Annotated in this window: 50 protein-coding genes and 3 pseudogenes (1 of these 53 running past the window's edge); 30 read left to right on the plus strand and 23 right to left on the minus strand. The window is 51.5% G+C overall.

The features are described 5' to 3' along the window. Nucleotides 1–110: 110 nt before the first annotated feature. The 3 genes from AC1XDK_RS27515 to AC1XDK_RS27525 form a co-directional block, all read right to left on the minus strand. On the minus strand, nucleotides 111–599 hold the full coding sequence (locus AC1XDK_RS27515; RefSeq protein WP_483353263.1) for an Lrp/AsnC family transcriptional regulator: 489 nt from the start codon (nucleotides 597–599) through the stop codon (nucleotides 111–113). A 225-nt stretch (nucleotides 600–824) separates the two neighbouring features. Further along, entirely contained in the window at nucleotides 825–2,081 is a 1,257-nt protein-coding gene (locus tag AC1XDK_RS27520) for an ArgE/DapE family deacylase (RefSeq protein WP_483353214.1), read from the minus strand. Then, on the minus strand, nucleotides 2,081–2,824 hold the full coding sequence (locus tag AC1XDK_RS27525; protein WP_483353215.1) for an SDR family oxidoreductase: 744 nt from the start codon (nucleotides 2,822–2,824) through the stop codon (nucleotides 2,081–2,083). The genes AC1XDK_RS27520 and AC1XDK_RS27525 overlap by 1 nt, the downstream gene beginning before the upstream one ends. A 161-nt stretch (nucleotides 2,825–2,985) precedes the next feature. Here AC1XDK_RS27525 and AC1XDK_RS27530 point away from each other — a divergent pair, with 161 nt between their 5' ends. The 5 genes from AC1XDK_RS27530 (at nucleotide 2,986) to AC1XDK_RS27550 (ending at nucleotide 10,203) form a co-directional block, all read left to right on the plus strand. Next, nucleotides 2,986–4,464: an aldehyde dehydrogenase family protein gene (locus AC1XDK_RS27530; protein WP_483353216.1), complete on the plus strand. Its 1,479-nt coding sequence runs from the start codon at nucleotides 2,986–2,988 to the stop codon at nucleotides 4,462–4,464. A 153-nt stretch (nucleotides 4,465–4,617) separates the two neighbouring features. After that, on the plus strand, nucleotides 4,618–5,796 hold the full coding sequence (locus AC1XDK_RS27535) for a M20 family metallopeptidase (protein WP_483353217.1): 1,179 nt from the start codon (nucleotides 4,618–4,620) through the stop codon (nucleotides 5,794–5,796). Between the two features lie 354 nt (nucleotides 5,797–6,150). After that, a complete protein-coding gene (locus AC1XDK_RS27540) occupies nucleotides 6,151–7,599 on the plus strand; it encodes a sodium:solute symporter family protein (RefSeq protein ID WP_483353218.1) in 1,449 nt (482 codons plus the stop codon). An 18-nt stretch (nucleotides 7,600–7,617) separates the two neighbouring features. Further along, the gene (locus AC1XDK_RS27545; RefSeq protein WP_483353219.1) at nucleotides 7,618–8,703 is read left to right on the plus strand and encodes a C45 family autoproteolytic acyltransferase/hydrolase; all 1,086 of its coding nucleotides are present in this window, start codon (nucleotides 7,618–7,620) and stop codon (nucleotides 8,701–8,703) included. Between the two features lie 183 nt (nucleotides 8,704–8,886). Further along, nucleotides 8,887–10,203 carry an aminotransferase family protein gene (locus AC1XDK_RS27550; RefSeq protein WP_483353220.1) on the plus strand — a complete coding sequence of 439 codons (1,317 nt, stop codon included), beginning with the start codon at nucleotides 8,887–8,889 and terminating at the stop codon, nucleotides 10,201–10,203. Nucleotides 10,204–10,264: 61 nt separating this feature from the next. Here the strand turns inward: AC1XDK_RS27550 and AC1XDK_RS27555 are convergent, their stop codons facing one another. Continuing rightward, nucleotides 10,265–11,737, minus strand: a complete 1,473-nt coding sequence (locus AC1XDK_RS27555) for a CoA-acylating methylmalonate-semialdehyde dehydrogenase (RefSeq protein WP_483353221.1) — start codon at nucleotides 11,735–11,737, stop codon at nucleotides 10,265–10,267. Nucleotides 11,738–11,909: 172 nt separating this feature from the next. Here AC1XDK_RS27555 and AC1XDK_RS27560 point away from each other — a divergent pair, with 172 nt between their 5' ends. Further along, nucleotides 11,910–13,250 carry an aminotransferase family protein gene (locus AC1XDK_RS27560; protein WP_483353222.1) on the plus strand — a complete coding sequence of 447 codons (1,341 nt, stop codon included), beginning with the start codon at nucleotides 11,910–11,912 and terminating at the stop codon, nucleotides 13,248–13,250. Between the two features lie 185 nt (nucleotides 13,251–13,435). Continuing rightward, the gene (locus AC1XDK_RS27565; RefSeq protein WP_483353223.1) at nucleotides 13,436–14,818 is read left to right on the plus strand and encodes a dihydroorotase; all 1,383 of its coding nucleotides are present in this window, start codon (nucleotides 13,436–13,438) and stop codon (nucleotides 14,816–14,818) included. 23 nt (nucleotides 14,819–14,841) lie between these two features. Here AC1XDK_RS27565 and AC1XDK_RS27570 read toward each other — a convergent pair whose 3' ends face one another. Together AC1XDK_RS27570 and AC1XDK_RS27575 are read right to left on the minus strand one after the other, a co-directional pair. Then, nucleotides 14,842–15,879: an LLM class flavin-dependent oxidoreductase gene (locus tag AC1XDK_RS27570; protein WP_483353224.1), complete on the minus strand. Its 1,038-nt coding sequence runs from the start codon at nucleotides 15,877–15,879 to the stop codon at nucleotides 14,842–14,844. 2 nt (nucleotides 15,880–15,881) lie between these two features. Continuing rightward, the gene (locus tag AC1XDK_RS27575) at nucleotides 15,882–17,117 is read right to left on the minus strand and encodes an allantoate amidohydrolase (RefSeq protein WP_483353225.1); all 1,236 of its coding nucleotides are present in this window, start codon (nucleotides 17,115–17,117) and stop codon (nucleotides 15,882–15,884) included. Between the two features lie 165 nt (nucleotides 17,118–17,282). Here AC1XDK_RS27575 and AC1XDK_RS27580 point away from each other — a divergent pair. Continuing rightward, nucleotides 17,283–18,659, plus strand: a pseudogene (locus AC1XDK_RS27580) (cytosine permease). Between the two features lie 121 nt (nucleotides 18,660–18,780). On the opposite strand, the gene AC1XDK_RS27585 reads toward AC1XDK_RS27580, so the two are convergent. From AC1XDK_RS27585 to AC1XDK_RS27595, 3 genes are all read right to left on the minus strand, one after another. Continuing rightward, nucleotides 18,781–18,984 carry a hypothetical protein gene (locus AC1XDK_RS27585; RefSeq protein WP_483353226.1) on the minus strand — a complete coding sequence of 68 codons (204 nt, stop codon included), beginning with the start codon at nucleotides 18,982–18,984 and terminating at the stop codon, nucleotides 18,781–18,783. Nucleotides 18,985–19,119: 135 nt separating this feature from the next. Then, the gene (locus tag AC1XDK_RS27590) at nucleotides 19,120–19,602 is read right to left on the minus strand and encodes an Lrp/AsnC family transcriptional regulator (protein ID WP_483353264.1); all 483 of its coding nucleotides are present in this window, start codon (nucleotides 19,600–19,602) and stop codon (nucleotides 19,120–19,122) included. A 67-nt stretch (nucleotides 19,603–19,669) separates the two neighbouring features. After that, nucleotides 19,670–20,914, minus strand: a complete 1,245-nt coding sequence (locus AC1XDK_RS27595; RefSeq protein ID WP_483353227.1) for an allantoate amidohydrolase — start codon at nucleotides 20,912–20,914, stop codon at nucleotides 19,670–19,672. Between the two features lie 146 nt (nucleotides 20,915–21,060). Between AC1XDK_RS27595 and AC1XDK_RS27600 the strand changes: the two genes are divergently transcribed. The 8 genes from AC1XDK_RS27600 to AC1XDK_RS27635 all read left to right on the plus strand — a co-directional run bounded on the left by AC1XDK_RS27600 (nucleotide 21,061) and on the right by AC1XDK_RS27635 (nucleotide 29,262). Continuing rightward, nucleotides 21,061–22,347: an ABC transporter substrate-binding protein gene (locus AC1XDK_RS27600; RefSeq protein WP_483353228.1), complete on the plus strand. Its 1,287-nt coding sequence runs from the start codon at nucleotides 21,061–21,063 to the stop codon at nucleotides 22,345–22,347. 47 nt (nucleotides 22,348–22,394) lie between these two features. Further along, the gene (locus AC1XDK_RS27605; protein ID WP_483353229.1) at nucleotides 22,395–22,826 is read left to right on the plus strand and encodes a GNAT family N-acetyltransferase; all 432 of its coding nucleotides are present in this window, start codon (nucleotides 22,395–22,397) and stop codon (nucleotides 22,824–22,826) included. Between the two features lie 134 nt (nucleotides 22,827–22,960). Further along, nucleotides 22,961–24,430, plus strand: coding sequence for an amidase (locus AC1XDK_RS27610; RefSeq protein WP_483353230.1), 1,470 nt, complete (start codon nucleotides 22,961–22,963; stop codon nucleotides 24,428–24,430). Then, nucleotides 24,430–25,167: an ABC transporter ATP-binding protein gene (locus AC1XDK_RS27615; RefSeq protein WP_483353231.1), complete on the plus strand. Its 738-nt coding sequence runs from the start codon at nucleotides 24,430–24,432 to the stop codon at nucleotides 25,165–25,167. Before AC1XDK_RS27610 ends, AC1XDK_RS27615 begins: the two co-directional genes overlap by 1 nt. Before the next feature lie 2 nt (nucleotides 25,168–25,169). Further along, the gene (locus tag AC1XDK_RS27620; protein WP_483353232.1) at nucleotides 25,170–25,889 is read left to right on the plus strand and encodes an ABC transporter ATP-binding protein; all 720 of its coding nucleotides are present in this window, start codon (nucleotides 25,170–25,172) and stop codon (nucleotides 25,887–25,889) included. A gap of 81 nt (nucleotides 25,890–25,970) precedes the next feature. After that, entirely contained in the window at nucleotides 25,971–26,846 is an 876-nt protein-coding gene (locus AC1XDK_RS27625; protein ID WP_483353233.1) for a branched-chain amino acid ABC transporter permease, read from the plus strand. A 149-nt stretch (nucleotides 26,847–26,995) separates the two neighbouring features. After that, nucleotides 26,996–27,835, plus strand: a complete 840-nt coding sequence (locus AC1XDK_RS27630) for a branched-chain amino acid ABC transporter permease (RefSeq protein WP_483353234.1) — start codon at nucleotides 26,996–26,998, stop codon at nucleotides 27,833–27,835. A 137-nt stretch (nucleotides 27,836–27,972) separates the two neighbouring features. Continuing rightward, the gene (locus tag AC1XDK_RS27635) at nucleotides 27,973–29,262 is read left to right on the plus strand and encodes an ArgE/DapE family deacylase (RefSeq protein WP_483353235.1); all 1,290 of its coding nucleotides are present in this window, start codon (nucleotides 27,973–27,975) and stop codon (nucleotides 29,260–29,262) included. A 99-nt stretch (nucleotides 29,263–29,361) separates the two neighbouring features. Here AC1XDK_RS27635 and AC1XDK_RS27640 read toward each other — a convergent pair whose 3' ends face one another. After that, complete coding sequence (locus tag AC1XDK_RS27640; RefSeq protein WP_483353265.1) at nucleotides 29,362–30,156, minus strand: TrmB family transcriptional regulator sugar-binding domain-containing protein; 795 nt, start codon at nucleotides 30,154–30,156, stop codon at nucleotides 29,362–29,364. On the opposite strand from AC1XDK_RS27640, the gene AC1XDK_RS27645 reads away from it, so the two are divergent. Further along, the gene (locus tag AC1XDK_RS27645; protein WP_483353268.1) at nucleotides 30,085–30,234 is read left to right on the plus strand and encodes a hypothetical protein; all 150 of its coding nucleotides are present in this window, start codon (nucleotides 30,085–30,087) and stop codon (nucleotides 30,232–30,234) included. The genes AC1XDK_RS27640 and AC1XDK_RS27645 overlap by 72 nt on opposite strands. Nucleotides 30,235–30,285: 51 nt before the next feature. Here the strand turns inward: AC1XDK_RS27645 and AC1XDK_RS27650 are convergent. After that, a pseudogene (locus AC1XDK_RS27650) lies at nucleotides 30,286–30,453 on the minus strand (helix-turn-helix domain-containing protein); the annotation flags it as partial. 302 nt (nucleotides 30,454–30,755) lie between these two features. On the opposite strand from AC1XDK_RS27650, the gene AC1XDK_RS27655 reads away from it, so the two are divergent. The 5 genes from AC1XDK_RS27655 (at nucleotide 30,756) to AC1XDK_RS27675 (ending at nucleotide 36,167) form a co-directional block, all read left to right on the plus strand. Then, nucleotides 30,756–31,997, plus strand: coding sequence for an extracellular solute-binding protein (locus AC1XDK_RS27655; protein ID WP_483353236.1), 1,242 nt, complete (start codon nucleotides 30,756–30,758; stop codon nucleotides 31,995–31,997). Between the two features lie 99 nt (nucleotides 31,998–32,096). Then, nucleotides 32,097–33,044: a carbohydrate ABC transporter permease gene (locus AC1XDK_RS27660; RefSeq protein WP_483353237.1), complete on the plus strand. Its 948-nt coding sequence runs from the start codon at nucleotides 32,097–32,099 to the stop codon at nucleotides 33,042–33,044. Next, nucleotides 33,045–33,905 (plus strand): carbohydrate ABC transporter permease, encoded by an 861-nt coding sequence (locus AC1XDK_RS27665; RefSeq protein WP_483353238.1) that lies wholly within the window; start codon nucleotides 33,045–33,047, stop codon nucleotides 33,903–33,905. 79 nt (nucleotides 33,906–33,984) lie between these two features. Next, the gene (locus AC1XDK_RS27670; RefSeq protein WP_483353239.1) at nucleotides 33,985–35,133 is read left to right on the plus strand and encodes an ABC transporter ATP-binding protein; all 1,149 of its coding nucleotides are present in this window, start codon (nucleotides 33,985–33,987) and stop codon (nucleotides 35,131–35,133) included. After that, complete coding sequence (locus tag AC1XDK_RS27675; protein ID WP_483353240.1) at nucleotides 35,130–36,167, plus strand: Gfo/Idh/MocA family protein; 1,038 nt, start codon at nucleotides 35,130–35,132, stop codon at nucleotides 36,165–36,167. Before AC1XDK_RS27670 ends, AC1XDK_RS27675 begins: the two co-directional genes overlap by 4 nt. 452 nt (nucleotides 36,168–36,619) lie before the next feature. On the opposite strand, the gene radA is transcribed toward AC1XDK_RS27675, so the two are convergent. From radA to AC1XDK_RS27715, 8 genes are all read right to left on the minus strand, one after another. Further along, nucleotides 36,620–37,648 carry a DNA repair and recombination protein RadA gene (radA, locus tag AC1XDK_RS27680; protein ID WP_483353241.1) on the minus strand — a complete coding sequence of 343 codons (1,029 nt, stop codon included), beginning with the start codon at nucleotides 37,646–37,648 and terminating at the stop codon, nucleotides 36,620–36,622. A gap of 244 nt (nucleotides 37,649–37,892) precedes the next feature. Beyond that, complete coding sequence (locus tag AC1XDK_RS27685) at nucleotides 37,893–39,053, minus strand: M24 family metallopeptidase (RefSeq protein WP_483353242.1); 1,161 nt, start codon at nucleotides 39,051–39,053, stop codon at nucleotides 37,893–37,895. After that, on the minus strand, nucleotides 39,047–40,258 hold the full coding sequence (locus AC1XDK_RS27690) for a M24 family metallopeptidase (protein ID WP_483353243.1): 1,212 nt from the start codon (nucleotides 40,256–40,258) through the stop codon (nucleotides 39,047–39,049). The genes AC1XDK_RS27685 and AC1XDK_RS27690 overlap by 7 nt, the downstream gene beginning before the upstream one ends. Nucleotides 40,259–40,313: 55 nt before the next feature. Then, nucleotides 40,314–41,348, minus strand: coding sequence for an ABC transporter ATP-binding protein (locus AC1XDK_RS27695; RefSeq protein WP_483353244.1), 1,035 nt, complete (start codon nucleotides 41,346–41,348; stop codon nucleotides 40,314–40,316). Further along, nucleotides 41,318–42,346, minus strand: coding sequence for an ABC transporter ATP-binding protein (locus AC1XDK_RS27700; protein WP_483353245.1), 1,029 nt, complete (start codon nucleotides 42,344–42,346; stop codon nucleotides 41,318–41,320). Before AC1XDK_RS27700 ends, AC1XDK_RS27695 begins: the two co-directional genes overlap by 31 nt. A gap of 1 nt (nucleotide 42,347) precedes the next feature. Next, entirely contained in the window at nucleotides 42,348–43,169 is an 822-nt protein-coding gene (locus tag AC1XDK_RS27705; RefSeq protein WP_483353246.1) for an ABC transporter permease, read from the minus strand. Between the two features lie 91 nt (nucleotides 43,170–43,260). Next, the gene (locus tag AC1XDK_RS27710; protein WP_483353247.1) at nucleotides 43,261–44,202 is read right to left on the minus strand and encodes an ABC transporter permease; all 942 of its coding nucleotides are present in this window, start codon (nucleotides 44,200–44,202) and stop codon (nucleotides 43,261–43,263) included. A gap of 2 nt (nucleotides 44,203–44,204) precedes the next feature. Beyond that, on the minus strand, nucleotides 44,205–45,872 hold the full coding sequence (locus AC1XDK_RS27715) for an ABC transporter substrate-binding protein (RefSeq protein ID WP_483353248.1): 1,668 nt from the start codon (nucleotides 45,870–45,872) through the stop codon (nucleotides 44,205–44,207). A 247-nt stretch (nucleotides 45,873–46,119) separates the two neighbouring features. On the opposite strand from AC1XDK_RS27715, the gene AC1XDK_RS27720 reads away from it, so the two are divergent. The 6 genes and pseudogenes from AC1XDK_RS27720 to AC1XDK_RS27745 all read left to right on the plus strand — a co-directional run bounded on the left by AC1XDK_RS27720 (nucleotide 46,120) and on the right by AC1XDK_RS27745 (nucleotide 51,676). Next, a complete protein-coding gene (locus AC1XDK_RS27720; protein WP_483353249.1) occupies nucleotides 46,120–46,827 on the plus strand; it encodes a helix-turn-helix domain-containing protein in 708 nt (235 codons plus the stop codon). Nucleotides 46,828–46,922: 95 nt separating this feature from the next. Next, a pseudogene (locus tag AC1XDK_RS27725) lies at nucleotides 46,923–47,820 on the plus strand (ABC transporter substrate-binding protein). 3 nt (nucleotides 47,821–47,823) lie between these two features. Then, entirely contained in the window at nucleotides 47,824–48,474 is a 651-nt protein-coding gene (locus AC1XDK_RS27730; RefSeq protein ID WP_483353250.1) for an ABC transporter permease, read from the plus strand. Continuing rightward, nucleotides 48,471–49,451 carry an ABC transporter ATP-binding protein gene (locus tag AC1XDK_RS27735; RefSeq protein ID WP_483353251.1) on the plus strand — a complete coding sequence of 327 codons (981 nt, stop codon included), beginning with the start codon at nucleotides 48,471–48,473 and terminating at the stop codon, nucleotides 49,449–49,451. Before AC1XDK_RS27730 ends, AC1XDK_RS27735 begins: the two co-directional genes overlap by 4 nt. Then, nucleotides 49,444–50,136, plus strand: coding sequence for an ABC transporter permease (locus AC1XDK_RS27740; RefSeq protein ID WP_483353252.1), 693 nt, complete (start codon nucleotides 49,444–49,446; stop codon nucleotides 50,134–50,136). The genes AC1XDK_RS27735 and AC1XDK_RS27740 overlap by 8 nt, the downstream gene beginning before the upstream one ends. A 40-nt stretch (nucleotides 50,137–50,176) precedes the next feature. Continuing rightward, a complete protein-coding gene (locus tag AC1XDK_RS27745) occupies nucleotides 50,177–51,676 on the plus strand; it encodes an HAL/PAL/TAL family ammonia-lyase (RefSeq protein WP_483353253.1) in 1,500 nt (499 codons plus the stop codon). Between the two features lie 88 nt (nucleotides 51,677–51,764). Here AC1XDK_RS27745 and AC1XDK_RS27750 read toward each other — a convergent pair whose 3' ends face one another. After that, nucleotides 51,765–52,229 carry a DUF8159 domain-containing protein gene (locus AC1XDK_RS27750; protein WP_483353254.1) on the minus strand — a complete coding sequence of 155 codons (465 nt, stop codon included), beginning with the start codon at nucleotides 52,227–52,229 and terminating at the stop codon, nucleotides 51,765–51,767. 198 nt (nucleotides 52,230–52,427) lie between these two features. Continuing rightward, nucleotides 52,428–53,528 (minus strand): hypothetical protein, encoded by a 1,101-nt coding sequence (locus AC1XDK_RS27755; RefSeq protein WP_483353266.1) that lies wholly within the window; start codon nucleotides 53,526–53,528, stop codon nucleotides 52,428–52,430. A 42-nt stretch (nucleotides 53,529–53,570) separates the two neighbouring features. Between AC1XDK_RS27755 and AC1XDK_RS27760 the strand changes: the two genes are divergently transcribed. Together AC1XDK_RS27760 and AC1XDK_RS27765 are read left to right on the plus strand one after the other, a co-directional pair. Further along, nucleotides 53,571–54,347: a hypothetical protein gene (locus AC1XDK_RS27760; RefSeq protein ID WP_483353255.1), complete on the plus strand. Its 777-nt coding sequence runs from the start codon at nucleotides 53,571–53,573 to the stop codon at nucleotides 54,345–54,347. A 464-nt stretch (nucleotides 54,348–54,811) separates the two neighbouring features. Continuing rightward, complete coding sequence (locus tag AC1XDK_RS27765) at nucleotides 54,812–55,117, plus strand: DUF7344 domain-containing protein (RefSeq protein WP_483353267.1); 306 nt, start codon at nucleotides 54,812–54,814, stop codon at nucleotides 55,115–55,117. A 10-nt stretch (nucleotides 55,118–55,127) separates the two neighbouring features. On the opposite strand, the gene AC1XDK_RS27770 is transcribed toward AC1XDK_RS27765, so the two are convergent. Then, entirely contained in the window at nucleotides 55,128–55,502 is a 375-nt protein-coding gene (locus tag AC1XDK_RS27770; protein ID WP_483353256.1) for a HalOD1 output domain-containing protein, read from the minus strand. A 97-nt stretch (nucleotides 55,503–55,599) separates the two neighbouring features. Beyond that, nucleotides 55,600–57,671 carry the 3' portion of a bacterio-opsin activator domain-containing protein gene (locus AC1XDK_RS27775; RefSeq protein WP_483353257.1) on the minus strand. The gene runs 1,258 nt beyond the window's last position, so only the last 2,072 of its 3,330 coding nucleotides appear in the window; its start codon lies off the right edge, out of view; it ends in the stop codon at nucleotides 55,600–55,602.

Below are 57,671 nucleotides of genomic sequence, written 5' to 3' on the forward strand. Positions count from 1 at the left end.
CAAAACACCGACGAACTAATGCACCAGATCGAGGGTATGTTCGTCTAACGTGCGAAGTCAAGTAACTAGACAGTGCCTTATCAATGAACTTCCCAGTTAACTGTTTTTAGTCATTGAGAGAAACTGTCCATGAATTTCGGGTTGTTTTTCACCTCGTCCATCACGAATCGAGAGGAGGTTTCGTTAACACCGTCGATAGCAACCATCTGATCGATGACCTCGTTCATCCGATTTCGATCCTGTACACGAGTAAGAACCATGAAGTCGACATCACCCATCGTATAGTATACTTGTTCTACACCCTTGATATCTGCGAGTTTGTTCCCGATATCGGTCGAATATCCTTTCTCATGGGTGACGGATACCTCAGTGATCGCCACCATATCCAGGTCAAACGGCTCTGGGTTCAAGTCGGCGGTGATACCATTGATTACTCCGCTTTCTTTCATTTTGTTGAGACGATAATGGACTGCAGACTTCGAAAGATCCAATTCATCTGATAGCTTATCCAAACTAACGTCGAAATCATCTTCGATAAAAGCAAGCAACTTCATATCGACCTCATCAAAATCATCACTCGCTGAATATCCCTTTGTCATTAAGCTAGTTTCACGCCCGAACATATATGTAAAGCACGCTTTTTGGTAAATACTTCTAATTAAATTGCCATCCACAGAACATTGTTCAACTGTCCCGAGAGCAGTCATCTTTCTCAAGACTGACATCCATTTCTGCAAGTTAGTTTCTGTTTGTTTGTCTCTGTTTGATCGAAGACGATTGCGTCTTAGTTAGAGACCAAATTCTGATAGATCGCTACTGACGAACTAGTCGTCCAAATCGCCGATGAGCTGCGCAGTCGAAACTGCCATCACCTTGATTGCAGTAAGAATGTCTTCGATCGAGACGTATTCATCCTCGACGTGAGCCTGTTCTAAACGTCCCGGGCCATACACTATGCACTGATCGATGCCTGCATCGTTGACGACAAAGCGTTGATCGTCAGACCCAGGGGAAATGACGAATTCCGAATCCCCGTAAAACGACTCGACATTCTTGGCAAACGTTTGGCTCACTTGGCAATCCTTGGAAACGCTCGTCGGTTCCGCGAACATGATTTCCTCATAATCAAGAGAGGCATCCATACTGTTCTCTGTTTTGACTATCAATTCCCGAATCTCGTTCCGGACATCCGCGATCGATTCGGTTGGAACGAGTACCCGATAGAATGTTGCCGTACAGCGATCCGGAACGACATTCTCGGAGTAGCCCGCGTCCATCATCGTCACCGAGATATCCGCCCGTCGAGACTCACTGGGTGTGACCGGAAGATCAGTCGTCCGTTGGTGGAGGTCGGTCCGATACTCTTCGATGCGTGTTAAGAAATCATTCATCGTCGAGATAGCGTTGATCCCATCGTGGGCCATACAGCCGTGTGCCTTTCGTCCCTGTGTCACGATCTTGAACTTCAGAACCCCACGATGACCGAGACAGACCCGGGAGGAGTCGAAACATTCGGTGTAGACACAATAATCGGTTCCATCGAGATGACCTTGTCGTGCGAGATAGCCGAGGCCAGTAAACCCACCCGTTTCTTCGTCGACCGTCATGCTTTGTGTGATTGACCCGTTCAATTCAGCATTGACGGTTTCTAACACGTCGATTGCAAACAGACTGGCGACGATACCGGATTTCATATCGCTGGCACCGCGTCCATACATTCGGTCGTCTTCTAACGTCGGGTTGAACGGCTCTCTAGTCCAATCTTCTCCTGCTGGAACGACATCGTAATGACCGGTGTAGTGGATGTTCGGCCCATCCCCGTATGATTTCTGACCTAACACGTTTACCCGCTCCAAGTGGGATCGCTCCGGATAGTGGTGTTCTACGATATCTTCGGGGACGTCGACTAGCTCGACATCGTACCCCCGTTCCGAAAGCACCGTATCGAGAAAGGCAGCCCCTTCTCGATAATTTCTACCCGGTGGGTTTTCTGTTTGGATTTCGAGAAACGAAGAGAGGAGTGAAACGATCTCATCGCGTCGATCATCGACTTCGTCGTAAATGGCCTGCTTAGTGGCCATTAGATATCTCTCCCGCCGTCGACTTCGAGAGTTGTTCCCGTTATCATTTCGGCGTCATCGCTTGCGAGGAACGTAGCCGCCGCAGCGATGTCCATCGGTTCGGCGAGGCGTCCGAGTGGAATCGTCTCTTGCATACTGGCTACGCTGAGGTCTTCCCCCGCAAACTTCGACAGCATCGGTGTATCCGTCGCCACGGGACAAATGGCATTCACCCGGATGGACGGTGCAAGTTCGTAGGCAAGTTGCTTTGTAAGAGCGATCATCCCGCCTTTCGATGCAACGTATGCCGAAAGTCCGGTTCGTGGTCGAATCGCTGCCGTAGATGCTGTGTTAAGGACGACACCACCGCCGTCGCGAAGATGTGGGACAGCGTATTTCACCCCGAGAAAGGCGCTTTTTAGATTGACGGAGATGATCTGGTCCCATTCCGTCCCAGAAACGTCCTCAACCGGGGTCGCCTGTTGAGGGATGCCTGCATTGTTGTGCAACACATCGAGCGAACCGAACTCCGCCACTGTTTGCTCGATCATCGTTTTCACGTCGTTCTCGGACGAAACATCGGCTTCGACTGCAAGTGCAATACCGTCGTCGTGTTCGATTGTTTCGGCAGTTTGGGTAGCAGCAGCGTTATCGATATCTGCACACACGACTGCTGCCCCTTTGGAAGCGAATCTCTCTGCGATAGCTTGGCCCATTCCAGAACCCGCCCCCGTTACTATCACCGTCTTCTCGGAAAAGCTCATGTGAAACAGTCTCGTGCCATTTATTATCAAACTTCGGTTTGTCTGCCTTCGATTTAGTCTGTTATCCTAATTGGACCTCGATATATGAATATTGTTCTGTTTATTAATTTATCACTGTATTATTGCCAAAGCACTATCGTTATGGCGAACACAGAGGGTGCATGGTTCAACCAGATATCTCTTTCAAAGAACGGTATTTCCTCTTCATCGGTGGAGAACAAATGCCCCCATCCACAGACGAATATATTTCGTCCTACGACCCTGCAACGGGGGATTCGTTCACAGAGATCGCAGTGGCTGGCTCACGAGACGTCGACGAAGCTGTCTCAACTGCTCGTACTGCCTTCGAATCCTGGCGTAATGTCTCACCAGAGAAACGAGGTCGTATCGTCCATCGCATCGGAAGAAAGATCCGCGATTCTACCGACGAACTAGCGGCAATCGAATGCAAAGACCAGGGGAAACCGATATCCCAGGCACAAAGTGATATGCGCGGTGCGTGGCGATATTTCGAATACTATTCCGGGGTTGCTGATAAGCTCGAAGGACAAAGCGTACCAGTTGGGTCGGACCAAGTCGATTTCACGCTCCGTGAACCGTACGGAGTAAGTGCACAGATTACACCTTGGAATTTCCCCGGGAACCTGTTTGCTCGGGGTGTCGCACCGGCGTTGGTCGCCGGAAACACGGTCGTCGTCAAACCGGCACCGCAGACAGCACTATCGACTCTCCGACTTGCCAAACTCTGTTCTGAAGCCGGCCTTCCAGAGGGTGCTGTCAACGTCATAACTGGAACTGGTGAATCGACTGGACAACCACTCGTGTCACATCCCGATATCGATACGATCACCTTTACAGGAAGTGTCACGACAGGTCAATCGATCATGAAGCATGCAGCAGACACCGTTACACCAGTGACACTCGAACTCGGTGGGAAGAATCCAGCAATGGTATTCCCTGATGCACCTCTCGATCGGACAGCCGAAAGTATCGCTTCTGCCATTTTCACGAACGCTGGGCAGGTCTGTTCTGCTGCCGATCGACTCCTTGTTCACGAAGATATCCACGATCAATTGGTCGATCGAATCACCTCGATAGTCGACGAGTATGAAATCGGCCCAGGAATAGAGGACCCCGACGTGGGTCCACTTGCGTCTGCTGAACACAAAAATCGGGTACTGGAGTATATCGCAATCGGAAAAGAAGAGGGTGCAACACCGCTACTCGGGGGGAATGCACTTGACAGGCCGGGCTACTTTGTCGAACCGACGATTTTCACTGATGTCCAAAACGATATGCGAATCGCTCAGGAGGAAATATTTGGCCCAGTACTCTCGGTGATTTCCTTCCGTGATGAAGAGGAGGCGCTATCGATAGCTAACGATACGACGTACGGGCTGACAGCAGGAATATTCACAAATGACATTACTCGGGCACACCGTCTCGCACGATACCTTGAGGCGGGCAATGTCTATGTGAATAAATGGTTCGGAGATACGACACAAACCCCATTCGGTGGTTACAAATACAGTGGTATTGGTCGCGAAAAAGGCTTGGAAGCACTAGACTCGTATCTTCAAACGAAGAACGTGGCAATCGACATCAGTGAAGAGGGGAGCGGTACGCTTCCAGGAGCCTAATTTAGATCGGTATCTCGGGAAGTACATACACACAATACAGAATAATTTCCGGACATGGTCTTCATTTTAGAATATAATTCCGGAGTCACCGATACAAACGGACATGATACACCTAATCACAAATGTTTTGAAGAATGGAGAGTGAGTTTGTACATGGGCAACACGGAGCAAGTAGAAGAGCTGACTACCTTAATTGGAGACCTCGTCCGTATTGAGACGGAAAATCCGCCTGGTAACGAAAAAGCGTGTACGGAGTATATCGCTAACTGGTTCGAAGAACGTGATATCCAAGCGGAGGTTATCGAGGAACCGTATTCCGACCGACCGCAGGTTGGCGTCAAGGTTGGGAGAGGGGAACCAACACTGGTGTTGAATGGCCACATCGACGTCGTACCGGCCGGGGACCGAGATCAGTGGACACACGATCCGTATGCCGGTGATGAAGTAGACGGACGTCTTTACGGTCGTGGTAGCGTCGATATGAAGACCGGTGTTGCGATAGGAATGTTGACAGTGGCTCGCCTTGCAGACGATATCAAATCCGGAGAACTTCCTGGCTCGCTCGTTTTTCACGCTGCAATCGGAGAAGAAACAGCCGAACCAGGAACGAAGACCCTCCTCGAAAACGGGTACGACGGGGATTATGGCGTCGTTCTCGAACCGACTCAGCTGTATACTGCAACGAGTGAAAAGGGTCTGGCATGGTACGAAATCGTCATCACGGGTGACCCATCACATGCGAGTCGCCCCGATCAAGGAACGAACGCGATTCAGTTAGCAAAACCCCTGTTGGATGCACTCGATGAGTATGATTCCACTGTCCGGGAACGTACCGACAACCTGGTCGGGCAAGCATATTCGACAGTGACGATGTTCGAAGCAGGCACGAAAGAGAACGTCGTTCCCGAGGAAGCAAAGATCACCATCGACCGACGTTTCCTCCCGGATGAAACTATCGAGGAAATCGATTCGGAAATCGACGAATTAGTGGGCAGCGTCGAAGAGGAACACGGTGTTACAATCTCTTGGAATCGAACGCGAACATACGAATCAGCTGCAATAGACGAAGACAGCGTACTTGCAGATGTATTTCGAAAACACTCCGCACGGGTTGCAGAGGTGTCTCCAGAACCGTGGGGAGTGAGTGCATCAACCGACGTTCGTAACTTCATCAATGATGCCGATACTGACGCGATCACTTGGGGACCCGGTGATTTGGCACAGGCACATACATACGACGAACACGTGGAGCTTTCATCCGCAGCAGATGGACTTACCGTGCTTCTCAGCGCAACCGAAGAAATCCTCTCGGAAAATCACGCATCGCAATAAAACCGAGCCTGTCGTACAATATTTTCGGGAAGTGTTGGGAATTTCACCAGGGAGATTGTACCCATATCTTGGCGTGATTGAGGACATTATCCGATAATCATATATTTCTATAATATATTGTACAATGATAACCGATAGATTTACATCCGAAAATAGTATCCTATGTGGTAGAGTCAAATATGACAATACTTGGCATGCCAACAACGATGTTCCTGGTTTTCGTTGCGACGATTTTAGCCGGGAGCCTCGGGGCGATTCATTACGTGGTTGTCCACGTACTGTTCGGAAAACCGGTTAACGAGAACATTCAAAAAACAACGACGGAACCACGTGCAACAGATGGAGGCCAAAACAATGGCTGACGTCAACCCATATTATCTCGGCGCGTTTGTGGTGTATCTACTCATCGTTCTCGCTATCGGTATCTGGGGGTACAGAAAAACCACCGACGTCATGGATTTTTGGGTGATGGGTCAGAGTATGGGACCGACGCTGGCGACTTGGTCGCTTGTTGCTAATTTCGTGAGCGCAGTCAGTGTGATCGGATTTATCGGGGCCGTTTACGGTGGCGGTTACTCGCTCATGACTGGCACTATTTTGGGATTAATGCTCGGTGTGAGCGGTCTCTACTTCGTCGTCGGACGGGTTCGACAATTGAACCACCTGACGTTGCCCGACATCATCGCGGATCTGACCGGGCGACAAGCAGCACGACCGATTGCAGGAGCGGTATTGCTCGCAAATGGTTGGCTGTACCTCATCATGCAACTCGTCGGTGCCAGCCTCCTCGTCACGACCATTACCGGCGTTCCGTACGAGTACATGGTGTGGGTCATCGGTGTCGTTTTCATTACCTACACCGTCCTTGGAGGCCTTGTCAGCGTGGCGTGGACGGACCTTCTTCAAGGAACAATCATGGTCGCGGCCGTTCTGTTCGCACTCGGGTACATGGTACTCGATCTGGGTGGGTTCACTACCATCAATACTGAATTCGCCGCGATGAATTCAGCTAACGTCGCCCCCCTCGGAGCAGGTGCCTACACGGTAATCGGAGTCGTCGCATCCATCGTTGCGTTTTTCGGCACGATATTCACGGAACAGAACATGATCGTGCGTATCGCTGCGACAAAAGACGTCCGGACAGCAAAAATCCATCTCGCAGCTTCCGGCGTCATTCTTTCAGTGTTCTACACTGCCCTCGTGGTCCTCGGTGGTGCGACGACCGTCGCGCTGAGGAACGCCGGATTGTCGATCAACAATGTAGATAACGCGTTCCCGACGTTGATAACCGATTACGTACCGACCTCGATAGGTGTCGTTATCATCCTCGCCGTAATGAGTGCAATTCTGTCGACGACCGACACACGCCTTCACTCAACGGGAATCACCACGGCACGTGACATCTACAGCTACTTTCGACCAAACGCGTCGGACGAATCACAGCTCCGTGTATCGCGGATTGCAACCGTTGTCTTCGGTATAACCGCGACGGCAGCCGCAGTCAACCCTCCGGACACTATCATCGGTCTTTACAACCTTCGTGCGATTCTTCTGACGAGTGCATTCCTCGTCCCCGTTTATACGGCCCTCTATCTGTCGGGTATCAACGGGTGGGCTGTACTCGCCTCCATTGTCGTTGGGACGGTTCTGGGCCTCGCTGCAAACTTCTTCGGTGGAGGAATCGGTATTCCCGCAACGTTCATCGGCGTCGGGTCGGCTGCGTTAGTGTTACTGGTCGGCTATTATGCCCTTCCCGACCAGGGAAGTGGGCCACGGCAGGAGTACGCCACTTCGGATGATTAGCGGCTTCAATAAAGAACGATGACGTCATTACCACACCTCGTTCTGACTGGGTCACCGCACGAACGCGGTCTTATACACGGAGAACGCTTCGCAGAAGAGATCCGTATGAACGTGGAAACGTACCTAACACGATTTTCACAACACGGTGCCGAGGAGGAAGTCGTTCGACGCCAAGCGAGCGAGTATGTTCCCCTCGTCGAGGAGTGGAACTCCAACTACGCCTCGGAACTGCGTGGCATCGCCGATGGAAGTGGGGTCCCAATCGAGGAGGTAATGCTTCTCAACGTCCGATACGAGATACTCTATGCGTCCTATTCTGAACAAACTGCCGAAATGGACGGGTGCACCAGTTTCGGTCTCCTTCCGATGGCGACAGCCGACGGGAAGACGTACGTTGGCCAGAATTGGGACTGGGCATCACCTATCGCGGATACACTCCTCGTGACCGAGGTTCATCAAAGCGACGGGAGCAACCACATAGCGATTACGGAGGCAGGTATCGTCGGTGGGAAGATGGGCGTCAATGAACACGGTATCGGACTCGTGATTAACGGCCTCGTTTCTCCAGACGATGGAGAGCACCCCTTTCGGAAACCCTTCCATCTCCGCTGTCGGGAAATCCTGGATGCGACACGCTATGACAGCGCACTCGAATCGATTGTCGCCACGCCACACGCCTGTTCGGCCAATTACATCGTCGGTCATGGCGATGGAGAGGTGATAGATATCGAAACGTCGCCCAACCGGACCGATTACATCTATCCACGGGATGGAATCGTCACACACGCCAATCACTTCATGACGTCTGGTTTCGAGAGTCGAATGGAACGACAGCTCCCGGACTCACTATATCGAGCCAACCGACTTCACCGACTGCTCGAACACCAACGTGGAGAGATAGACGCTGCGACAATAGAGTCATCACTTCGAGATCACTTCGGTCGTCCCGCAAGCATCTGTCGACACGAAGATCCGAATTCTCCACCGGAAGAGCGCAGTCAGACGGACACGAGTGTGATTCTTGACCTTCACGATCGGACCCTACATGCCACATACGGGCCACCGTGTGACGAAGACTATCGAACGTACCGACTTGGCGAATAGTGGAACATCGTAGGGTGGGTCCTCCCAACCGCTGATGAGAATGAAACCCGAACGACCACTATCGAGTTGCTCGCTTATCGACTGCATTCCGCGACGAGAATATCGGTCCGTGGATCGTCCCCGATGCTATTTTCGAACATTGTTCAAACGAGCGTTTATTATTTTGGAGAAATATCGTTCAATATGACCCAGCAGGATTCCGAAAGCACGGAGGCAGTCTCGATTCACCATTGGTACAATCCGGATACTAAGCCGCTCAGTATCACTGATGGTGATGACGCGACTGTTTGGGACGAAGATGGAAACGAATTCCTCGATTTCTGTTCGCAGTTGTACTGTACCAACCTTGGCCACAGCAACGAGGCAGTAATCTCGGCGATGGAAGAGCAAGCAAGAAAGATACCGTATGTGTCGTCTGCTAAGCGTTCTCCGACCCGCGATCGACTCGCCAAAAAGATTGCACGTATCACTCCCGACTCCCTATCTCACACGTTTTTCTCGGTTTCCGGAAGCGAGGCCAACGAAATCGCGGTACAAATCGCGCGCGAGTATCAGGATGCATCGACGGTACTCACCCGCTGGCGATCATATCACGGCGGGACGTATGGTGCAGGAGCGCTAACGGGCGATCCGGAAACACGGGCAACGATAGAACGACACGCTGCTACTTCGGGTGCAGCAAAGTTTTTGCCACCCATTCCAAAAGCCTTCGACACCAATGACCCCGAGGAACTGGCACGACGCGCCGGTGAACACCTCGAATTCGTGATTCGAAACGAGGGTCCCGATTCGATTGCCGCAATCCTCACCGAACCGATCGCCGGGACGAGCGGAGCTTTTCCTGCTCCCCCGGGTTATTTTGACCACGTTCGAGATCTATGTGACGAGTACGATATCCTCCTCGTCGCCGACGAAGTCATCACCGGCTTCGGTCGATGTGGTGACTGGTTCGGTGTCCAAACCGAAGACATCGAACCGGACATGCTTACATTTGCAAAGGGTGTCACGAGCGCCTATGCCCCCCTTGCAGGTGTCTCGGTAACACCAGAAATTGCATCGTTCGTTCGGACGAACGGTTTCGACATTGGACAGACGTTCGGAGGACATCCAATGGCGTGTGCTGCCGGCTGTGCAGCGATTGATGAATATGCAGACGGCATAATCGATGGTGTTACCGATCTGGAAGAGGGGCTTGCATCTCGAATTCAACAGATGGCATCGAAGCATGATGTCGTGCATGATGTTCGTGGACGAGGTGGGTTGTGGGCCGTCGAGTTCGCTGACCCGGATACCGAGGATTCTTTCCACGACCCCCGTGTGGACGACGGGAAAAACCCCGTCGGGGCAGTCCTCCATGAATGTCGAGACAGAGGCGTCTTGCTGGGCGGCGGACGCCCTGGCTTCCAGATCATCATCTCCCCACCACTAATCGCAACGCAGGCCGAGATAGACCGGGCAATGGACATACTCGATGACTCGATCACAGCGGTTTTCGACTGACGTTTCGTCCATACCTGTCGGATTTTTCTGAGTATGGATTGAGAATAGCAGAGAAGCAGTGTTATTGGTCAGGCCATCGCTCGATGTAGATCGCCTTATCGGTGTAGAAATGAATCATATCTTCACCTTGGGCATGGAGATCTCCAAAGAAGGAGTCCTTCCAGCCACCAAAGTGGAAGAATGCCATCGGCGCGGCTGTCCCTGTGTTCACACCGAGGTTACCAGCGTCGACCGTATGGCGGAACTTTCGGGCATCGCTTCCTCGGTCGGTAAAGAGACTCGCAGCGTTACCGAACCGACTTTGATTTACGATTTCAAGGGCGTCCTCGAAATCGTCAGCGCGGATGAGCGCGAGGACAGGGCCGAAGATCTCCTCACGGGCGATGCTCATCTCCGAATCGACATCGCCGAAAATCGTTGGTCGAAGGAAGTTTCCGGTATCGGGTGTTTCGAGTTCGCGGCCATCCAAGAGGAGATCTGCGCCGTCCTCGATACCTTCTTGAATGTATCCTTCGACCCGTTCTTGCTGTTCCGGCGTGATGAGTGGCCCCATTTCAGAGTCGTCAGCTAACCCGTCTGCGACAGTCATGTTAGCTGCGTTTTCGACCACTCGATCGGCGAACTCGTCGTACACTTCGTCGACTACAACAGCAACGGGGTTGGCGAGACATCGTTGGCCGGTGTTCGCGAAAGCGGATCCGATAGTCTGCTCGGCAGCGAAGTCAAGGTTAGCAGATTCGGCGACGACGATGTGATTTTTCGCACCACCCTGTGCTTGGACCCGTTTTCCGTTAGCGGCAGCGGTTTCATAGACGTGCTTTGCTACCGGTGTGCTTCCAACGAAGGATACCCCAGCAATATCATCGTGTTCCAACAGTGTATTGACCGTCTCCTTACTCCCGTTCACGAGTTGTAAAATCCCATCGGGGAATCCGGCTTTTTCGACGAGTGCAAACAAGTACTGGGCGGTCAACGGGTCTCGTTCGCTGGGTTTGAGAATAAACGCGTTACCAGTGGCAACTGCATAGGGGAGGAACCAAAGCGGAATCATTCCCGGGAAGTTGAACGGCGTAATTGCAGTAAACACTCCGAGTGGCTTGCGGACGGCGGTTTCATCGATTTCGGGGGCAGCGTTTGGGAGATGACCCGCTTGCATGAGCGACGGGATACCACAGGCGACCTCTACGTTTTCGATGCCTCGGCGAAGTTCTCCTTTTGCTTCTTGAAACGTTTTTCCGTGCTCTCTGACCAGCAGTTTTGCGATTTCGTCTTGATGTTCTTCGAGCAATTGTTTCAATCGAAACAGGGGTTGGATCCGTTCTTCAACTGGAATCTCCCGCCACTCCTCGAATGCGTCGTATCCCGCCTCTATTGCCTCGTCGACATCGGAACTGGCACTGAACTTCGTATGCGCTATCGTCTCTTCCGTCGCGGGATTTATGATATTTTGACCGTCGGTGCCGCTCGGGCCTCGCCATTCGCCATCGATGTAATTCTGTACGGAATCGATGTCGATCGGAGTTTCCATCGTCATGTGTCATGTGCGCATTTGTCTCCCCACCTCATAACACTTTCTCACCAAATCCAATGCTCGGTTTAATGTACGAACATTGTTCTGAATCAAGGTATTCAAGAGGACAATATTCTACTACGTCGTGAATTCACCAAAGATTAATCAACTCTTGCAGAGTAGAGGAAATAGAACGATGTCCGGTCAAGAAAGCGAATCAGATACCACTCTAAATGAAATCGAACGGACTGACAAAGAGTACGTCTTCGGCACGTGGTCATTTCAAAGTGAAGTGAACCCAACGCAGGTAGTAGATACCGACGGCGTCACCTTCACAGATGCTAACGGGAATGATTACATCGACTTTTCAGGACAACTCATGTGTTCAAATCTCGGTCATTCCGCTGAGCGAGTTACGGAAGCTGTCTCTGATCAGATCAACGAAACGGCATATGTCGCCCCGGGCTTTACTACGGAAGCACGTGCAAAGCTCGGAAAAAAATTAGCAGAGGTTACACCCGGTGACCTTTCGAAAACGTTCTTCTCGACGAGCGGTACGGAAGCGGTCGAGGCTGCAATTAAGATTGCACGGTTCTATACTGGAAAACAAAAAATCATCTCCCGATACCGGTCCTATCACGGAGCGACCTATGGGTCAATTAGCGTTACAGGAGACCCTCGTCGGCTTGCAGCAGAGCCCGGGATCCCAGGGACGATCAAAGCCCCAGATCCGTACGCATATGGTTCGACATTAGATCCGATGCAGAGTCTCGAATACATAGAAGAGATGCTGAAATTGGAGGGCGATACAGTTGCAGCAATACTCGTCGAACCCATCGTCGGTTCGAATGGTATTCTCGTGCCACCTGATGAGTATCTCCCCCGACTCAAGGAGATCGCACACGAGCATGGCGCCCTCTTGATTTGTGATGAAGTGATGTCCGGATTCGGGCGAACTGGCGAGTGGTTTGGCTGTGACGTTTTTGACGTCGAACCCGACATTATGACGATGGCGAAGGGGTTGACCGGAGCGTACCAACCACTTGGTGCTACCATCGTCAACAGTGAAATCGCCGAGTATTTTGACGACAACATGTTTTGCCACGGGCACACCTATTCCGGTCATCCAACGGCGGTAGCTGCAGGGCTTGCAGCTGTCGAAACCTATCAATCGGAAAACCTCATTGATCAAGCTCGAGAGTCGGGAGAGTATCTGGGGACTCGTCTTAATGACCTTGCAATCGACCATCCCAGTGTGGGTGACACACGGGGTGTTGGACTCTTCCGTGGAATCGAACTGACGAAGAACCCGGAAAAACGCGTCCCGTTCGGAACTCGGGAGGACAAAGTCAGTAAGGGGAGTACGGTCGTCGATGAAGTAGCGAGCAAAGCCTATGAAAACGGTGTCTACGTCGCGAACATGATTAACACTCTCATTATCGCACCACCACTCACGATTACGGATGCCGAAATCGACGATGCGGTTGCTGCACTCGATATCGCTCTCGAGGTCTCGGATAATGCGATGGAGGAATGAATCATGGAATAAGGACATCCTCACTTGCCGACATCCACAACCAGAATATCTGATTTGTGGGAACCAAGGATCATCCCTGGTGCATGAGCAATTTTCCCCTGATTTAGTTTACAATGTAGAAAAATATGATTTATTTGTGCTTCATTGATCACAATTCTTTTCACCCATGAGAGTTATTTCCTCACATGGCAGTTGAGACCATTATTAGCGGTGGAACAGTTGTGACCGCTACCGGAGAAACCGACGCTAGTATCGCCATCAACGATGGGAAGATCGTCGGGATAGGAACGGATGAAACGCTCCCGGACGCAACCGAAACGATCGATGCGTCCGGCTTACTCGTGATGCCCGGTGTGATCGACCCTCACGTACACATCGACGATATGTTCTCCATCGACAGCTACGAATCTGCGACTGGTGCCGCTGCTGTCGGTGGGACGACTTCTTACATCGACTTTGCATGGCAAGCATGGGACGGTGAGCTGGGAATTTGGGATGAAGATGGAACGCTACTGGAAGGCGTCAAGCGAAAACAGGAGAAAGGGGAAGACGCGCTGGTTGATTACAGTCTTCACGGTGCAATCACACGAGAGGATCCCGCCGTTTTCGATGAAATCCCCGACGTAATCGATACTGGTGTGACGTCGTTCAAGATGTTCACCGCATACGAGCATGGCCTTTCGAACGGATTCATGAACAGGGCCATACAGCATATCGCAGAGGAAGATGCCGTCGGTGTGTTTCATACGGAAGACCCGTCGATCTGTGATTCGCTGACCGAGCAATTCAAAGAGGAAGGAAAAGGAGATCCGGAGTGGTATCCGAAATCACGTCCGGATTATGCAGAAGCCATGGCGGCCGAGGATGCAGCGCGAATGGCGGTCGAAGCAGGGATGAAATACTACGGGATACACACGACGTGTCGAAAAGCAGCTGACATTCTCGAGTATTTCCAGGACGATGGTAGTATGATTCGTGCTGAAACCTGTACCCATTACTGTACACTCGACGATTCGATCTTCGAGGAGATGGGCAACCTACCCATGATTGCACCGCCGATTCGAAAGCCGGATGACGTCGAAGCGATGTTTGAGCACCTTCACAACGGCTGTCTGAGCGTCGTCTCCACCGACCACTGTGGATATCGACTCGACCAAAAGCAAGTCGAAAACTGGTGGGATAGTGCGTTTGGAGCCAACGCTCTCCAAGTCAGTTTGCCGGTGTTCTACGATGAAGCGGTGAATCACAGAGGATTCTCACCGTCGTTCGTGGTACAGGTGATGTCCACGAACCCCGCCGATACGTTTGGACTCCCGCAAAAGGGAACGTTGGAAACGGGGACGGACGCGGATATCGTCCTCATGGACCCGGATGAAACGTATACCATCACTGCCGACGACAACGTAAGCAAAGCCGAATTCTCGATTTACGAAGGGCGAACGGTCACCGGTCGCGTAAAGAAAACCCTCGTCCGAGGTGACGTTGTCGCAGAAGACGGGGAAGTCGTTGGAGACCCAGGATATGGGGAGTTCATCGAGCGTGAAGTTCCCGACTGGGATACACATTGAACAACCGAAACTCGCCGAGGTCGCTATTCCGAATTAAACTCGGCGAAGACGTCAATGACTTCCTCTACATCATCACCCAACGAGTAGAGAACGGGCTCAGTACATCCTGCATCGCAATAATCCTGCACACGGCTAACGACGTCCTCAGAGGTCCCCGCAGCAACGACGTTCGTCACTATCTCGTCATCAACGAGAACGCTCGCACGTTCGATATCCTCTGCCGTCGCGGGCCAACTTCCCAATTCCTCTTCGACCTGGTCACCGAGCTCTGGGTCGATCCCCGATCCTTTCTTGATATGTGGCTGCTGTCCGATGTACTGTGTTACTAGCCCACGGGCTTGGTCAATCGCGCGTTGTCGATCCTCGTCCATTGAAACTGCGATCAGCTGTGGTCGATCGACATCCTCGATAGAGCCACCCTGTTTTTCGACTCCTTCCTTGAGTTTCTGCATGCCGAGTTCGTTGTGTTCGGGTGGAATGAGATAGTTCATGAATACACCGCCCGCAATTCCGTTACCCACTAGTTCACCGGTGAGTTTGTGCATTGTCGGGCCCGTTGCACCGATGTATATCGGGACATCTCGTGGTGAGGCATTCGAACGGACGAGATCAAGTTCGATATCTTCGACGTTGAGTGTTTGACCCTCGTAGGTCACGTTCTCGAGGTCGAACAATTTCCGGACCACTGTACAGTATTCCCACATCCTTCGAAGCGGCCGTTGACGGTCGATTCCGACCTTGGATGCGAGGGGGTCCCACCAAGCGCCGATGCCGAGCTTCATCCGCCCCCCGGATAGTTCATCGAGCGTAGAAAACGTCTGAGCCATCAATGCCACGTTCCGTGTATAACAATTCGTCACACCAGGGGCGATGTCTATCTCGTCGGTGACCTGCGTATATGCGCCCATGATAGTCATCGCATCTCGAACGAGACGCGATTCACCTTGCCAAACGGAGTCCAACCCTTTGGATTCTGCATACTGAGCATATCGCACCTCATCGGCGATATCCTCGCGTTCCCAGTTCCAGATACCGACGCGATCGAATTGTGGATCAGCCATGATTAGTCCTCCATTGCGAGTTCGAGTGCGGCGTTCGCGAACGTGTTTGCCGCCATGTAGCAGTCATCCCAGCTCGTATACTCCTCCTCGGAGTGGCTTTTTCCATTCTCACTGACAGCAAACACCATCGACGTATCCATGACATCGGCGACGTGTGTGGCATCGTGGCCAGCGCCGCTGAAAATACGCATTGCGTCGTATTCTAAGTTCTCCGTGGCGTTTTCGACTGCTGTGATATTTTTCTCGGCGAAGTCAACAGATGGAGCACGCATACGTTCTTCCCATTCCCAGTCGAGCCCTTCTCGTTCCGCTGCCATCTCCGCCTCTGCAAGAACGCGGTCGAAGGCATCTTCGACGATTTCATCACTTGGATCACGAAAGCCCCAAGTAAACGTCACCTCACCAGGGATGATGTTGATCGAGTTCGGTTGAACGTCCATGAAACCGGTCGAACCGACGGTTCGCTCCCCGAGCGAATTCGCTATTCGCCGAATTTGTGTGATTACGTCTGCGGCCCCAATGAGTGCATCGCTGCGATAGTGCATGGGCGTGGGGCCTGTGTGATCGGCCTCACCATAATAGGTAATTGCACCCCAGGTGAATCCGACGATGCCCGTGACGATTCCGACGTCCATGTCGTTTTCTTCTAGATAGGGTCCCTGTTCGATATGTAGTTCAAAGTAGCCGTCGTAGTTCTCCGTCGGAGTTGCAGGTACATCTCCTTTGTATCCGATTCGTTCCAATTCGTCCTCGAATCGATTTCCATCTTCGTCTGTTTTGTCGTATTCTTCCTCGAGTTCGTGGTTACTGGCCCACACGCCACTCCCCTGCATCGCAGGTTGATACCGTGACCCTTCCTCGTTCGTCCAGTTGACGATCTCGACTGGATGTTCGGTTTCTATTTCCTCGTCGTTGAGAGTACGGATGAACTCGAGGGCAGCAATGACACCAAGCGCACCATCGTATATCCCTCCGTATGGTTGTGAGTCGAGGTGTGAACCGAGCAGAATAGTCCCCTTATCGGGATCACTGCCCTCCCTTCGACCGAACATGTTTCCGAACTCGTCGATACGAATGTCGAGTCCCTCGTCATCCATCTGCTCGTAAAACCAGTCTCGGATTTCTCGATCGTCGTCAGAAAGGGTCAAACGATGAAGTCCACCGTTTTCAGTAGCACCGATTTCTGCTTGATTTTTCATCGTATCTACAAACCGTTTCCGGTCTATCTTGATGGGCATACCAACGATGGCGATGTAAACACTATTAAGTCTTTTCCCGATAATTGAGCTAATTTTGCTAAGATTATCCCAGTATGCTTTACAACGTCCTATTTTAGCACAAAGATTTAAATAGGTGTATGCAATGCCATGGAGTATGGTATCTCAAGAAAAGGTGGTTAATCCATGAGCAAAAATGCACAAGACAATGTCAGTGATACGACGGAGCTCGAGGGATTGAGTCCAATTCCACGGAAAGAACGGACGATGGGCCTCACCCATTATATTCCTGTCTGGTGGTCGTCGTTGATTATCGTCCAAGCTTTCGCTGTCGCGTTTTTCGCTGTCTATCCGCACGGGAATTTGAATCTTGTTCAAGCAGGTATTGCGATCGGGATCGGGACGATCATCGCAACGATATTTTTCATTCTGAACGGGTTCCCTGGCTACGAAGAAGGAATTCCGTTTGCAGTACAGACACGGTCCGCATTTGGCATTCGGGGAGCAGTCATCCCGAACTATCTCAGAATTATTCCAGCCATCTGATGGCTTGGTATCGGTAACTAGATCGGAGCGCTCGCGATTCAAACGATAACGACGACGTTGTGGGGTTTTGGAAACGTCTGGGTGTACTTCGTCCTGTTCGTTCTTCTGAACGTTGGTCTCGCACTCAATGGGATCACATCAATCAAGTGGTTCGATTCGATTGCCGCCGGGATTCTAGGGCTGTTGCTGGCGTATACCGTGTATCTCGTTCTAACGACACAGCAGATACCGAGCGACGTCATCAACTATTCTGGATCGTGGGGAAGTCAGTTCTACGCGACGATTTCGGCAGCAGTCGGGTTCATTATCACTGGTGCCCTCAACGCTTCGGACCTCAGCCGTCATCTCAAGGAAAAGGGAGGTGCCCGAAACCAGGTATTGGGTCACGCGTTCGGTATCGCACCACCGATGATGTTCATGCTGTTGGTGGGGCTTGTCTTTGGTGTCTCGACCGGAAATGCTAACCCAATCGAGGCGATAATGATCGTCGCCCCCAATCCCCTCGTCGGTAGTGCAATGTTGCTGTTCGTATTAGGGGCACAGATCTCCACGAATCTCACTCTCAATATCCTCCCACCCACTCACGTTTTCCAAGATTCACTTGGTATTTCGTGGCGGCAAGGAGTCGTTCTCACGAGTGCACTTTCGGTTGTTTCCTTCCCCTGGTACCTCTTTTCGAGCAACATATTCTACACGTTCATCAACGCATATTCCGTATTCCTTGGTCCGGCTCTCGGGATTCTGATCGCAGATTACTGGATCATCAGAAAACGCGATACTGATATCTCATCCCTTTACACGGTTGATACCAGCTCCAAGTTTTGGTTCATTCGTGGTTTTTCGATATCCGCACTCGTAAGCCTCCTACTGGGAGCAGCCGTGAGTGTTCCATTTCTCGACATCTCGTGGATGGTAGGATTGCCGATTGGATTCGTCTGTTATTGCGGTCTGAAGCGATTCAAATTCGATCGGTTCCTCACCGATACCGTCGCAGGCGCTGACCGGAGTTCCACTTAGAGTAGTAACGATTGATTCTAGAGAGGTGCTCGTATGGTCATTGTGGTGCAGGTATTCGATGGAGAACGTGCAATGTGTAGTCGTCCATCCATCATGATGGATAGTTTTGAAATCGAGAACGTCACGTGTGAATTTCGACGCCGATGACGCCGATGTTGAGGTCACGCGCGAGGGACCGTGCCTGGTCGGTGAAGCTCTGGATCGGTGCGGCGACATAACCGAGATTGACTTCGGATAGGTGGCCGTGGGCTTGATTGATTCCGCGACGGACATCAGCAGCACTCGGGTCGCTGTTGTGGCCTTTCGATTCGATTTCAGCAACCATTGTCGTCGCCGCGTCGGTGAGTAGTGTTTCCAGCTGTTCGCGGTCAGCCTCGAATAGCCAGCGGCTGGATGACCCAATCAGGGCTAGAAGAAATATAGAAGAAAAACTACTCTTTCTTGAATCAACCCCCATCTGCTACCCCAAGATCTCAGTGAGTGTATCCAGATTATAGTTCCGCATTACGTTTGGTTCGTCCTTAATTGTCGAAATTACGTATTTTGAGCTAGTTCTCTCAACCCCATCAATCACTTCGTATTCGTTAATTAAACGCTGAATATGATCACTGTCTGGAAGATGTGCAATGACGATAAAATCAGTATCACCCATCATGAAATGGACTTCAGAAACACCCTCAATCTCGGAAAGCTCTCCTCCAACATGTTGTTGATATTCTGACTCATACTTTGCAAGAACTTCTGTGATCACGGTGATACTAAATCCGGCAACTTTCGAATTGAATTCATAGAGATCGTTCCGAAGGACACCTTGCTCTTGGAGCTTGGATAGTCGATAATGAACAGTTGATTTTGGAATCTCTAGTTTCTCTCCGATTCGTCGTGGACTTGGATCACCAAGCTCGAATACGGTCTTGAGAATTTCGATATCACGGGAATCCATCGTCATCGCCTCTCAAACTTACTTTCCGTCAATATCACGGTTGTGTAGAGAAGAGTATGAATGGTATTCATTGTGACGTCTCCGTTGAATCAGCCAATTGCAAGACGGTATTGGCAAATACCTCGGCCCCAGCGACGGCATCTTCCCATTTGGTGAACTCCTGTTCGTTGTGCGTTTTACCATTGGCACTAGGAACAAAGACAAGCCCTGTTTGCGTCAAATCTGCTAAATAGGAGGCATCATGACCGGCACCGCCGATCATGCGTTCGTGAGATCGCCCGAGTTCGTTGGCAATGGTCTCAAGATTAGTGCAGATCTGCTGTGAGAATTCGGTATGTGGGATCCTCCATAGTTCCTCAAGATCATACTCGGTTCCCTCCCGAGAACAGGCAGATGATAATTCGGCTTCGATCTGATCGATACCACGAGTAATTATATCATTGTCGTACGATCGAAGATCAATGGTAAAACTGGCTTTGGATGGAATTACATTCACTGAGTTGGGTTCAATGGTCATTTCCCCAACGGTCGTTACCACATCATCTCCAAGATGGGTACTTAGCCGTCGAACCCCCGTAATTACGTCTGCTGCGGCAACCATTGAATCCGATCGAGTATGCATCGGTGAGGGGCCCGCATGATCAGCTTCGCCATAGATCGTTGCTTCGAGCCACGCCATACCAAGAATTCCTTCGACAATTCCGATTTCCCATTCATTTTCTTCAAGCACGGGTCCTTGCTCTATGTGAAGTTCTAAATATGCATGTGGTATCTGATTTGGTTCACACGGGGCCTCACCATCATAACCGATTTGATCGAGTGCGTCCTCAACTGAGGTACCCTGCTCATCTGTGGTTGAGAGGATTTCATCGACATCATGAATCCCAACCCATGCCCCACTACCCATCAACGCTGGTTTAAAACGTGACCCCTCTTCATTCGTCCAATTGACGATTTCAATAGGCCGTTGTGTCTCTATGTCCAAATCCTCGAAGACTCGAATTGTTTCCAATGCTGTGAGAACACCGAGCTGTCCATCGTATCGGCCGCCGCTTGGTTGTGAATCTAAATGTGACCCGATAAGAATTGGGTTGGCTGATTGATCAGTACCTGACCGACGTCCGAAAATATTCCCAACTTCATCAATCCGGACTGATAGTCCAAGTGCCTCTAAATCCGATATGAATTTATCTCTGATTTCACCATCGGTTGCTGAAAGAGCTAATCGGTCAAGACCACCTTTGGCGGTCCCACCGACTTCTGAATACCGTTCGAACGTTTCGTGAAACCGTTCCGAATTGATGTCCAGCATGTGTGTGCCAATCTCACCCATGGTACTTACATCTTGTCTAGGTTCAATTCGAAATCTCGGACAAAGTCTCGTTTCTAAAAGGTAAAATGGGACAAATAGCCATATCAGCCAATGGCTTTTTATACTTTGTCTCTGAGTTGAGTAACATGGGTATTAACAACGTGTCTCACGCCACCACACGACGCGGACTTCTCCGTGCTGGTGGAGTAGGAGCTATTGGAGCGTTAGCCGGATGTCTCAAAGGGTTTGGAGGAGGTGAAGGAGGAGGAGGCCTCAAAATCGGGTTTTACGGACCGTTTTCGGGGCCAGCTTCAAACATTGGACAACAAAAGAAGATGGCAGCGAACCTTTCTCGTGAAATGATAAACGAAGAGGATGGTGTACATGGTGAGGACATCACCCTAGTATTTGGCGATTCGGAATCTGAGCCTTCAGCTGGTCGAAACGAGGTCAATCGGCTAATTCAAGAAGAGAATGTAGATGCAATAGGAGGAGGATTTCACAGTGACGTTGCGTTGACAACAATCGACGTGACTAACCAACACGATGTGCCACAGATCATCGACGAAGCGGTATCAAGTGAGATTGTCAAAAAGATTAACAGCAACAACTTAACAAACGTCTTTAAAACGACACCACCTTCGGAAGCTTACGCGGTGGGTTGGCGGCAGCTTATTTCGCAGTTTCAAAAACAGAAGATCGGCTACTTTCCCTATCAGAAAAAGAGAATAGCGTTGATCGGAGAGGATACCTCATATGGCCTCTCCATCATGGATTTAATGAAAGGAGAACTGAATAAAATAGGCTGGAATGTTATCTCGGAAGACGAAGTTGGATTAGACGAAACCGATTTCACCTCCCTTCTCGCACGAATCCAGCAAAATAACCCTGATATCGTTTGGGGTGTTCAAACATCCTCATCCGGTGCTGGGAACCTTGCAAAGCAATTTGCTGGGGCTGGCTTTGAAAATACACATTTCTTCCACAACTATGGTCTCACAATCGAACAAGCTCGGCAAACAGCTGGTAACGCTGCAAATGGTGCGATTACGCTGTTGAATGCGGGTCGCGTAGACAAATTGCTCAAACAACAAGGAGTGCTTCAAGCATGGAATAAAAAACACGATGCCGAGATGACTGGGAGTGCGGCACTCTCGTATCAAAATATCAAGTTGATTGCAGAGTATGCTCGCTCGTTCAATGACTTAGAGGCGTTCAGATCGGCAAGTAACGATCAATGGGCTAAAAAAGTCCTCAATCACGATCCTGTCAAGGGCGGGAGCGGATACATCAAATTCCAGCAAAACCACCAAGCAGCATGGGGAGATCCACAAACACAGTCGGCACTCGGATACCAGATAATTAATGGGAATTTGAACTTTGTATGGCCCCCCAAGTTAGCAGCCAAACAAATAGACGGGAGTGTCTATTAACTCAATGAGTGACTTGAGCAAGGTAGCTGACTTTTTCCTAGTAGGTGGTGATTTCAGTGGAAATTGAGCAAGCTACAACACCGGAGGAGCGTCGAAAAGCTTTCCCAATCCTTCAGGAGCTTCGGTCCCACCTCACTGCAGATTCATTTGACGATTTGTATGCCGAGATGGCCGAAGAAGGATATCGCCTCTTCGTGGGCTATGAAGAAAACGAACCAGTGGCAGTGGCTGGCGTCACAATTTCGACGAACTTCTATTTGGGACGGCATGCGTATGTCTACGACCTTGTGACCACGGAAACACGTCGTTCCGAAGGGTATGGTGAAGAGCTTCTGTTGTTCGTGCACGAATGGGCTGAACAACAGGGTTGCGATGCTGTTGAGCTCGAATCAGGGTTATGGCGAGACGACGCTCATCGCTTCTATGAACAATTAGGATACGAAAAGTACTGTTACTCATTCAAATATGATCTTGACTAACTCACCACCTCAAGGGACCCAGTTTGAACGAGGAGGATTACGTGATCGATTCTACGACTGGGACCACGGACCCACCGGTAGCCGAAGAGAGCCGAAGCCGAGGGATCAATCACTGCTGCAAGGTGTTGATCTGTATGAGTGATGAACTATGCTTTACTCCTGCTACCGAACTTGTTGACCGTATTCAAGACGGTGATCTCTCGCCCGTTACTGTCATTGATGCATTCCTCAATCAGATCGACCGGTTCAACGACCAGCTCACAGCCTATGTTACGGTATGTGATGAGCGTGCACGTTCGGAAGCATTGGAAGCCGAGCAAGCAATCCAGCAAGGTGAGAAATTGGGTCCGCTCCATGGGATTCCAATTGCAATCAAGGATCTCACACGAGTCAACGGTGTACGTACCACGTTTGGTTCCCCCTCGTTTGCTGATCACGTCCCTACCGCTGATGATACAGTTGTCAAACGGCTCCGAGACGCGGGAGCGATCATTCTTGGAAAAACGAATACGCCCGAATTCGGCCGAAAAACTGTAACTGAAAATTCGGTCTTTGGAGCATCAGTCAATCCATGGGATCTCACTCGGATAACTGGCGGCTCATCCGGTGGTAGCGCCGCTGCAGTTGCTGCAGGACTTGCACCGCTTGCACTCGGGTCTGATGCAGCAGGCTCCATACGAATTCCATCCAGTGCCTGTGGAGTGTATGGACTGATGCCTGATTTTGGACGTGTACCACATGGTGCGTCCAATGTAGACGCATACGAGAACAGCTTACCATACACGTACCTAGGACCGATCGCTCGGACGGTCGAAGATGCGGCACTAATGTTGGATGTGATCACCGGTCCTGATCTAAATGATCCGTTTAGTCTCCCAGAAGCCCCCGGTTCGTATCGAGATGATATTGACGAAGAGATATCGGATCTATCAATCGGTTATTCGATCGATTTCGGTGACTCCGTGATCAGCACGGAAGTGAAGGGTTCATTTGAAAGTGCACTTCAGCGTCTCTCAGAGGCTGGTGCAACCGTTGAGCCGGTGACCATCACGTTCGAAGAAACATGGGAAGAACGACACGAAGCGCTCGAACGGATCCTTCAAGCCCGGTATGTTGGTCTCTACGAAAATCTAAAAAGAGATTCAGACGTGGACTTACTGGCAGTTGATACCGAGGTTACTCCAGAAGTCAAATCTCGCATTGAGAAGGGACTACAGATCGGTACTCGAGAACTTGCCGAAGCACGACGGATTAGGACATCGATCTATCGGGAGATTCAATCAGCAGTTACACAGTTCGATATCCTAGCAACACCAACGCTTGGCCGAACCGCATTTGAGCTAGATACAGATCACCCCACTGTCGACGGCGTCTCGGTACATCCAATGCATGGCTGGACTCTGACATGGTTGCTTAATTTGAGCGGCAATCCAGCAGGATCTGTCCCAATCGGATTCTCTGATGACGGCCTTCCCATCGGAATGCAATTGATTGGACCTCGATTCGGTGATCGGGACGTACTCAAAGCGAGTGTGTTTGTCGAACAAACAATGCCATGGGCTGGGTCCTATCCGCCAACAGGGATCACGGAGGGAGACGGATAATGGCCGGACGCACGTCACCAGCGAATGAAGATCAGATCCTCTCTACTGATGGCCTCAAGAAGTCATTTGGGGGAGTTCTGGCAGTCGATGGCCTCGATATCTCGATCGACCACGGCGAATTGGTTGGATTGATCGGTCCTAACGGATCGGGAAAAACGACAACACTGAATCTCATCACCGGGTTTCTATCGCCAAGTGATGGTGAGATCACATTCGATGGGGAGGACATCACGAACAAGAAACCGTACGAAGTGTCGACACGTGGCGTTGGTCGCACGTTCCAGATCTCGAAGCCATTTGGTCGGCTAACTGTCGTAGAGAACATGATGGTCCCAAACGTCTCGGTTGGGCCAGAAGAGCGGGATGAGCGACTTTGGGAACTACTGGAAGAGCTACATTTGGATCATGTCGCTGAAAACCGTGCTGATGAACTCAGTGGCGGACAGAAAAAGCTCCTCGAACTGGCTCGTGTACTAATGCTCGAGCCCGGGCTGATTCTACTCGATGAACCAGCTGCAGGTGTGAATCCCGCACTCATGGATGAGATTATCGATGACATCAAACGAATCAACAATCGAGGAACAGCCATTCTTGTGATCGAGCACGATATGTCCGTCATTAGTGCACTTTGTGAACGGGTTATTGTAATGAACGCCGGACGGCAAGTGATGACTGGTACTTTTGAAGAGGTCCAGGCCGATGACCAAGTTCGTGAAGCCTATCTCGGAGGGACGTGAAAATGTCACTAGTAAATTTAGAGTCGGTCGACGCCGGATATGGTGAAAATCAGGTTCTACACGATATTAGTCTCGATATCGAACCTGGTCGTGTCAACTGTATCATCGGACCAAACGGATCCGGGAAATCGACACTTCTCAAATCTATTTGCGGACTCGTCGAGGTGTGGGATGGGTCGATCCGAATTCAAGATCACGATGTGACAAACACTCATCCACGAGACATTATCGAACAAGGTGCAGTCATGCTACCCCAAGGTGGGAACGTCTTTCCGGAAATGACTGTCCAAGAGAATCTTCGGATTGGAGCATTCTTAGTCGATGATACGGGATTTTTGGAAAATCAGTATGAGACAGTGTTTGAGATGTTTCCAATTCTCGAGGAGAAACGGAATCAACGAGCTGGAGAACTCAGCGGAGGCCAGCAAATGATGGTTGCATTTGGCCGTGCACTGATGGCCGATCCGAAAATTTTGCTCCTCGATGAACCAAGTGCAGGACTTGCCCCAGATCTGGTTGATCTCGTCTTTGAACAAGTGGCTAGACTCAAAGACGAAGGTCGGGACATGATCATTATCGAGCAGAACATCCGAAAGGTCCTCGATATCGCCGAATACGTTTACGTCCTTGACCAAGGGCGCGTCGTATTCGAAGGATGGACAGACGAACTACGGGATGAAGACGATATCATGAAAATGTACATTGGAGAACGGCACGAATGAATTGGGAAATAAACACTCGGATCATTCACTACAATCGAAAGAAGAGTGATCCTACGGCGATCACGAGGGGGGTGAAGTAGTATGGTTAGTCTCGAACTCATTATTCAACAAATTGTCAACGGTGTGTTCTTCGGGGGACAGCTTGCACTGATTGCAGTTGGACTGACTCTGATTTGGGGTGTCGCTCGTGTTCTCAACTTTTCCCATGGGGCGCTGTTTATGATCGGCGGATTTGTCGGATTTTTTGCGTTGGAGATCTCTGGCAGTATTTTCGTCGCGATTCTCAGTTCGATTCTGGTCGTGTTTGTGGTCGGGTGGATTATCGAATACGCACTGATCGAGCCGCTACGAGACCGAGAAGAATTTGATATCTCATCAATGGTAATCACGCTTGGATTTGCAATTTTCATCGAAAACACGATCCTCGTCGAGATCGGTTCGAGTCGGCGTGCATTCCCCCAAATAACGAATGCAGCATGGGAGGTAGCAGGCATCACCGTGAATGCACAACGACTGTTGATCTTTTTGATCTCGGTCGTAGCGCTAAGCCTGCTGTTTCTAGTTATCACTCGAACGAAGCTCGGACTCGCTATTCGAGCAGTCTCACAGGATAGTGAAACAGCACTTCTCATGGGTGTCCGTCCTAAGCGAATTTATGCAATTACCTTTGGAGTGAGTGCTGCCCTCGCGGGGTTAGCCGGTGTACTTCTTGCACCACTCTTTGCGATCTATCCATCAGTCGGGTGGTATCCATTTCTGCTAGCATTTATTGTCGTGATGGTCGGTGGTCTTGGAAGTGTCCGGGGAACGCTTATCGCGGCGATAGGGCTTGCCGTGATTCGGAGCATCAGCATGATCTGGGTTGCAAGCGAAACGGCAATGATCATCTTGTTTGTGATCATGATCGTCATTTTGGTTGCCACACCGGACGGTATCGGAGGGTGGATTAGCGGATGATTGGTCAGACTCTCCGTGCTGCATTCGGACGAACCACTACCCGACTCAGAGAAGATGCTGGAACCCGGAATGGGATACTTTTCCTTCTTGGTGGACTCATCGCCGCGATTGCTCCACTGGTTTTCACGTCCTATGGGATTGAAATCCTAATGCAGTTGTTCATCATCGTGCTCTTAGTCGGGAGTTGGATCTTCATTGCAGGGTACTTTGGAATCTTCACGTTCGCCCACGTCGCCTTGTACGGCGTCGGGGCCTATGCAGCCGTACTATTTGTGGGTGAATTCGGTGTGCCACCACTCCTGTCGATTCTCATAGCCGGGCTTGCCGCCATGCTGTTCTGCCTTCCGATCGCGTATCCCGTATTGCGCCTCAAAGGAGCCTATGTCGGGATGGTGACGTTGGCCTATGCCGAAATCATCTACCGGGGAACGATCATTCTTCGGGATGTGACCGGTGGTCCGACTGGGTACACGAATTTCTCACCTCTCTTTGGTGGTGATCAGCTGCTCATGTACTACTTTGTCGTGAGTGTTGTCGTGTTACTCATGATTGTTCAGTATGGGTTCCTCGTCAATCGATTTGGCTTGGTAGCTCGTGCGATTCGTGAATCAGAAGAAGCTGCAGAAATGCTCGGGAATAACGTCCCTCGCTACAAGCTCTCTGGATTCGTTATTGGCTCGGCCATCGCTGGTGTTGCTGGCGCACTGCAAGCATATACCCTCCTCATCATTTCGCCTCCAATGCTCCAGTTGTCCCAGATGATCGAGATAATGGCAATGGGCATCATTGGCGGCCCACGGATGATCGGAGGGGCTGTCTTCGGTGGGGTTGCTGTCTTCGGCCTTTCAGAGATGCTCCGGGATGTCGGTGAGGTTCGTTTGATCATTTGGGGTGCCTTGTTAGTCATCGTGACGTTGTTCTTCCCGAACGGGCTTGCTGGGAGTGATTTCGGCATTCGATCGCGAGTCCAGGAGCTATTCGACCGATGAGAGAGATATTTCGAGTCAGGAGTTATTCTCAGATCCGAGGGGAGAACTGGCCGCCACCAAGTAATTGCAACAGTCACTGAATTCCGAGGATTGACTAGCGACTGAGAACAACCATAGACGCTCACAATACACAAACAATGTCCACTAAAGCTGCACTCGAAAAAACAATAGACGCGAAAGAAACGGATCTCATAAATTTGGTAACCGACCTCGTCGAAGCTCAGACGGTAACTGGTAACGAAAAGCCCGGACAAGCGGTCGTCATTGATCAACTTGAGTCGATGGGATTAGAACCAGATGTCTGGGAGCCATCGGCTGACGAACTTGCCGACCACGAGGGGTATTTTCAAACCTCTTCATACGATGCCGTAGGATACGACGACCGACCGAACGTTGCAGTACGGATCGAAGGGGGAGATGGCCCCACACTTACTCTCGGCGGTCATATCGATGTTGTCGATGTAACTGAAAGCGAGTGGGAGCGGGAACCATGGACAGTCACCAAAGAGGGAGACATAATCTACGGGCGCGGTGTGGCCGATATGAAGGGTGGGTTGGCAGCGGTGTTACTTGCAATCGAGGCACTTCAGCACTCTGAAGTTGAACTCGGCGGTGATCTCATCTTTCAAAGTGTTGTTGAAGAAGAGGATGGTGGTATTGGCGGTGCCTTATCTACGCTTGAACGCGGCTATGTTCCTGATGCAGCTGTAATCGCTGAGCCGTTCGATATTCCAAATATCGGCATTGCAAGTGCGGGAGTCATGTATTTCCGAGTAGAGGTGCCTGGAAAGAGTGTTCATGCTGCCTGGGGCCACGAAGGAGTCAACGCAATAGGGAATGCGACGAAGATCTACCAAGCGATTGAAGAGCTCGATCAACGACGAAAAGCCGAAATTGACTACGAGCCTGCCTATCGAAGTGATCCAGACCTCGAAGGGAATGTGACAAATATCAATATCGGGATGATCGAAGCCGGTGATTGGCCTTCGACACTCCCTAGTAAGGCAATTCTGCAAGGCCGTGTCGGATGGCCACCTGGTGAAAGTCGAGAAGAGGTTCGAGAGCAGATCGAGAGTACGATCCGAGAGGCAGCAAATGATGACCCTTGGCTCAATGACCACCAACCATCGGTTGAGTGGTTTGGGTGGCAGGCAGTTCCGCATGAGATCAGTCCCGAGGCAGAGATTGCACAGATCTCAAAGCAAAATGCTGAGCGAGTTACGGGAGAATCTGGGTCATTTGTGGGTGGTAATGCCGCGCTCGATGAGCGGTTTTACGCACTCTACTACGATACTGATGCAGTTTCGGTCGGCCCGGAGGGCTGGAACCTTCACGGTGCTGATGAACACACCACGGTCCCTGCATTGCTCGAGACGGCGAAAACGATCGCTGGGATTGCTGTCGACTACTGTGGCGTCGATGAATGAGAATATCCCATACTAGCTCTTAACACGAATGGGAGTCGTTCATTGCAGCACGGATAGAGCAAATCAGCGCAGGAAACGAAACCGGTGCTGTACTCGAAACTATTCCGATTGCTCTGGGAATTCGATAGATTCGATCGTCAACCGCTGCAACTCGATATCCTCCACTTGTGGGAGCCATCCACCGATGCTGTGAACGGTCTCACCATCGTCGACGAATATCGAGACCTGACCGGACACTTCACAAAGTGCTGGGTAGGTATTGTCGGTTGTCGGTCCCGAAAAAATCACATCTGTTATCTGCCCGGATACGTGTCTTTTTTCCCCTGTTACCCTGTCGAATCCCCATACCTTCAGTTGAATCGTCGCACCTTCGTGAAACAGCGGTGCAATATCGGCAACACACTGACGGATATTTACGTACGTGATTGGTGGAGAGGTATCGTGAACCGAGTAGACGGTTTTGAATGAGTCCCACAGCGTCGTCTGATAGTACCAGTGAAAGACATAGGTGAGTGGCCGATTATCCGCGATAATACCGAACTCCGTTCCATTTCCACGTTGTGGAGCAAAGCAAACTTTCGAATGGTCAACGATAACGACGAGTGGTGTAATGAACTCGCGATAGCACACTTCAGACGTCGTATTCTCGAAGTCGAAGGAGTCCTCAGATGGAAGGGACCCATCTTTCGACGGGGAGAGTGATAGTTTGATGAAAATGTCACGATCGTGTGCCTCATGGAGTACGGGGCGGAGTTCGTGGAATTGCTCGGGTAGCACGGCTAGCCGAACCTCGTTTTCTGCGGTCCGAATGTACCGTTTGGTGTGTTCAAGTACCGTCTCGAGTCGCTTGACGACGGTCAAATCGTTCTCGGTGAGTTCGGGTGCATCCCACAAGTCGTCCAATTCGTCGGCCGTATCGGCGAATGCTTCGGCCCGTTGCCGAAGGTCTGTGATGACCGCATCCGGGTCTAGGACGCGTGCCCGAAGATTGTCCTGCTTGTAGATTTCGATATGTCCACTGGATTCGAGATCCCTGAGTACGTCGTAAACGCGTGATTTCGGCACGTTACTCGCATTTGCAAGGTCGATAGCGGAGGCAGACCCTCGTTTCAAAATTTCCAAATAAACTTCGGCTTCGTACTGTGTGAAACCTGCATCTTGGAGTGCTTGCAGGGGTTCCCTTTGCTGCATCAGTATAGACAGATACCAATCGAGTGAATAAAGGGATTACTACTACAGTGAATACGTGGGTAATTCACTTGAAGAGTGATTATAGAATTCATTCACTAACCCGGTTATTATTCTGGAGTAAGATTAATATAGTATAATGTCGACTTCCATTCTAGCTGTACGCCATGCGAAAACAAACCACAAGCAAAAGTTACACGCGACGAACCGCACTGAAACTAAGCGCGACAACGGGGCTGAGTGCTTGTTTTGGAGGCATTGCCGGTTGTCTCGGCGGAAGCGGATCCGATGGGTCTTCGGGGAAGTTGGTAACGAAGGACCATATCGGAGCGAGCGATCCGAAGACTTCACTTTCATACTGGATGCTTCCGGATGCGTCTCACACTTCCACAGAGAACAAGGACTCAGCGAAGGTCATAGAGGAGTTCTTCAAAACATGGGCGAATGACCACTCGGATGCCGGTATCGACATCGAATATCAGACGAACCTCGAGCAGATGAAAACAAAACTGCTACAGGTCGCTGCAAGAGGAAGCGCGCCGTCGATGTCACAAGTGGACTCATTCTGGGTACCTAGTTTCTACGACGACCTCCAGCCGGTAACGGACGTGATCGATGACCCCGATGATTGGTACCCGTTCGTCAAAGATGTGATGGTCCAGGGCGGAGAGTGGAAAGCGGTTTGGAAAAACACCGACTGTCGAGCATTGTACTACCGGCAGGATTTGATGGACAAATACAACGACGGGAACCCACCGGAAACGTGGGACGAACTCATTTCGGTTGGAAAAACCATCAAACAAAAGGAGAATATGAACGGGTACATGTACAACGGAGGCAAATGGGAGGCAACCACGTTCGACAATCTGGCCATGTTCTGGGCGCAAGGCGGCGACCTCGTGAACGACCAGGGGAAGCCAGTTCTAGGGGACGGTTCGAACAAGAAAGCGTTGCTCAACGTGTTCGACTTCTTCAAGCGAACCATCGATTCGGGGATAACCCCGAAACGTGTCGCCAATATCAATGATTATGCGCTTCTCCGGCAAGCAGCACTGAACGGGGAAACGGCGATGTTCCTCGGCGGTAACTGGCAAATTTCGGTGATAAAACAGAAGACGGATAAAAAGACATGGGAAAATTGGAAGGTGGCTAAAATCCCGCAGATGAAAGCTGATATGTCATCTACGGGGACTGGTGGCTGGACCGAAGGTGTATTTGCCACGGACGAATCGAAGCGAAAAGCCGCTGCCGCGTTCGCTGGGATGTATGCGACGAAGGAGAACATGGCGAAGTACTGTAAGGCATCGGGCAATTTGCCGACTCGGAAGTCTGTCTACGAGGGTAAGAAATACTTCTCGGAAGACCCGTACATGCAGGTTTACAAGAAGCTGCTAGAGGACGGTCGAGCCCGCCCCGGCTATCCAATCTATCTCACCATCTCTTCGGAGTGGCAGGCCGCCGCCGGAAAGGTCATCACAGGACAGGCTTCTCCAGAAAAGGCCGTGAACACGATGATCAGCAACGTGAATTCCCAATACAACAGCTGAGAAAGACAGACATGACAACGTCGATAGAACCCACGGAAACGTGGGATCGTTCGGTTGATGTTCGAGGCGTGAACTCTAACCGAGGAGCGATCTGATCCAATGTCGGTACAATCGAAACAGCTTCCGGAACGTGCCCATAGCGTACTCATCAGCGTGACAGATCGTCTCGAACCGGTCCTGAACACGCCGCTCACCTGGATCATTCCGTCTGTACTGTTTCTGCTCACGTTCCGCCTCTACCCACTTCTCGAAGCCATTCGGATGAGCTTCACGAATATGAATCTCATTGAGCCGACGTATCAATACGTCGGATTTGAAGCGTTTAATCGGGTGATCTCATCACCATCCTTCTGGACGATGGCACGAGTGACGGTTATCTTCGTCGCTATCAGCGTCATTCTCCAGATCGTGTTGGGAATGATCCTCGCTCTCGCAATCAATCATGGTGTGCAAAAGCACCTCTACGGCAGCGTCTCCACACGCATTGCAGTGTTGTCCGCGTGGGTCATCCCGGGAATCGTGATCGGAATCCTCTGGAAGATCATGCTGATCGAGACGAACTACGGAATCGTGAACTACTTCCTCGTGCAATCGGGATTTCACGTCGTCTCGTTTCTGTCAGACCCACAGATAGCGCTCCTCTCGACGATTGCCGCCAACACATGGCGAGGGACTGCATTTTCGATGATTATGTTGTATGCTGGTCTCCAACAGGTGCCACAACATCTGTACGACGCAGCGAGGGTAGATGGAGCAAGAGCACTACAGCGATTCCGGTACGTCACGCTGCCACACATAAAGCCAGTCGTATTCATCAACCTCGTTCTGATCACCATCTATACGCTCAACACGTTCGACATGATCATGAGTCTCACCGGAGGTGGCCCCGGACACGCGACACAGGTGCTCGCGCTCTTCATGTACGACATAGGGATCCAACAGTTCCACCTCGGCCAGGCCGCTGCGGTGGCGGTGATGATGCTGGCGGTAAACGTCGTGATGACGGTCATCTACATGCGGTTGTTCATCAGCGAGGAGGGGTTCTGAATGAGCACGAAAACAGATGTACGCTCCGCGGTTAGTGACATCTCGACATACAAAGTACTCACGTACCTTGTGTTCGCTGTCGGGATGGTCCTCTTCCTGTTTCCAGTGTTCTGGGTCATCTCGATGAGCCTTCGACTCCCCGGCGAGGTACTCACCTATCCGGTACAGTTGATTCCACAACAGATCACCTTCGAGCCATATCGTCAAGTGTTACAGGATTCGTCGATGACGACGTGGATTTTCAACTCACTGAAAATCGCGATATTGGAGGGGGTCGGTATCATCCTCGTGGCGGTACCTGCGGCCTATGCGTTCTCTCGGTTTGAATTCAGAGGGAAGCGGTATGCGTTGTTCACCATTCTCTTGTTCCAGATGATTTCACCGGTTGTCATCGTGATTCCGATGTATAACATGATGGCAGAGTTGAACCTCCTCAATACGCACTTCGGACTCATCATGTTGTACATCGGCCTTCAGGTACCGTTCTCGATTTGGCTCTTGAAGAGTTACTTCGACACCATCCTGTCCGGACTTGACGAAGCGGCACGTGTCGACGGGTGTAACAGGCTACAAACGCTGATCTACATCCTGTTACCGTCGATGGGACCTGGCATCGCGGTGGTCGCCATCTTCAACTTCGTCTTCTCCTGGGCGGAGTTCGTGATGGCATTCACGATCCTCGGTGAATCAGACCTGTACACCGTGTCTATCGGCCTGTTCTCCTTCCAGGGGCAGTACTCGACAGACTGGCGTGTAATCTCGGCGGCCAGCGTTATCGCGATGCTACCGCTTCTCGTCGTGTTCATTGGACTACAGAGATACTTCGTTAAGGGTCTCGTGGAAGGGGCGGTCAAAGGATGATCACCGACCGACCAATGACGAACAGCAACGATTCGCAGAACAATTGTGGAGAGCGGACAAGTACGATTGACGGGAAATAATGTCAAACATAAACATAGAGCATCTGACCAAGAAGTATCGAGATACCGACGGTGATGGCATCCTCGCGGTGGACGACGTTGACATCGAACTTGCAGATAGTGAGTTCCTCGTCCTGGTCGGTCCCTCGGGATGTGGTAAATCAACCACGCTTCGCTGTTTGGCTGGGCTTGAATCGGTGACATCCGGAACCATATATTTCGGTGGCCAGGATGTTACCGATCAGACCCCCGAGGAACGCAATATCGCGATGGTGTTCCAGAACTACGCACTGTATCCGAATATGACTGCAGAACAGAACATAGGATTTGGATTGAAGATGACGACCGCACTCTCGAAAGACGAACGAACCGAACGGGTACGAACAACGGCGAAGATGCTCGACATCGAGGACCTACTGGATGATAGACCCAAAGAGTTGTCCGGTGGTCAGCAGCAACGAGTGGCCCTGGGACGGGCGATCGTTCGCGAACCAGAGGTGTTCCTCATGGACGAGCCACTCTCGAACCTGGATGCCAAACTCAGAACGACGATGCGAACGGAAATCCAACAGCTGCAGTCAGAACTGGGTGTCACGACGGTGTACGTCACTCACGACCAGACAGAAGCGATGACGATGGGCGACCGAATCGCCGTCTTGAACGGTGGTCGGTTGCAACAGATTGGAACACCGCTCGAATGCTACTACGAGCCGAAGAACCTGTTCGTCGCGAACTTTATCGGCGAACCATCGATGAATCTGTACCCCTTCGAAGTGAGTGGAAACGAATTAATCGGAAACGATATTCGGTATGTCCTTTCGGACCGTCTCAATGAGGCAGTCGGAGACCATCGCCATGTCACGCTCGGAATCCGACCCGAAGATATAGAGATAGTGGAACAGGACGACTCCAATTCCTTCGCGGGTACCATCCAAGTGGTCGAACCGATGGGTGACCAGAACTTCTTGCACCTTTCCGTCGGTGGGCAGGAAATAACGGCCGCCGTTCCGGGCGAATACGAAGCCGAAGAGGGAGCGAACGTACTACTCGAGTTCCCAGAGGACAGCGTCCATCTGTTCGCAACAGATAGCGGAGAGGCATTACTCAACTGTAAGCGCCGCAGCACACGTCTTCCGACGATCACTAATACTGGAGGTGAGACGGCATGACCGTCAAACTCGCCGCTATTGGGCTCGGACAGATCTGCATGTACGAACTGGATACATACGATGCTATGCAGGACGTTGAAATCGTTGCCGGTGCAGACATCGCCCCCGCCGGACGAAAGCAGTTCGAGGAGCGATTCGGCGGTCCCGCATACGAGGACTATGAGACGATGTTGGACGAACACGCATCGAATCTTGATGCAGTCACCATCGTAACCCCACATACACTCCATTACGAACAGGCGATGGCTTGCTTGGAGAACGATCTTCACGTTTTTCTCGAGAAACCGCTGGTAACAGATGTAGAAGACGCATATGAACTCGTCGCGACGGCACAACGACGTGACAGGGTCCTCGTCGTTGGCTATCAGCGACATTATCACCCAGTGTATTCGAAGATCAAGAACATAATCGATGATGGTCGACTCGGCAACATCCATACGGTATCCTGTTATATGGGTCAGAACTGGATTCGAAAATTTCCCGACGCGTGGCGGACCGATCCCGCTCTCTCGGGGGGCGGCCAGTTGTATGACTCCGGGTCGCATCTCCTCGATACCCTCCTCTGGACCACGGGGACGACACCTGTCACTGTTTCCGCTGTCATGGACTACGGCGATCACAGTGTCGACGTGAATAGTTCGTTGGCACTTCAATTAGAGCGCGACGGTCGCCCGGTGACTGCCAGTGTCACTATCACTGCGGATGGCGTTCAAGATCCGAATACCTACGAAGGACTCAACATCTGGGGAACAGAAGGTCGATTGACATACGGACAGGATGCCTTGACAGTCACTCGACGAGGAAAACAGCCGGAAACGATCGAACTCGATAGTGATGCCGACTTCCAAACGTTGCTGGCAAGGAAATTAGGAGATTTCATCGAAGCAGTTCGTGGTGAGCACCCGCCGACAGTTCCGGGATCATTCGGACAAATAGTCGTCGCATTGACCGAAGCAGCGTACGAATCCTACGAGACCAAATCCGTCGTCGATGTACGCCCGTATCTCGACACGGAGTCCGTGCCCGAGGTGTGACATCCTCCCCGTCGTAAACGACGGGGCTTCCCACACCCACCAAAGGGCGGTTCGTTGGGAACTTACGGTTCGCACCCCGACAAGGTGCTGGTTATGCCACATAACCGTTACCCCTATCTGGTCCGGAAAACGGACGAGACTCGGAGGTACCTGTTTGTTTTGTGTCGGTCCGCCGTCCGTGGGCTTACTTTTTGATCAGGCAAACACCCAGTCAACTGCCAGTTATCGGACTGTCAGAATTCGATGAGAACCATCGAATCGACACCAAGAGATACGCATGGAGAGCACCTAAGACTTTCGTTAACAGTGTTTGAACAGATAAAGACGGCGCTGTACCCCGCCCTAAAGGACGGGGTTTTAGCGCCTGCATTAAAGATAACGTACCGCGTCCCGCACGCCTTTCGTTTCCAGTCGTCGGAAGGGAATCCTCGCCGTTTACGGCGAGGAGGATATCACTCGGAATTTAATCCCGACCCATCTACACGGATCACTGTCTCGCCATCGGGAAGGTTCGGTGAATCGACTAGCCGAACTATACGCTTATTGCCTTTTGATTTACGGAGGTAGATGCGAACGGTACTGCTGTGTCCCAAGATATGCCCACCAATGGGCTGTGTCGGATCGCCGAAGAACGAGTCTGGATTGGACGAAACTTGGTTTGTCACAACGATTGCTGCGTTATGTAGATTTGCAAATTGGATCAGGTCGTGCAGGTGCTTGTTGAGTTTCTGTTGACGTTCAGCTAGTTTCCCTCGACCGATATACTCGGCCCGAAAGTGAGCGGTTAGTGAATCAACACAGATTAATCGAACTGGCCATTCAGTATCGGCATACTCGGTTGCGAGTCCCCGAGCCTTCTCGGAGAGGAGAATCTGGTGAGCTGAATTGAACCCTTTTGCGACGTGAATTCGATCCAGAACGTGATCAACTAACTCGGGAAGGGCAGCTTCGTCATCAGCGTCTCCGTCAATGTCTCGATCGATCATCATGGCGTGAAGGACATTGTCTGGTAACCCCCGCACCATATCGTCGATGCGATCCGGACGAAATGTGTCTTCAGTGTCGATGAAGACTGCACGGCCATGGAGGCCACCCCTGTCCTTGGGGAGCTGGACGTTCACACATAGTTGATGAGTAATCTGTGATTTGCCGGAGCCGAATTCGCCGTAAAATTCAGTGATTGATTGGGTTTCGATACCCCCACCAAGCAGCGTATCAGCTGTATCGACCAGTAAGCTGAGTTTTCCGATTTGTTCGCGCTGTCGACGTACGGTGTTTCCAGTTTCGAAGTCGCCGATGTTGGCGGCTTTCCGTGCTGCCTGAATGATTTCACTGGCAGTACGTTCGCCGATATCAGCGGTGTTAGTGAGCTCGCCAGGGCTCGCCACGGCTAGTGCTTCATAGGAATTGAATCCAGCCTCGAGAAGTTTATCGGCTGTTGTAGGACCAACTCCTGGTAGCTGGTTGAGCTCTGCTGCCATATGTGACCAATGCACATGCATTCGCATAAACCCTCGTTAACAGGGGAGTGGAAGTGAAAATGCATTCGAGAGTGGGTTCATTCCCTGCTTAGAGACACTCTACCTTTGTTAGCTTATCTGTTATATTTGTTTTCGAGCGCTAATTCTTCATGGGCGTGGCTTTCTCCTCGAATCTCCGTTAAGAAAGACCAGTTCATCAAGACGCTCAAGAAGAGAGCGATAGAGTCAGTGAAACCGAATTGAATTACTGTGTTGGCGACGGAACGAGGTGACGTGGATAATCGGTGAGATTCTCATACCCCGACTGTGTGACTATGACTAAATCTTCGATACGCACACCTCCCTTTTCAGGATGGTAAACCCCCGGTTCAACCGTAATGACGTGGCCAGCCTTGAGCGGTTCCACACTCGACAGTGAGGGTGCTTCGTGGAGGGAGAGACCGACACCATGACCGGTTCCGTGATACATCCCTACAGAGACGTCGCCCACAGCAAACCCACGGTCGGAGAGCACTGCACTGGCTGCCTGATGGACTGTTTGTGCTTCGGTTCCCTCACCATTGTCGAGGGCAGAAAGCGCCGCATCTTGAGCATCACGGACGGCATCGTATGCGGATCGAGTCCACGTATCGATTTCCCCGACGACGAACGTGCGAGTTAAATCAGCATAATAGCCGCTTTTTCCACGAGGAGAAATATCCAACAAGACAGTTTCTCCGGCGTGAATTTCATCGTTGCCAGTAAAATGTAGATCACTACAGGACCTCCCTGCACCAATGACTGTATTTCCCGCGTCCTGAACGCCCTGCTTTGCCAGAACAGCGTTTACCTCTCGTCGGAGACATTCAGTGGTCAACGCTTCTCCCTTCCAGTGAACGGCGTCTTGCTGAACTGCTGTCTCCGCTAAAATCGCTTCAGCACGGGCCATACCATGTTGTACAGCAGTTTGAACGGACTCGATTTGTGTGCGCTCGTTCGATGTCTTCTGTGCACGACCAAAATCCGTATCAGTTGTACATACCTCGAAGTTGTCTTCGAGCGTGGAGATTACCCGATAGGAAACGTGGCTTGGGAGTAGTATCCGGGTCGCGGCAGTAAGTTCGTCGATCGCTTCGATTGCTCGTGTGATTGGAGTCGTGCCATCCTGTTGGTTATCAGTTCGAACAACATCGCCAATGAATTCTCTTTCTGCCTGTTCTCCAAAGAGACGGGGGGCACAGAGCACGCTCTGTCCCGACCCATAAACGAACGCATAGTCGCGATCTGGGCCCGAAAAGTGTGTACAATAGCGAAGCAAGTTGTCGAATCGATCACCGATATGAACGAAGGCATCAGCATCGTAGGCTTCGAGTTCATGCTCAAGCGCCTCTTGCAGTGACTTATGCCGAGAGACCATGCTTACCATCGAATGATATTGCTCTCGAGGTCTCGTGGATAGTAGGTAATTTGTTCGACACCATCTTCGGTAATCAGGATGGTGTCGGAGTGTCGATAGCCAGCACTATCCGGGATATAGATTCCAGGCTCAATTGAGTATGCATGGCCAGGTTGCATTACCTCATCGCTTCCACGGTCGATGAACTCTCGTTCGTGTCCCTCCATGCCAAGATTGTGACCCGTATGGTGTTGGGTGAACTGGAGGACTCCTTGTTCATTCAGATAATCATGCACAGCTTGGTCAACATGCGAACAGGGGACCCCAGGACCACTTTCCTCGATTCCGATCGTTTGAGCTTCCAACATAATCGCAAAGTAATCTCGCTGTTCATCCGTTGGTTCTCCCATAAACATCGTCCGTTCGAGTTCACTCTTGTATCCCCCTACATTGGCGCTCGCGCCTGTAACTAGGACATCACCTTCCTGCAGTCGGCGGTTTTCGGTTAATCCGTGTGGGAGTGCAGTGTTCGGACCAGAGAGAAAGCCACAACTGGCTGGGAATCCTCCTCGAAGATGGGAATCGTATCGGGAACCAAGCGTATCCAGCAGTGCCATCGATGCATCGAGACTCGCTCGTTTCGCAACCCAGAGCTCGTGTTTGCCCGGCTCTGCGTAGTCTTCGAGATATTGGTGTGCGAGATTCCCCCATTCAGCTGACCGCCGCATCAATTCAAACTCAACATCGGATTTCACCTTCCGGAAGTCAGTAATCCAGTCGACAGTGTCGACGGTGATATCGGTAAAGGTGTCCAGTGTCGGTCCTGCGTATCCCCAATAGCCAGGCGCACCGTTTGAATCCGCTGCGACCGATTGCACGTCTAAGTCCGCTAACATCGACGCGATCGTCTGTTCGGGTGTTCGACTCTGATGCTCGTAATACTCACCGTCACCATCACCTGGGTAATCATAATACACGTGAACACCCTCGATAACGGGGAATTCCTCACTCTTTGCCCGGTCGGCTTCTAATCGGGGAACAGTAATGTCGACACGATCGGCTGTTACCACAAGACAAACTGGGCGTTCCGTTTGGAGATGATGATACCCTGTTAGCCACTCGATACTCGTTGCGGAAAAAAGACAGAGCGCATCGTACCCTTTGTTCGCAAATTCGTTTCGTATTGTTTCGATTCGAGATCCGAATTCCTCAGTCGGCACGCGGGTTAATGCCATGGTACTAGATAACAAGTTAAAGGTATAAGCGTACGGCAATCAGCAAACGGGACGACTATTGCTCGTAGTGGTGACACGCACAGGTGTGTCCTGGCTCGATATCACGCATGTCCGGGTTCGTTTGCTCACAAACCTCTCCAATATAAGCCGGGCAACGAGTATGGAATCGACATCCACTCGGAGGATTCTCGGGGCTTGGGACATCGCCTGTGAGAACAGTCCGGTCCGTCATCGGTTCAGGTGATGGCCGTGGTACACCAGAGAGTAGTGCTTTCGTATAGGGGTGTTTTGGATCGGTGAAGAGACGGCCGACGGGGGCAACTTCAGCCAATTCACCCAAATACATCACAGCAACCCGGTCACAGATATGGCGAACGACGCTCAGATCATGACTGATGAACAAATATGTGAGATCGTACGTGTCCTGGAGATCATCCATCAAGTTCAAGATTTTCGCTTGCACACTCACGTCAAGTGCTGACGTCGGTTCATCGGCTACGACTAACGTTGGATTGACACTGAGCGCGCGGGCGATAGCAACGCGCTGGCGCTGCCCTCCGGAAAACTCGTGGGGCGCACGGCTGACATGGTGATCCTGCAATCCAACCTCACCGATGAGTTCGTACAGCCGATCTTCTCGTTTCTTACGGCTCCAGTCAGTAAGTGCCTCCATTGGCTCTGTAATCAGATCTGCCACCGTCATCCGGGGATTCAGGCTCGAACCAGGGTCTTGGAAGATAATTTGAATATCTCGACGAAGGTCGCGCATTTGTCGCTTCGAAATCGAGGAGATATCCGTCCCGTCAAAGTAAATACGCCCGTCCGTCGGGTCGAGCAGTCGCACCAACGTTTTCCCGAGTGTCGATTTTCCACAACCAGATTCCCCGACGAGTCCCAGCGTCTCGCCCCGTTCGAGCGCAAAACTCACACCATCGACTGCCTTCACAGCCCCCGTTTGTCGGCGAAGTAGGCCGCTCCGAATCGGGAAGTGTTTTTTCACAGCTTCTGCGACGAGCAGAGTCTCGGTCGTTGCGCTCTCACGGAATTGTTGTGATTGACTCATTGTTGCTTGGTGGGTGAATTCAGCCATGGTGGCTCTGTCTCGATTTGCTCATCGTACAGGTGGCATGCGACCGAATGATCGACATAGTCATCAGGCGGTTCGAGTGATGGATTGTGAGCATCACACACATCGCCGATATACTCCGGACATCGCGATGCAAACCGACATCCTTCGGGTGGGTCGATGAGTTCTGGAACGACGCCGTCGATCGTCGGTAATCGGTCGAAAGCGGTATCTAATCGAGGGATACTCTTGGCGAGTCGCCGAGTGTATGGGTGAAGTGGCGAATCGAACAGCTCTCGCATCGAACACGTCTCGACCACGTTTCCAGCGTACATGACACCGACTCGGTCAGCGATTTCACTGATGACAGCAAGATCGTGACTGATGAAGATGATGCTCATCTCATATTGCTTCTGTAGATCACGGAGCAAATCGAGGATTTGAGCCTGGATCGTCACGTCCAATGCCGTCGTTGGCTCGTCTGCGATCAGCAATTTCGGCTCTGTGACGAGTGCCATCGCAATAACGACACGCTGGCGCATTCCGCCGCTAAGTGCATTCGGATACTGTCCCATGAGTCGCTCGGCATCGGCGAGACCACAATTTTCGAGCATCTGTATCGCCTTCTGACGAGCCTCTGCTTTCGAACAGTCCGTGTGTGCCCGCAGTGGTTCGGTCAACTGGCGTCCGATCGTCAGTACCGGATTAAGTGACGACATCGGATCTTGATACACCATCGTCACATCATCGCCACGGATCTCGTTTATTTCTCGCTCAGAAAGGTCCAATAGCTCTTGACCTTCGTACCGAATCGAGCCACTCAGGATTTCAGCCGGTGGTGTTTGGAGCAGCCGCATCACCGACAGTATCGTCACGCTCTTCCCACAGCCACTCTCTCCGATAATCCCCAGGACCTCATCGTAACCGACCTCTAATGAAACTCCATCTAACGCTTCGACGGTTCCTTCTTCGGTGTGGAAGTGAACGTGCAGGTCCTCGATTTCGAGTAAATTCTCACTCATCTCATCGCACCTGCCGTGGGTCGAGTGCGTCGCGCAACCCGTCTCCCAGTCCATTGAACCCGATCACAGTGAGCATGATGGCGAGGCCGGGGAACGTCGCGATCCACCACGCCGAATCGATATCGCCACGTCCAGCGGCTAAAATGGCGCCCCACTCGGGTTTCGGCGGTTGGACACCCATTCCGAGGAATGACAGGCCAGCACTCCAGAGGATGACCGTCGGAATCGTTAGCGTCGTGTAGACGATGATACTCGATGCCGTATTCGGAAGGACGTACCGGGCGATAATCCGCAGATCGCTCACTCCCGCGGCGTGTGCGGACTCGATGTACTCCTCTTCCATGACGCTCTTGACGTCGCCACGAACGAGACGAGCGAACCCACGCCAACCGACGAGGCTGACCGCGATAATAAGCGGGTAGAGACCACCGCCAAGCATGCCGGCAATGGCGAGTGCGAGAACAATCGCGGGGATTGAGAGGCTAATATCGACGAGCCGCATGATCACACTCTCGGTGAGGCCACCGTAGTAGCCTGCAACGAGTCCAAGGGTAACTCCAATCAGCATTTCGATACCCACGATGACAATTCCAAGGAAAACCGCATAGCGTGAGCCGAAGACAACACGAGAGAACACGTCACGTCCGTATGTATCGGTTCCAAAGAGGTGATCGATACTCGGCGGTTGTTTCAGTGCGGCATAATCCGGTTCAGCAGGGTCGTAGGGAGCGATAATGGGTGCAGCAATGGCAACCACGACGAGAGCAACCACGACGACTAACCCGAATAGTGCGAATCGGTTCCGAATGGTCCGTCGAAACACGGTTGTCCATCGCGCATACCGACCGGTGTCAATCCGTTGGTCGTCTGGCTGGCGTTGCCGAGCTGATTGTTCGGTTGTGTTTGGTGTTGTGTCACTCATATTGGATTCGTGGGTCGAAGTACGTGTACGCCAGGTCAACGAACAAGTTCGCGATGATGACGATAATCGCGTACACGAGAACGGTTCCTTGGACGACGGGATAGTCCCGGTTCAATACAGCGTTGACCAGCAGTCGTCCCATCCCTGGCCATGCAAATACCGTCTCGATGATCACAGCACCTGAGAAGATAAGCGGGATTTGGAGTCCGATGAGTGTGATGATCGGAATCATCGCGTTCTTCATCGCATGGGTGTAGATGACTGCTCGCTCTCCGATACCCTTGCCTCGAGCTGTCCGGATGTAATCTTCATTCAATATCTCAAGCATGGACGACCGCGTCATGCGAGTAAGGAGCCCCGCTCGGCGTGTTCCGGTGGCAACGGCGGGCAGGATTAGCGATGAGATCCATGTGACTGAAAGCACAGTGCCTTCACGGCCGGAAATCGGGAACACCCCGAAATGAACCGAGAAGACGAGGATCAGTATCAATGCCAACCAGAACGACGGCATCGAGATCCAGAATATCGCGAATAGCATGGACAGGGTATCCACCCAGGAGTACTGTTTTACCGCGCTAAGAACCCCAAGAGGAAGGGCGATGATAAGCGTGAGAAGCATCGAACTCAACGCTAACTCCAGTGTTGCTGGGAGCCGCTCGGCAATGAGCGTGGTCACCGGGCGGCCTGAGCGAACCGACGTTCCGAGGTCACCGGTCACCGCCCCAGACAACCAGTCGATATACCGTATATAGGGCGGATTGTTCAGCCCCATCTCTTGTTCGAGCTGATGGACCGCCTCGGGCCGAGCGTTTTGACCAAGCGCAATTTGGGCGGGATTCCCTGGAGCGAGATAGATAATCGACGAGATGACTATCGTCACTCCCAACAGGACCGGTATCATTACCAGCAGTCGACGAACGATGTATTGAAACATGGTTAGAATCCCAATTCAAGGCGGTTCAACCACTCTTGGTCGGGCCACCATGCATGCTGAGTCCAGGCATCCATCCCTGTGACGGATTTTTTATACCCGTATATTTTATTGAATGCACAAATCGGCGTAACTGGTGCTTCTTTAATCACCAGTTTTTGCGCTTCTATGATTGCGCTCTTTCGCACGTTTTTGTCCGGGTTGACTTTTGCCTTATTGAGAAGTGAGTCGAACTTCTTGTTCTGCCAGAGTGAGTAGTTCGTTCCGCCTTCTGTTGCTGTATTCGATCCTTTCAGAATCGGTTCGAGTGCGTTGACCGCCCAATTACCACCGTACGCCATCGTTGTCAGATGATGCTTTCCGGCTTCGAGATTGTTGTATAGCGTCCCGGCCTCGAGCACTTGGAGATCAGTGTCGATACCCACTTGCCCAAGCATCGGTGCCACCGTCTTCCCGATTTTCGCATAGCGGGGGATGGTAAACGCATAGAAGGTGAGTTTGAGCTTCTTCCCATCCTTTGTGCGCGTTGCACCCTCTTTTGAATTCGTCCACCCTGCTTCTTCGAGAAGTGAGCGTGCCTTCTTTGGATCGTACTGTTCGCCCATGTTCTTCGCTTCGGATTCACCAATCGAATTGACGGCGATTGGTGGGACGATGCTCCAGATCGGGTACCCTTCTCCACCAAGTGCGGCTTCAATGACCGGTTCTTTCTTCACTGCATGATTGATCGCCCGTCGAACACGCACGTCGTCCATCGGTGCCTTCTGCGTATTGAGCGCGAGGAATCCGGGACGAGTGTATCGCTTTCGCTCAAGATTGGAGTTCGACGAATCTTCGACTTTCCCCGTATCACTCAATGCAACGTACGACGACCCGTCTACCTTTCCGGACGTGAGTTCTTGGAGTAGTGTCGTCGATTCCGGCAGCAATTCAAATCGGAATTGCTTCACCTTCCCAGGGCCGGCATTTTCCGCGAAATCAGGACCCCAGTCATAATCGTCGACTCGAGAGACCGTGACAGCCGTCCCTCGTTCCCACTTTTTGAATTCATATGGCCCCGTCCCGACTGCTGTTGACTGACCATAGCTATCTCCAGCTTCGTTTACCGCTTTCTTCGAGGTGAAAGCGGTCGACCAATTCGTGAGGTTTCTCGGAAGGAGTGGAAACGGCTCTTTGAAGTTGATCGTGAGCTCGGTCTTCTTCGGTGCCTCAATCGAGTCCACCGGACCAATGAGATAGGAGTTCGGTGAGTTTTCCAGAAACCGTTCGTAGCTCCATTTCGCCACGTCGGCCGTGAATTTCTCTCCATTATGGAATGTGACGCCGTCTTCCAATTGGAACGTGAATTGGGTTGCGTCTTTGTTCTTGCTGAACTCTGTTGCCAGATGTGGCACTGGCTTCTTGTTTTCATCGAGTACAAAGAGCGTTTCATGGATTGCGGACAGAATCGTTGATTCAGGGCGTCGGGTAGCCTTTTGCACGTCTAGCGTGGAGGCTTTACTACTCATCCCAACAACGAACGTATCCTTGTCCTTGGTTTTCCCACCAGATCCGTCCTCGTTAGAAGATTTACTGTTAGTACATCCAGCGAGTGCAACACCTGCACCGCCGATCCCGATGGTTTTTAAATATGTTCGTCGGGAGAACGGATCATGTTTGTCAATTTCTGCCATGAACAGGAGAAGGAGACTAGGTGTTGATTAATTTTTGCATACCGGAATTATACTATAGATTTAGAAGTAGTGAGTACAATTCGACTTAGTCGATAGATGAAATACAGTAAATGAATCGAGATTAGCCTCTTACTCGAACCATGTCTCGTAATCGACGGTGGTTGTTGTGTTGGACGTACATACTGTTGTCCAATTTGGTTGATTCTACAGTGAGGGTTTTTCTTCATTCTCTAACATACGTCAATGCATGCTTACCGCTCGCATTAGTATCGAGTTGCCAGGTGATTGGACAAGCGAAATCGGCGACTTCGACGTCCAAGGCGAGATCTACACAGCAACACTGCACAAGCGCCACTATATGGGCCTGATTCGGATTCATGGGGAGCAAATCGATAGTGCACTCGACTTGATTCGGACAACCGAGTATCACACCAGCGTGGAGGTTATTCAACAGATTGAGCATCGAGAGACGGCTCAAGCATCGATACTCGTGAGCGCAGAATTAGCACAAGAGACACCGTATACCGTCCTACTCGAAAATGGGTTTATGCCTCTTGACCCGACTGTTCTCCGTGATGGACGGGAATATTTTGATCTCATCATTCGAAATCGCGACCGCCTGCTCGAACTTATCGACCGGCTTGAAGGAGTCGGCAGCGTCACAATCGAACGAGCGGTATCACAGGTCGAAATGCCAGCACAGCCAAATCCGGTTGCCTGGAATAACCTGCGGTCGGATCTCACAGACCGCCAGCTCGAAGTCCTCATGCTTGCGGTCGAACGAGGCTATTTTTCGATCCCACGAAACGCAACACTGGCTGATTTAGCGGCTGAGCTGGATTTGCAGAAGAGCACCGTTGGAGAGCATCTTCGTCGGTCTATCGGACGAATTGCCCGATTTACGGTCGAAAACAGCCGTTCGTGGGTAGCACAAAAGGACGGAAATCGCTTATAATACACCCTATTTGTGCGGCAGAATCGTTTCATTGGAACTCTCGAAACTTATTACTAGGTATGACAACACATATCACTCGTCGGAATGCACTCAAAATGGGCAGCGCAACGCTCGCTGGAGTGTCAAGTGGGGGTTGTCTGAGTTTGATCAACGGAAGTAGTGGCAAATCAATCGTCATTTCATCGAAGAACTTCACCGAACAGTTCGTCCTCAGCCAGCTTAGCATCAAACTCTTGGAGAATGAGGGGCACGAGGTAGAGGATAAAACCGGTCTCGGTGGTTCCCCTGCGAACTTCAAAGCAGTCAAAAGTGGCAAATCAGATGGCTATTGGGAGTACACAGGAACGGCGTGGGCGAACGTTCTCGACAAGAAAACTCAAGTGAGCGATCCAAAGAAGCTCTACGAGAAAGTTGATTCGGCGTACAACGAGAAGTGGCAGATTGACTGGCTGAAACGGGCTCCATTCAACAATACATACGTCATCATGGCGAACCCAAAGTGGGCAAAGAAAGCGGGAGTGAAGTCACTCTCTGGAATGGCAGAGTACGTCAAAAATAACGATGCTAGCATCAAGATTGCGATGAACCCTGAGATGGAAACACGGGAAGATTCGTGGGGGTCTCCCGAAGGCCTATGGGTTTGAGGATGCAGCGAAACAGAAGATGAAGCCGGTGACGATGAAGATCGGCCTCGCCTACAAAGCGGTGGCGAACAATCAAGCGCAGTTGGGATTCGGGTTCGCAACCGATCCAAAAATCCAGAAGTACGGGCTCCCCATCATCGAAGACGACCAGAACTTCTTCATCGTCTACAATCCGGCGCCAAACATTCGTGATCAGAAATTCGATAAGTCGATGAAATCTACGGCGAATAAGATCGCACCAAAACTCGACACAGAAACGATGCGATCATTGAACGCAAAGGTGGATATCAAGGGGAAAGACCCAGCGAACGTGGCGGAGAATTTCCTCAAACAGAAGGGGCTTATCTGAACCATGATTTCGGTTGCCAGTGTCGGGTCCTGGGTCACCGAGAACAGTGGCTTGTTGATCGAACAGGCGATTCAACATCTCAACATTGCCCTTACATCTCTGTTCTTTGGTATCCTTCTCTGGGTTCCTGCCGGCGTACTCATTCGCCGGAACGAGCGTGTTTCCGAGCTGTTTCTCGGTACTGCAGGAATCGTTCTCACCATCCCGAGTTTGGCGCTCCTCTCCTTGCTTATTCCGATCGTCGGTATCGGTGTTCCAGCAGCAATCGTTGCGTTAACACTCTACTCAGCTTTGCCCATCGCTCGAAACACGTATGTCGGGTTGACAAACGTCGATCCAGCGATGATCGAGGCTGGGCGTGGACTCGGGATGACTGATCGCCAACTTCTGTTGCGGGTCCGTGTTCCACTTGCACTTTCCGTAATTATGACGGGAATTCGCCAAGCTGCAGTCTTGCTCGTCGCAATCACGACAGTCGCTGCCTTCTTCGGCGCAGGTGGACTTGGAAACAGCATCTTCGCTGGAATTCGCCTCGATAATCCAAATCAGATCATTGGAGCAGCCCTCGTAATCTCTGCTCTCGCGGTTGGCATCGATTCGAGCTTGTATGGACTTCAAAAGGTACTTCCTGGATCAGGAGGGCAGGAGATATGATTGGGTTCGACCACGTTACAAAAGAATATCCAGACGGAACAGTGGCTGTTGATGACGTAACTTTCGAGATTCCAGCAGGAGAGACCGTCACGATGGTCGGTCCCTCAGGCTGTGGAAAAACGACGACTATGAAGATGATCAATGGCCTCATCGAACCGACCGAGGGGTCGGTATACATAGATGATACGCCGCTCAGGAATCGAGATCCGATAGAACATCGACGAAACGTAGGATACGTAATCCAAGATATCGGGCTGTTCAGCCACCTTACCATCCGCGAGAACATCGGCGTCGTTCCCGATATCTCTGGTTGGGATGACAAGCGAATCAATGAACGAGTCGACGAATTGGTCGATTTGGTACGACTCCCAGCAACGGTGACGGACAACTACCCAGGCGAATTATCCGGTGGGCAACAACAGCGTGTCGGCGTGGCTCGAGCGTTAGCAGCGAATCCGTCCGTTCTACTCATGGACGAGCCGTTTGGTGCCCTGGACCCCATCACACGTGAGCAGCTCCAAGACGAATTCCTGGATATCCAGCGGGAACTCGATGTCACGATTGCGTTCGTTACTCACGATATCGATGAAGCCCTCAAAATGGGTGATCACGTCGCGGTCATGTACGACGGTGAAGTCGTGCAGTTCGATACCGCGCAGGAATTGCTGTCGCACCCGAAAAATGAATTTGTCGAGCAATTCATCGGAGAGGATCGACTGCTTAAGCAGCTCCAAACAGTCACTGTCGAGGAGGTAATGGAATCGACGGAACAGACGGAGCCGTCAATCCACGAGGCACCGACACTACACACCAACACATCTCTCAAATCGGCACTTCAAGTGTTTCTCACCCAGGACAGAGACACAGTATCCGTTGTCGATGAGGATACCGTCGTCGGGAAATTGCATGAACGGAACGTAAAGACGGCACTGGACATCAACGCGCAGGACGTTACGAAGGGGGCAAACCATGTCTAATATCGTCCTGTCGAACCTCATGACTGGGTGGCTCGAATACATTCTCCGACATCAGAACGAGTTCGTATCGTTGCTCACGTCTCACTTTCGGATGGTTCTAATCGGCGAGTTTGCGGCCATTCTCGTGGCCGTTCCCGCTGGGATCGCAGCAACCCGACACAAGCGGTTGGGATGGTTCGTCATGAACTTAGGAGCTGTTGCACAAACGATTCCGCCCCTCGCCGTTATCGCACTCTCGTTCACTGCAATCGGACTTGGGCAACGACCGGCGATCCTCGCATTGTTTTTCTATGCCCTCCTTCCGATACTCAAGAACACCGCCGCTGGAATCCGCCAAGTCGATTCAGCGCAACTCGAAGCCGGTCGGGGAATGGGTATGACAGACTTCCAGCGTCTACTGCGGATCGAACTTCCGCTTGCGAGTCCAGTCATATTCAGTGGAATTCGCACCTCAACGGTCATGAGCATCGGGGTCGCCTATCTAGGAGCGTTCATCGGTGCTGGAGGATTTGGAAAATGGGTTATCCTCGGTCAGCAACGCTTCGAGACGAACATCCTCCTCGCCGGTGCGATTCCCGGAGCGCTTCTCGTAATACTTCTCGATCAAGCGTTTGCTCGACTCGAAGACCATATCACACCCACGATGACGAGCGCAACCGATGGAACGGCTGCTCAAACGACGTAGTATCGCTTCTTGGCTACAGTGTTCACCTCCAAACCTACGAATGATTGAACTCAATGGATCACTCACGATAGCGGAGATCATCGCCGTTGCACGACAGCACGAACCAGTCCGTCTTTCAACAGACGCTGCCACGAGAATGCAAGAATCACGAAATGCTGTCGAAGAAATTGTCGATTCCGAGGAACAGCATGTCTACGGAGTCAATACCGGCCTCGGAGATCTTCAGGACGTATCCGTCTCACGAAAACGACTGCGGCAAATGCAAGTGAACATTATCGAGAGTCACGCCGCCTCGGTCGGTGATCTGGCACCAACGGAAGTCGTTCGTGCAGCGATGCTCGTCCGAGCAAATGCACTTGCAATCGGTGTTTCAGGAGTACGACCTGCTCTCGTTGAACAGTACTGTGCGTTACTCAACGAAGGTGTTCATCCGCAAGTCCCTCTCGGCGGAAGTAGTGATGACCTCGCTGCAGCTGCTCACATCGCACTCGTCCTCATGGGAAGTGGCGAAGCAGAGGTCGCTGGTGAGCGATACGAAGGGTCAGCTGCCTTGGAAGCTGTCGGCATCCAACCGCTACAGTTCGAGTCCAAAGAGGGCTTGGCGAGTATTAGTGGGACATCTGTGATGACAGCAATGTTGTCGTTGGCTGTGCACGATGCGACAATGCTCACACGAGCTGCGGACGTTATTAGTGCCCTCACCTTCTCGTTCGTAGGAGAAGCGACTGAGACGTTCGCTACACGTGTTGCTGACGTTCGTGCCCACGAGTCGCATGCTGTGTCGGCGAGCAACATCCACACACTCCTGGGAGAGGACAGCGAGCAGTCATCGCGAATGACCCAAGATCCCCTCTCACTCCGTGTTATCCCGCAGGTACATGGGACAGTTCGCACACACATTGACTTTGCACGGTCAGTCGTCGAGAACGAACTCAAAAGTGCGAGCGATAACCCGCTCGTGTTTCCCAACGGAGAAACGTACTCCTGTGGTGCATTCAACGGACAGAGTGTCGCGAGTGCAGCCGATACACTTGCAAATGTCACTACAAAGCTCGGATCGATTAGCGAGAGTCGAACGCGGCAATTGCTTGATGGGGAGGAAAGTAGCGATGTCGCGGCATTCTTGACGGCACGCCCTGGTGCAGAGTCTGGGATGATGATTGCACAGTACACGGCCGCTGGCCTCCTCGCTGAATCGATTGCAGATAGCTCGATTAGTGCTCATTCGATTACTGTCTCGGCTGGGCAGGAAGATATCCATAGTATGGGGACGATAGCGACACGGGCACTTCGGCAACAAATCGAGAAATCACGGTATATCCTCGCGATCGAATCGCTCTGTGCGGTTCGGTGGTATCAACTGGCATCCGATGCGTCGCTGAGTGATCCGCTGCAGAATGTAGTCAGTCGTATCGAAGAATCAGTTGATCTCCCACAGGAGGATACACAGTTGAGTAGCGTTATTGACTCGACTGCTGGGTTGATTGCGGAGGGCAGTCTTCAGGAGGCAGTAACCCAACGAGAGGTCCAACTGGAGTAGAGAGACCAAGTTATCACCTACGAAATAGCCGAACTCATAGATGATTTGGTAATTAGAACAGATTGTCCGAGTAACAGACCAAGCTTGGCTAAATTCGATCGTGTGGTGGCTTGTTAACTCGTATCGGGGCGGGATTCTCACGCACTTCAAGCGCATTCATTACACGCATACCGGTATCGTTCCACGAAGATTCTCCATTTGCAACGCTACGTGCCCACGATTCCGTAACGTAGAAGTGACCCATCTCGTAATGTGTATCCCCTTGTGAGAGTGCCATGATTGCAACAAGACGGTGGGGCGGATTGGCAGTTGTAGTGACTGCACCAGCATATGCGCCTGAAATCGTCCTCAAATCGCTCGTGATTTCAGTCTCATCGGCGCCAATCAATTCATAGACCACATACAGAGTTCCACCCCGTTCAGTGACCGAGTGAACCGAAAGTCCTTCTGAGACAAGTGTGACTTCAACCAGTTCGGCCGTAGTATAGCCCGTCTCACCGAGTCTATTTGGAGTAGAACGTATTCTCATCGGGGTTCCCGAGGAAACCTGCATCACGCTCGGTTGTAGCGCTGATTGAAAATTCGCTGGACTCGCCGAGTCAGACGTCTGTGCTGGTACTGATGCGATAAAAGTACTAGAAAATACCACTCCAAGAATCACGAGGCTGATCAGGATCCTTGCCCCCTGTGGAGCAATGGCGACCAGGACCCTCCACGCGACGCTTGAATGGGTGTAAGGCTGTACAGCAAATTAGCTGAACTGATGGGTCCCGATTGGATGTTCTAGAGCCCAGTCATTGGAGAGGACTTCGTCTTTGTCGTCGGTTCCACCCTTGGTGAGCAGACCGATGTGGTAGAGATGGTATTTGAATTGGAAGTGGATGCCTGATTTGTACACGGTCGGGTCAGTCAGCATCGATTCGTTGATGTCGCCGTCGGCGGTAAGGACGTCTTCACGTCGGGGTTGTGTGATGAACACTTCGATGGCGAGTGGTTGATTGATACGGCTGGCTTCTCGGACTACTGTGTCAATGGTCGTGGTTTCGATACCGCGCTGGTGGAGCCGTTCGAGTGTTTCGACGATGAGTTGCGTGGGGTCGTACTGGATGGCGACTGAGCGAGCGAGTTGGGCCCAGCGTGGGGCGAGGATGGTGAATCGGGTGGATCGGCGTTTCCACGATGCGAACTCATCAAGTGCTGCGGCGATACTGCCGTGCTGGTCACGGGCGAAGCGGACGACTTCCGCGCCAAGATGTGTGAGGACGTCGCCTTCGGGGCGATTGTCGGCAAGGCCGAGGAGGAGGATCGCTCCGCGGCGGCCGCCTGAAACGCTGTTGATTACGTACTCGGAGTAGACGGTTCGTGTCTCACCGTTCGCGGCTACGGCGAGGGCGTAGCCGAGGTAGTTCTTCGGGTGGTTTACCGGGAAGCTCCCTTCGGTGAATTGATGGGTTGTTGCTTGGAATCGAATCGCGTTGATGGTCGTCGAGAAGTCACCGACACCGGAGACGCGCGCCGGTTCAACGAGCGTCGCCTTGTGAGGGGTTTCAACGCCGATGACGCCAATGTTGAGATCACGTGCGAGAGACCGTGCCTGGTCGGTGATGCTCTGGATCGGTGCAGCGACATACCCGAGGTTGACTTCGGACAGGTGGCCGTGAGCTTGATTGATTCCGCGACGGACGTCAGCAGCACTTGGGTCGCTGTTGTGGCCTTTCGCTTCGATTACAGCAACCGGCGTCGTCGCCGCGTTGGCATTCAGTACTTCCAGAGCGGGGTGCCAATGAGTGACACCACTACGTCCGGAGCGTCCACTCTCGAAAATGTCTCGATCAGCAACCTCACTAAGCACGTCCAATCGCTCACCGACCGTATCGACGGTCTCGAAACAAAAGTGGCTGAAAAAGACGAACAGATTGACGAGGTTGAAGAAAAGCTCGCGCAGAAAAACCAGCGAATCGCAGACCTCCGTATGTCCTTCGAACGGAAAACCACTCGAATTGAGGAGCTCGAAGACCGCATCGAAGAACTGGAAAACTATCGTGAGGATTCGGCGAAAGAGCGTGCCCAGGACCGACAGACGCTCGGTAGTCTCGAAGACACAACCGAAACCATACAAGCGGACATCGACGACCTCACGGAGGCAGAAGAGAAAAACAGCCGTGTGCGAGCGTCGGTCTCACGACTGATCAACCTCGTGCGTGATTACGAGACCGAAGAGGGTGTTGACGACGACTCACCGAACCTCGTCGCAGAAGCATCCAACGCAGGTCGACAGCTCTTCGAGACGATCCAGCGTTCGGAACAGAACACAGAACTGCTCAACTTCCGCGAGAAGCGTGCTGAGAGTCAGAAAGTCGAAGACAAATATCTCGACGTGCTCGAGCACGCGAAGAACGTCGCCAAAACAAACGATGTAATGGTTGCTCGACTGAGCTACCGAGAAGTTGCAACCCACTACGGATGTGCGTACAAGAACGACGGCTATCGCGTCATGGAGGAGATGGCCGAGCGGGTCCCCGGCGTAACCTACAAGGAATCTCGAACCTTGTCGATCGACGACGCGATGGGTGTCGGTGGTCATCACATCGAGATCACCTTCGCCCACCCCGACTTAGCCGGGTGGATGCGAGCTCACGGAGCTAACGCGGGAGGAAACGGAGGACGCTAATTATAGCGTTGTAATCACGGGGGTTCGCAGAACCCCCTCTCGGGCGGCACCACCACAAGAGATTCACACCGCGGTGCTGGTGACACATGGTGGTACTAGTGCGTTGGGTACGGTGGAGTACGTCTATTTCTGCGTCTATTTCTGCGAAATGAAGGGGGTCGCGTTCGCGATCCCCCTCTATTACAACGGTATAATCGGCAGCTCGTGATGATGACAAAAGACGAGATAATAGAACAGATATTGAAATCGACAACGAACTCGTTTAGAATCCCGAGATAATCCTTCAGAATGGCTTCTTTGTGTCCGTGAACATACATTGGTTGTTGCCCGTAAGTCGGCCTGAGTAATTTTGTAGAATCAAAATGATCTAGACTGAAAATGAGTGACTTTGTCACTGAAGACGATGATACGGGCCCGTCATCCCGAGAGGAACAAACTGACCACCAAGACACCTCATTCACGACATCCCTGATCATTTCTTCGCGGTCCACGCTAACCAACGAAGACGCTGCGTGCTCGCCTATCTCTCCAACGCATCGTCCGACAGTGTGACAATACAAGAACTAGTTAATGATATCGCAGCGCGAGAGCATAGTAACAGTGATAATTTTCTTGATAGGATTGAAATCACGCTCTTCCACCATCATCTTCCGAAACTTACTGATGTCGGACTCATCAAGGTTGACAAACGGAGTAATACAATCCGCTATCGTGACGACCCGCGAGTCGAATCGCTGCTGGCGTATCTCCAGGAATATTGGCTCGAGTAAGCGTTTATACCTAATTTGATGCCGGTGTTGACACGTCCTGTGGTGTGATTCTAATCTCACCATCCCAGCTAATTGCTATTTTGCATGATGCGAACGTGAAGGAGACATACATCCCATAGTGTTCGGATGCGTTGCGTCTGGGTTTGTCAAATACATCTTCGAGTGCGTCCGGATCAATCACATCGTATAATGGGCCGAACTCCTGAGGTGGTTTTCCGGTGACTGCCGACACTGATCGAATGATCGTGGTCGTTAAACCTTCGATATTTTCCGTGTCGTATTGTGCGTAATAGGTCTCCGTCTCTGGATCATATCCAACCCGATCTTCTTGGAATATTTTTCCAAGATCATCAGATCTATTCCCATCGGGAGTTTTCTCGGTCATTATCGCCTATTAATGGGATGACGGTACAAACAACTGTCACCATAATACTGAGATCTGTGTTAATTGAGCACCTAAATAATGAGTTTAGACGATTGTGTCACTCTTCGTCAAAGGCGAGAGCGAAGACTTTCTGTTGGGCCGCGCGGAGATGTTGTGAAAATGTTGGTGGAGTAACATCAAGCATGTCCGCAATCTCTTGACCGGTACTCGCGCGCGGTGATTCGAAAAAACCGCTCAGGTATGCAAGTTTGAGGATGTCTGTTTGACGGTCGGTGAGTGGCTCTTTGATAGCTATGGAGACATCTTGGACGGATTTAGGTGAACGATTACGTGAGTGACGAGATGTAAGCTTCGCCGAGGGATAGGTATGCTGAAGCAGATCAATGTACGACCGAACGTCAATAGTTGAGGGAAGGTCCACGATCGCAACTGCAGTATTTCTATCAAAGGTGAGCGTGCGTACTGCACTCTTCTGGGTAGTAAGCTGTGAGATGAGTGTTGAGCCAGACACGGTCGCTCTGAATAGACACGTCTCATCGTCCTCGGCGACACGCGTCAACGTTGTTATCCCAGCGAGATTACTTCCAGCGGTCTGAATCTCATCAGCCGACGCTTGACTCCCAGTGAAAAATACGTACGAAGAACTGTCCTCGTTGGGAACAATACCCTTGAATTGGAGTTGGACATCAGCATCCCGAGCGAGTCGTGCAAGCACTGTTCCTGGCTCTTGAACCTGGATCGTAAGTTCGGCGACACTGTCTGTCTGGATAGTCTCTTGCTTTTGGGCAGCATTAATTGCGTGTGCAACCGTTCGTCCAAGTTCCTCTAGTACACATTGAGTACGTTCATTGGGCTTCGGTTGTGCGGCATAGACAGTTAGAGTGCCATATAGTGCATCTTTATAGATCAGTGGAATACTGAGACAAGAGCGGGCGCCCTGTTTGAGGATAGCTTCCCGACAGGAGCCAATTCGTCTATCAGTGGCAATATCCGCAACAATCTGTGTTTTATGAGTATGCGCTGCTGCTCCCACAGGATTTTGATTAGTCACATTGTCGTCGATACTGATCGTGCGATCTTCCACAATGCGGCTGTCGATACCATCCCACTGTCGTGGTTCAACCGTTTCCTTAATTGCGTCAAATTCGCCGATCCAAGCAAATTCGAAGAGATCAGAGTCGGCCAGTTGCTCACAGACGGCCCGGTCGATAGACTCGACTGTACCGGCTTGCACCAGTGCCTGATCGATCTCCCACATGAGAGAGTAGAGCTGATCGAGATGTGCTAATTCCTTGTTTTGCTGTTCTAACTGCTGTTCACCTTCGGCACGATCTAATGCTGTTTCGAGAGTCGCTGCAAGTGTTTTCGTGAAGTCAATTGTTGTTTCGTCGAACATGTCTGCATCCGTCGAACCTGCATAGAGAACGCCGTGTCTACCGAGGGGGATGAGGGCATTACTTTGCAGTAGTGACTCCGACGACGAAGTATTGGGAAGAGGTGAAAGATCAGTGCGGATCGCAGGATCATCGCTAATGAATGACTGCCAGATCTGTTCGGAAAACCCATCAGGATACTGAATGGTACCGTCCTCGATCTCAGAGACAATGGTGCTGGTGTCCTGTTGGAGCTCACCGGTCATCTCGTCGTAGTACCATAGGGCGGAGTATTCAACGCCGAGTATGCGACGTGTGATGTCGGTGACTTGATCGTTAATTTCCTGCGTATTGGCTTTCATCAGCTCACGACTTATTTCATTCAACTGTTCGAGGGCGCGTTGCGTTCGCTTACGGTCAGTAATATCCTGGAAGAGTACTCCCACTCGCTCGTTGACATCACCTTCGACTGGATACGCGTATAGCTCCAAGAACCGCCCTTGTGATTTGAGTTCGCGCTCGAACCGGATCGATTCTCCCATTTGGACAACTGAGTCGTACGTCTCAATCCAATCTTCTGGTTCACTTGGAACTATCTCTCGGATTGTTTTACCGACCACGTTTTCGACACCGGATTGTTCCGTGGAGGCCGAATTTACCTCTACGAAGCGAAAGTTAATCGGTTCATCTGGAGGAGTGTCAACCTTCTCGATGACACAAAATCCTTCGTCGATCGACTCGAACAGCGTGCGATAGCGTTCCTCACTCTCACGGAGAGCTTGTTCGGCACGGGCGC

This window comes from Haladaptatus sp. HS23 (assembly GCF_056892285.1).

Coding starts and splice junctions, on each gene's coding strand:
- AC1XDK_RS27515 (WP_483353263.1), bottom strand. CDS start 599: ATGACAAAGGGATATTCAGCGAGTGATGATTTTGATGAGGTCGATATG.
- AC1XDK_RS27520 (WP_483353214.1), bottom strand. CDS start 2,081: ATGGCCACTAAGCAGGCCATTTACGACGAAGTCGATGATCGACGCGAT.
- AC1XDK_RS27525 (WP_483353215.1), bottom strand. CDS start 2,824: ATGAGCTTTTCCGAGAAGACGGTGATAGTAACGGGGGCGGGTTCTGGA.
- AC1XDK_RS27530 (WP_483353216.1), top strand. CDS start 2,986: ATGGTTCAACCAGATATCTCTTTCAAAGAACGGTATTTCCTCTTCATC.
- AC1XDK_RS27535 (WP_483353217.1), top strand. CDS start 4,618: ATGGGCAACACGGAGCAAGTAGAAGAGCTGACTACCTTAATTGGAGAC.
- AC1XDK_RS27540 (WP_483353218.1), top strand. CDS start 6,151: ATGGCTGACGTCAACCCATATTATCTCGGCGCGTTTGTGGTGTATCTA.
- AC1XDK_RS27545 (WP_483353219.1), top strand. CDS start 7,618: ATGACGTCATTACCACACCTCGTTCTGACTGGGTCACCGCACGAACGC.
- AC1XDK_RS27550 (WP_483353220.1), top strand. CDS start 8,887: ATGACCCAGCAGGATTCCGAAAGCACGGAGGCAGTCTCGATTCACCAT.
- AC1XDK_RS27555 (WP_483353221.1), bottom strand. CDS start 11,737: ATGACGATGGAAACTCCGATCGACATCGATTCCGTACAGAATTACATC.
- AC1XDK_RS27560 (WP_483353222.1), top strand. CDS start 11,910: ATGTCCGGTCAAGAAAGCGAATCAGATACCACTCTAAATGAAATCGAA.
- AC1XDK_RS27565 (WP_483353223.1), top strand. CDS start 13,436: ATGGCAGTTGAGACCATTATTAGCGGTGGAACAGTTGTGACCGCTACC.
- AC1XDK_RS27570 (WP_483353224.1), bottom strand. CDS start 15,879: ATGGCTGATCCACAATTCGATCGCGTCGGTATCTGGAACTGGGAACGC.
- AC1XDK_RS27575 (WP_483353225.1), bottom strand. CDS start 17,117: ATGCCCATCAAGATAGACCGGAAACGGTTTGTAGATACGATGAAAAAT.
- AC1XDK_RS27585 (WP_483353226.1), bottom strand. CDS start 18,984: ATGGTTGCTGAAATCGAATCGAAAGGCCACAACAGCGACCCGAGTGCT.
- AC1XDK_RS27590 (WP_483353264.1), bottom strand. CDS start 19,602: ATGGATTCCCGTGATATCGAAATTCTCAAGACCGTATTCGAGCTTGGT.
- AC1XDK_RS27595 (WP_483353227.1), bottom strand. CDS start 20,914: ATGCTGGACATCAATTCGGAACGGTTTCACGAAACGTTCGAACGGTAT.
- AC1XDK_RS27600 (WP_483353228.1), top strand. CDS start 21,061: ATGGGTATTAACAACGTGTCTCACGCCACCACACGACGCGGACTTCTC.
- AC1XDK_RS27610 (WP_483353230.1), top strand. CDS start 22,961: ATGAGTGATGAACTATGCTTTACTCCTGCTACCGAACTTGTTGACCGT.
- AC1XDK_RS27615 (WP_483353231.1), top strand. CDS start 24,430: ATGGCCGGACGCACGTCACCAGCGAATGAAGATCAGATCCTCTCTACT.
- AC1XDK_RS27620 (WP_483353232.1), top strand. CDS start 25,170: ATGTCACTAGTAAATTTAGAGTCGGTCGACGCCGGATATGGTGAAAAT.
- AC1XDK_RS27625 (WP_483353233.1), top strand. CDS start 25,971: ATGGTTAGTCTCGAACTCATTATTCAACAAATTGTCAACGGTGTGTTC.
- AC1XDK_RS27630 (WP_483353234.1), top strand. CDS start 26,996: ATGCAGTTGTTCATCATCGTGCTCTTAGTCGGGAGTTGGATCTTCATT.
- AC1XDK_RS27635 (WP_483353235.1), top strand. CDS start 27,973: ATGTCCACTAAAGCTGCACTCGAAAAAACAATAGACGCGAAAGAAACG.
- AC1XDK_RS27660 (WP_483353237.1), top strand. CDS start 32,097: ATGTCGGTACAATCGAAACAGCTTCCGGAACGTGCCCATAGCGTACTC.
- AC1XDK_RS27665 (WP_483353238.1), top strand. CDS start 33,045: ATGAGCACGAAAACAGATGTACGCTCCGCGGTTAGTGACATCTCGACA.
- AC1XDK_RS27670 (WP_483353239.1), top strand. CDS start 33,985: ATGTCAAACATAAACATAGAGCATCTGACCAAGAAGTATCGAGATACC.
- AC1XDK_RS27675 (WP_483353240.1), top strand. CDS start 35,130: ATGACCGTCAAACTCGCCGCTATTGGGCTCGGACAGATCTGCATGTAC.
- radA (WP_483353241.1), bottom strand. CDS start 37,648: ATGGCAGCAGAGCTCAACCAGCTACCAGGAGTTGGTCCTACAACAGCC.
- AC1XDK_RS27685 (WP_483353242.1), bottom strand. CDS start 39,053: ATGGTAAGCATGGTCTCTCGGCATAAGTCACTGCAAGAGGCGCTTGAG.
- AC1XDK_RS27690 (WP_483353243.1), bottom strand. CDS start 40,258: ATGGCATTAACCCGCGTGCCGACTGAGGAATTCGGATCTCGAATCGAA.
- AC1XDK_RS27695 (WP_483353244.1), bottom strand. CDS start 41,348: ATGGCTGAATTCACCCACCAAGCAACAATGAGTCAATCACAACAATTC.
- AC1XDK_RS27700 (WP_483353245.1), bottom strand. CDS start 42,346: ATGAGTGAGAATTTACTCGAAATCGAGGACCTGCACGTTCACTTCCAC.
- AC1XDK_RS27710 (WP_483353247.1), bottom strand. CDS start 44,202: ATGTTTCAATACATCGTTCGTCGACTGCTGGTAATGATACCGGTCCTG.
- AC1XDK_RS27715 (WP_483353248.1), bottom strand. CDS start 45,872: ATGGCAGAAATTGACAAACATGATCCGTTCTCCCGACGAACATATTTA.
- AC1XDK_RS27720 (WP_483353249.1), top strand. CDS start 46,120: ATGCTTACCGCTCGCATTAGTATCGAGTTGCCAGGTGATTGGACAAGC.
- AC1XDK_RS27730 (WP_483353250.1), top strand. CDS start 47,824: ATGATTTCGGTTGCCAGTGTCGGGTCCTGGGTCACCGAGAACAGTGGC.
- AC1XDK_RS27735 (WP_483353251.1), top strand. CDS start 48,471: ATGATTGGGTTCGACCACGTTACAAAAGAATATCCAGACGGAACAGTG.
- AC1XDK_RS27740 (WP_483353252.1), top strand. CDS start 49,444: ATGTCTAATATCGTCCTGTCGAACCTCATGACTGGGTGGCTCGAATAC.
- AC1XDK_RS27745 (WP_483353253.1), top strand. CDS start 50,177: ATGATTGAACTCAATGGATCACTCACGATAGCGGAGATCATCGCCGTT.
- AC1XDK_RS27750 (WP_483353254.1), bottom strand. CDS start 52,229: ATGCAGGTTTCCTCGGGAACCCCGATGAGAATACGTTCTACTCCAAAT.
- AC1XDK_RS27770 (WP_483353256.1), bottom strand. CDS start 55,502: ATGACCGAGAAAACTCCCGATGGGAATAGATCTGATGATCTTGGAAAA.